51 protein-coding genes and 1 tRNA gene (1 of these 52 only partly in view) are annotated in these 56,808 nt (G+C 62.2%); 17 read left to right on the forward strand and 35 right to left on the reverse strand.

Annotated features, from left to right (window positions below):
* The 5 genes from KEM60_RS03600 to KEM60_RS03620 form a co-directional block, all read left to right on the forward strand.
* Positions 1-289, forward strand: the end of a protein-coding gene (locus tag KEM60_RS03600) for a gamma-glutamyltransferase (protein WP_370626277.1). 1,262 nt of this gene lie to the left of the window's left edge; only the last 289 of its 1,551 coding nucleotides appear in the window; its start codon lies beyond the left edge, outside the window; its stop codon occupies positions 287-289.
* 182 nt (positions 290-471) lie between these two features.
* On the forward strand, positions 472-1,701 hold the full coding sequence (locus tag KEM60_RS03605; RefSeq protein ID WP_219106136.1) for a hypothetical protein: 1,230 nt from the start codon (positions 472-474) through the stop codon (positions 1,699-1,701).
* A gap of 850 nt (positions 1,702-2,551) precedes the next feature.
* Entirely contained in the window at positions 2,552-3,505 is a 954-nt protein-coding gene (locus KEM60_RS03610; RefSeq protein ID WP_219106137.1) for a glycosyltransferase, read from the forward strand.
* A gap of 39 nt (positions 3,506-3,544) precedes the next feature.
* Entirely contained in the window at positions 3,545-4,480 is a 936-nt protein-coding gene (locus KEM60_RS03615; RefSeq protein WP_219106138.1) for a glycosyltransferase family A protein, read from the forward strand.
* Positions 4,473-6,377, forward strand: a complete 1,905-nt coding sequence (locus KEM60_RS03620; protein ID WP_219106139.1) for an ATP-grasp fold amidoligase family protein — start codon at positions 4,473-4,475, stop codon at positions 6,375-6,377. Before KEM60_RS03615 ends, KEM60_RS03620 begins: the two co-directional genes overlap by 8 nt.
* Positions 6,378-6,388: 11 nt before the next feature.
* On the opposite strand, the gene KEM60_RS03625 is transcribed toward KEM60_RS03620, so the two are convergent.
* The gene (locus KEM60_RS03625; RefSeq protein ID WP_370626279.1) at positions 6,389-8,500 is read right to left on the reverse strand and encodes a protein meaA; all 2,112 of its coding nucleotides are present in this window, start codon (positions 8,498-8,500) and stop codon (positions 6,389-6,391) included.
* Positions 8,501-8,560: 60 nt separating this feature from the next.
* Between KEM60_RS03625 and KEM60_RS03630 the strand changes: the two genes are divergently transcribed.
* Positions 8,561-9,199: a cob(I)yrinic acid a,c-diamide adenosyltransferase gene (locus KEM60_RS03630; RefSeq protein ID WP_219106141.1), complete on the forward strand. Its 639-nt coding sequence runs from the start codon at positions 8,561-8,563 to the stop codon at positions 9,197-9,199.
* Positions 9,200-9,272: 73 nt separating this feature from the next.
* On the opposite strand, the gene KEM60_RS03635 is transcribed toward KEM60_RS03630, so the two are convergent.
* Together KEM60_RS03635 and KEM60_RS03640 are read right to left on the reverse strand one after the other, a co-directional pair.
* Positions 9,273-9,716 carry a DUF2550 family protein gene (locus tag KEM60_RS03635; protein WP_219106142.1) on the reverse strand — a complete coding sequence of 148 codons (444 nt, stop codon included), beginning with the start codon at positions 9,714-9,716 and terminating at the stop codon, positions 9,273-9,275.
* Between the two features lie 4 nt (positions 9,717-9,720).
* On the reverse strand, positions 9,721-9,987 hold the full coding sequence (locus tag KEM60_RS03640; RefSeq protein WP_219106143.1) for a F0F1 ATP synthase subunit epsilon: 267 nt from the start codon (positions 9,985-9,987) through the stop codon (positions 9,721-9,723).
* A gap of 295 nt (positions 9,988-10,282) precedes the next feature.
* Here KEM60_RS03640 and KEM60_RS03645 point away from each other — a divergent pair, with 295 nt between their 5' ends.
* From KEM60_RS03645 to KEM60_RS03655, 3 genes are read left to right on the forward strand one after another with little or no spacing between them, the layout of a single operon-like run.
* Positions 10,283-10,816, forward strand: coding sequence for a hypothetical protein (locus tag KEM60_RS03645; RefSeq protein WP_219106144.1), 534 nt, complete (start codon positions 10,283-10,285; stop codon positions 10,814-10,816).
* Between the two features lie 28 nt (positions 10,817-10,844).
* Entirely contained in the window at positions 10,845-11,675 is an 831-nt protein-coding gene (locus KEM60_RS03650; protein ID WP_219106145.1) for a hypothetical protein, read from the forward strand.
* Positions 11,676-11,680: 5 nt separating this feature from the next.
* Entirely contained in the window at positions 11,681-13,006 is a 1,326-nt protein-coding gene (locus KEM60_RS03655) for an O-antigen ligase (protein ID WP_219106146.1), read from the forward strand.
* On the opposite strand, the gene KEM60_RS03660 is transcribed toward KEM60_RS03655, so the two are convergent.
* Both KEM60_RS03660 and KEM60_RS03665 read right to left on the reverse strand, forming a co-directional pair.
* Positions 12,969-14,141 (reverse strand): hypothetical protein, encoded by a 1,173-nt coding sequence (locus KEM60_RS03660; protein WP_219106147.1) that lies wholly within the window; start codon positions 14,139-14,141, stop codon positions 12,969-12,971. The two genes, KEM60_RS03655 and KEM60_RS03660, sit on opposite strands and share 38 nt — an antisense overlap.
* Positions 14,138-15,697, reverse strand: coding sequence for a lipopolysaccharide biosynthesis protein (locus KEM60_RS03665; RefSeq protein WP_219106148.1), 1,560 nt, complete (start codon positions 15,695-15,697; stop codon positions 14,138-14,140). Before KEM60_RS03665 ends, KEM60_RS03660 begins: the two co-directional genes overlap by 4 nt.
* 291 nt (positions 15,698-15,988) lie before the next feature.
* Here KEM60_RS03665 and KEM60_RS03670 point away from each other — a divergent pair, with 291 nt between their 5' ends.
* The 3 genes from KEM60_RS03670 to KEM60_RS03680 are packed head-to-tail and all read left to right on the forward strand — an operon-like array spanning position 15,989 to position 18,776.
* Positions 15,989-16,606, forward strand: a complete 618-nt coding sequence (locus tag KEM60_RS03670; protein WP_219106149.1) for a DapH/DapD/GlmU-related protein — start codon at positions 15,989-15,991, stop codon at positions 16,604-16,606.
* Complete coding sequence (locus KEM60_RS03675; RefSeq protein ID WP_219106150.1) at positions 16,603-17,532, forward strand: glycosyltransferase family 2 protein; 930 nt, start codon at positions 16,603-16,605, stop codon at positions 17,530-17,532. The genes KEM60_RS03670 and KEM60_RS03675 overlap by 4 nt, the downstream gene beginning before the upstream one ends.
* Positions 17,532-18,776, forward strand: a complete 1,245-nt coding sequence (locus tag KEM60_RS03680) for a glycosyltransferase family 4 protein (RefSeq protein WP_219106151.1) — start codon at positions 17,532-17,534, stop codon at positions 18,774-18,776. The genes KEM60_RS03675 and KEM60_RS03680 overlap by 1 nt, the downstream gene beginning before the upstream one ends.
* A gap of 29 nt (positions 18,777-18,805) precedes the next feature.
* Here KEM60_RS03680 and KEM60_RS03685 read toward each other — a convergent pair whose 3' ends face one another.
* On the reverse strand, positions 18,806-20,377 hold the full coding sequence (locus KEM60_RS03685) for a malectin domain-containing carbohydrate-binding protein (protein ID WP_219106152.1): 1,572 nt from the start codon (positions 20,375-20,377) through the stop codon (positions 18,806-18,808).
* On the opposite strand from KEM60_RS03685, the gene KEM60_RS03690 reads away from it, so the two are divergent.
* A complete protein-coding gene (locus tag KEM60_RS03690; protein WP_219106153.1) occupies positions 20,376-20,519 on the forward strand; it encodes a hypothetical protein in 144 nt (47 codons plus the stop codon). The genes KEM60_RS03685 and KEM60_RS03690 overlap by 2 nt on opposite strands.
* 197 nt (positions 20,520-20,716) lie before the next feature.
* On the opposite strand, the gene KEM60_RS03695 is transcribed toward KEM60_RS03690, so the two are convergent.
* Positions 20,717-21,838 (reverse strand): hypothetical protein, encoded by a 1,122-nt coding sequence (locus KEM60_RS03695; RefSeq protein WP_219106154.1) that lies wholly within the window; start codon positions 21,836-21,838, stop codon positions 20,717-20,719.
* A gap of 247 nt (positions 21,839-22,085) precedes the next feature.
* Between KEM60_RS03695 and KEM60_RS03700 the strand changes: the two genes are divergently transcribed.
* Both KEM60_RS03700 and KEM60_RS03705 read left to right on the forward strand, forming a co-directional pair.
* Positions 22,086-22,673, forward strand: a complete 588-nt coding sequence (locus tag KEM60_RS03700; protein WP_219106155.1) for a serine O-acetyltransferase — start codon at positions 22,086-22,088, stop codon at positions 22,671-22,673.
* A 355-nt stretch (positions 22,674-23,028) separates the two neighbouring features.
* Positions 23,029-24,444 carry a WecB/TagA/CpsF family glycosyltransferase gene (locus KEM60_RS03705; RefSeq protein WP_219106156.1) on the forward strand — a complete coding sequence of 472 codons (1,416 nt, stop codon included), beginning with the start codon at positions 23,029-23,031 and terminating at the stop codon, positions 24,442-24,444.
* A gap of 143 nt (positions 24,445-24,587) precedes the next feature.
* Here the strand turns inward: KEM60_RS03705 and atpD are convergent, their stop codons facing one another.
* The 14 genes from atpD to KEM60_RS03775 form a co-directional block, all read right to left on the reverse strand.
* Positions 24,588-26,048, reverse strand: a complete 1,461-nt coding sequence (gene atpD / locus KEM60_RS03710; RefSeq protein WP_219106157.1) for a F0F1 ATP synthase subunit beta — start codon at positions 26,046-26,048, stop codon at positions 24,588-24,590.
* 20 nt (positions 26,049-26,068) lie between these two features.
* Positions 26,069-26,977, reverse strand: a complete 909-nt coding sequence (locus KEM60_RS03715; protein ID WP_219106158.1) for a F0F1 ATP synthase subunit gamma — start codon at positions 26,975-26,977, stop codon at positions 26,069-26,071.
* A gap of 99 nt (positions 26,978-27,076) precedes the next feature.
* A complete protein-coding gene (gene atpA / locus KEM60_RS03720; RefSeq protein WP_219106159.1) occupies positions 27,077-28,720 on the reverse strand; it encodes a F0F1 ATP synthase subunit alpha in 1,644 nt (547 codons plus the stop codon).
* Positions 28,721-28,833: 113 nt separating this feature from the next.
* Positions 28,834-29,652: a F0F1 ATP synthase subunit delta gene (locus KEM60_RS03725; RefSeq protein ID WP_219106160.1), complete on the reverse strand. Its 819-nt coding sequence runs from the start codon at positions 29,650-29,652 to the stop codon at positions 28,834-28,836.
* Positions 29,652-30,275, reverse strand: a complete 624-nt coding sequence (locus KEM60_RS03730; protein WP_255574203.1) for a F0F1 ATP synthase subunit B — start codon at positions 30,273-30,275, stop codon at positions 29,652-29,654. The genes KEM60_RS03725 and KEM60_RS03730 overlap by 1 nt, the downstream gene beginning before the upstream one ends.
* A gap of 70 nt (positions 30,276-30,345) precedes the next feature.
* Positions 30,346-30,555, reverse strand: coding sequence for a F0F1 ATP synthase subunit C (locus tag KEM60_RS03735; RefSeq protein ID WP_370626280.1), 210 nt, complete (start codon positions 30,553-30,555; stop codon positions 30,346-30,348).
* A gap of 94 nt (positions 30,556-30,649) precedes the next feature.
* Positions 30,650-31,462, reverse strand: coding sequence for a F0F1 ATP synthase subunit A (gene atpB, locus KEM60_RS03740; protein WP_255574204.1), 813 nt, complete (start codon positions 31,460-31,462; stop codon positions 30,650-30,652).
* Between the two features lie 103 nt (positions 31,463-31,565).
* Positions 31,566-31,814 (reverse strand): AtpZ/AtpI family protein, encoded by a 249-nt coding sequence (locus tag KEM60_RS03745; protein WP_219106161.1) that lies wholly within the window; start codon positions 31,812-31,814, stop codon positions 31,566-31,568.
* On the reverse strand, positions 31,811-32,272 hold the full coding sequence (locus KEM60_RS03750; protein WP_219106162.1) for a hypothetical protein: 462 nt from the start codon (positions 32,270-32,272) through the stop codon (positions 31,811-31,813). Before KEM60_RS03750 ends, KEM60_RS03745 begins: the two co-directional genes overlap by 4 nt.
* 111 nt (positions 32,273-32,383) lie before the next feature.
* A complete protein-coding gene (locus tag KEM60_RS03755) occupies positions 32,384-33,517 on the reverse strand; it encodes an MraY family glycosyltransferase (RefSeq protein WP_219106163.1) in 1,134 nt (377 codons plus the stop codon).
* Between the two features lie 219 nt (positions 33,518-33,736).
* Entirely contained in the window at positions 33,737-34,426 is a 690-nt protein-coding gene (locus KEM60_RS03760) for an LUD domain-containing protein (protein ID WP_219106164.1), read from the reverse strand.
* Positions 34,423-36,012, reverse strand: a complete 1,590-nt coding sequence (locus KEM60_RS03765; protein WP_219106165.1) for a LutB/LldF family L-lactate oxidation iron-sulfur protein — start codon at positions 36,010-36,012, stop codon at positions 34,423-34,425. The genes KEM60_RS03760 and KEM60_RS03765 overlap by 4 nt, the downstream gene beginning before the upstream one ends.
* Positions 36,009-36,767 carry a (Fe-S)-binding protein gene (locus KEM60_RS03770; protein WP_219106166.1) on the reverse strand — a complete coding sequence of 253 codons (759 nt, stop codon included), beginning with the start codon at positions 36,765-36,767 and terminating at the stop codon, positions 36,009-36,011. The genes KEM60_RS03765 and KEM60_RS03770 overlap by 4 nt, the downstream gene beginning before the upstream one ends.
* Before the next feature lie 39 nt (positions 36,768-36,806).
* Complete coding sequence (locus KEM60_RS03775; protein ID WP_219106167.1) at positions 36,807-38,471, reverse strand: L-lactate permease; 1,665 nt, start codon at positions 38,469-38,471, stop codon at positions 36,807-36,809.
* Positions 38,472-38,885: 414 nt separating this feature from the next.
* On the opposite strand from KEM60_RS03775, the gene KEM60_RS03780 reads away from it, so the two are divergent.
* The gene (locus tag KEM60_RS03780; RefSeq protein WP_255574205.1) at positions 38,886-39,680 is read left to right on the forward strand and encodes a FadR/GntR family transcriptional regulator; all 795 of its coding nucleotides are present in this window, start codon (positions 38,886-38,888) and stop codon (positions 39,678-39,680) included.
* A gap of 80 nt (positions 39,681-39,760) precedes the next feature.
* Here KEM60_RS03780 and KEM60_RS03785 read toward each other — a convergent pair whose 3' ends face one another.
* From KEM60_RS03785 to argS, 13 genes are all read right to left on the reverse strand, one after another.
* The gene (locus tag KEM60_RS03785) at positions 39,761-40,435 is read right to left on the reverse strand and encodes an L-threonylcarbamoyladenylate synthase (protein WP_219106169.1); all 675 of its coding nucleotides are present in this window, start codon (positions 40,433-40,435) and stop codon (positions 39,761-39,763) included.
* Positions 40,436-40,444: 9 nt separating this feature from the next.
* Positions 40,445-41,149, reverse strand: coding sequence for a DUF2076 domain-containing protein (locus KEM60_RS03790; RefSeq protein WP_219106170.1), 705 nt, complete (start codon positions 41,147-41,149; stop codon positions 40,445-40,447).
* Positions 41,150-41,267: 118 nt separating this feature from the next.
* The gene (gene prmC / locus KEM60_RS03795) at positions 41,268-42,194 is read right to left on the reverse strand and encodes a peptide chain release factor N(5)-glutamine methyltransferase (protein WP_219106171.1); all 927 of its coding nucleotides are present in this window, start codon (positions 42,192-42,194) and stop codon (positions 41,268-41,270) included.
* Positions 42,191-43,273 (reverse strand): peptide chain release factor 1, encoded by a 1,083-nt coding sequence (gene prfA / locus KEM60_RS03800; RefSeq protein WP_219106566.1) that lies wholly within the window; start codon positions 43,271-43,273, stop codon positions 42,191-42,193. Before prfA ends, prmC begins: the two co-directional genes overlap by 4 nt.
* Positions 43,274-43,360: 87 nt before the next feature.
* Positions 43,361-43,576, reverse strand: coding sequence for a 50S ribosomal protein L31 (rpmE, locus tag KEM60_RS03805; RefSeq protein ID WP_219106172.1), 216 nt, complete (start codon positions 43,574-43,576; stop codon positions 43,361-43,363).
* 95 nt (positions 43,577-43,671) lie between these two features.
* Positions 43,672-45,813, reverse strand: a complete 2,142-nt coding sequence (locus KEM60_RS03810; protein ID WP_219106173.1) for a HAMP domain-containing sensor histidine kinase — start codon at positions 45,811-45,813, stop codon at positions 43,672-43,674.
* Positions 45,814-45,851: 38 nt separating this feature from the next.
* A complete protein-coding gene (locus KEM60_RS03815; RefSeq protein WP_219106174.1) occupies positions 45,852-46,226 on the reverse strand; it encodes a response regulator transcription factor in 375 nt (124 codons plus the stop codon).
* Positions 46,227-46,439: 213 nt separating this feature from the next.
* Positions 46,440-48,356 carry a transcription termination factor Rho gene (rho, locus tag KEM60_RS03820; protein WP_219106567.1) on the reverse strand — a complete coding sequence of 639 codons (1,917 nt, stop codon included), beginning with the start codon at positions 48,354-48,356 and terminating at the stop codon, positions 46,440-46,442.
* A gap of 396 nt (positions 48,357-48,752) precedes the next feature.
* Positions 48,753-49,790 carry a homoserine kinase gene (gene thrB, locus KEM60_RS03825; protein ID WP_219106175.1) on the reverse strand — a complete coding sequence of 346 codons (1,038 nt, stop codon included), beginning with the start codon at positions 49,788-49,790 and terminating at the stop codon, positions 48,753-48,755.
* Between the two features lies 1 nt (position 49,791).
* Positions 49,792-50,898 carry a threonine synthase gene (gene thrC / locus KEM60_RS03830; protein WP_219106176.1) on the reverse strand — a complete coding sequence of 369 codons (1,107 nt, stop codon included), beginning with the start codon at positions 50,896-50,898 and terminating at the stop codon, positions 49,792-49,794.
* 1 nt (position 50,899) lies between these two features.
* Complete coding sequence (locus KEM60_RS03835; protein ID WP_255574206.1) at positions 50,900-52,219, reverse strand: homoserine dehydrogenase; 1,320 nt, start codon at positions 52,217-52,219, stop codon at positions 50,900-50,902.
* Between the two features lie 182 nt (positions 52,220-52,401).
* On the reverse strand, positions 52,402-53,838 hold the full coding sequence (gene lysA, locus KEM60_RS03840; protein WP_219106568.1) for a diaminopimelate decarboxylase: 1,437 nt from the start codon (positions 53,836-53,838) through the stop codon (positions 52,402-52,404).
* Between the two features lie 14 nt (positions 53,839-53,852).
* Entirely contained in the window at positions 53,853-55,529 is a 1,677-nt protein-coding gene (gene argS, locus KEM60_RS03845; protein WP_219106178.1) for an arginine--tRNA ligase, read from the reverse strand.
* Positions 55,530-55,691: 162 nt separating this feature from the next.
* Between argS and KEM60_RS03850 the strand changes: the two genes are divergently transcribed.
* Positions 55,692-55,763: transfer RNA gene (locus tag KEM60_RS03850), tRNA-Arg, on the forward strand.
* Positions 55,764-55,956: 193 nt separating this feature from the next.
* On the opposite strand, the gene KEM60_RS03855 is transcribed toward KEM60_RS03850, so the two are convergent.
* The gene (locus KEM60_RS03855; protein ID WP_219106179.1) at positions 55,957-56,181 is read right to left on the reverse strand and encodes a hypothetical protein; all 225 of its coding nucleotides are present in this window, start codon (positions 56,179-56,181) and stop codon (positions 55,957-55,959) included.
* Between the last annotated feature and the right edge of the window lie 627 nt (positions 56,182-56,808).

The raw sequence follows: 56,808 nt of genomic DNA on the forward strand, positions 1-56,808 counted from the left end.
CCAGGTATTGAGTGGGGTGTGCCTCGACGAGTTGCCCGTGCAGGCAGCGGTGGACCGACCCCGCCTGCACGTGCATGTGGATGAGGCTGGCGCCCAGTTAGTGCGCTACGAACGCTGCCCTGAGCTCGCAGAGACAGTGCGGGGGTTGACCATCCCGACAGAGGACTTAGATCCGTTGACAATGTATTTCGGCGGGGTTGGCGCGGCTTTGTGCCGCCCGGACGGGACTGTCACCGCAGCGGGAGATCCTCGACGTGCCGCCGCGACCGGGGTGCGATCCCGCGGTTGACCCCGGCAGAAGGTCAACACGCTGTCCTGCGCGATGGGGCTGTTGTATCTCAGCAAGGTCACTGTTCATCCCGACGTCGTGGCTCTCGTAGGACGAGCTGGCTAGGGTGCCAACACCGGTGGAGGCCACGGCATCTGGTGACGTCGTCGGGGGGTCGGCCCCACCAAGACGAGGGAGTGCCCATGCCATATCGGATGTCGTGCCGTCGTGTGTCCGTCCTGGCCGTGTTGGTGTTGTGTCCTTTCCCAGTGGCAACCGCCCATTCCTTACCTACCGCGGCCTCACCCTGCCCAGCGGCGGCCCCCTCCTGCAGTGAGGTGATCCACGGCCGTGATCTGGCGTATCGGGTGGTGCCGCTGCCCGAGCCTGCTCTCCCGCCTAGCCATTCGTTCGGCAGCGATGTCTCCGAATCGGGGACGTTGCTCGTGAGTACCAAGCTGGTGACACCGGTCCCACCGGAAGGCGAGCCACCCCCACCAGACGGATCAACGGTGTATTTAGCCGATCCAGGACACGGCGTCACATCGCTGCCTATTGAGACCACTGATTGTTACGCCGGAGCGACGCTGTCATCGTGGAAGGGGTTGTCCTTCTCAGCGGACGGGTCAATTGTCGGAACGTCGGATTGCACCAACGGCGAGTCGGTCGCCGCGATCCGCGATCAAGTGGTGGCTTGGCCCACTCCGACATCAATGCCGCGGGTGCTCTTTTATACTTCCCCGAAGTTCATGTCCCACGAGAATGTCGTTGCCAACAGCCGGGGACAGGTGATGCATGTGGATCTGCAACAGTTCACCTATCCCTACGCCACTCAGGTGCGGGTCGATGAGACCACTTCCCGAGAGATTGGCGGCCCTGATGCCGCAGTGGATGTGTATGGGACCGACCTCGCCGATGACGGCACCGTCGTCGGCGTGTCCTGGGAGCGGGACCCGGCCATGCTGCGGTGGCCACATCAGAACGCCGTACAGAAACCGTTTGTGACGGACAGAGACGGCACGGCCTTACGAGAACTGAAATTGCCGACCGGGATGACTCCTCCGGCAGTGACGAAACCCCCGGCAACAGTGAAAGTGTCCCCTGATGGCCGATGGATTTTAGGGGCTTTCGGGTCGACGACGGTGGCCTGGGATGGGGCGCGACGTCCGCGGCTGCTCTCCACCACAGCTGGCATCGCCCCAGTAGAGCTGTTGAAGAACAATCGGGCCCTGGTGAACTCGGTATGGGGGCCAGCGATTTTGGCATCGCGGGTCGTTCACCCCATCACCGTCAAGGGACTCCCCGAGGGGGCCCGGCTGGAATCAGTCGCGCACATCAATTCAGCGAAATGCATCGCGGCGACTTTGCTGCTCGCTGACGGCCGACACCACGCCGCTTTACTGGAGCCCATCGACCGGCTACCTGAGCGCTGACCAGGACTGTCGTCACGGCACGGCGCCGATCCAATCAACCCGGCCCGCGCTGTGACGACAGCTCGACAGATACCTGACGGTGACACCACCTTTGTAGAGCTGTGATGACGCACCCATTAATGGAGCTCACACATTGTCTTCATCATGTCTTGGGCGACAACGCGCCCGAGGCATGATTCCCACTCCAGGTGGGGGCAACGATGAGCGAGTCTGGTGCCACCCGCGGACCCTGGCCTGGCCCTGGCGGCATGTATGTGTGCTGGCCCACATGTCTTTGATCAAGTGTCATATGGCTGGGCGATAGCTTTACTTTCTTGGGCACTGGGATGTCTATTTATGCCGAATCGACGAAAGCGCAGTAGCAGACCAGCCCAGCAGGTCCACGTTCAGTCCATATGCCCCGAACACCCAGCCAGCTGCTGCCACTGCTAAGTCAGCCGCACATTCTCCGTGCAGGTCGGTTTTGTTGCAGCAATTTCCGCTATTCCCAGACTCGCACTCCCCCGAGGTAAGCCGGTGGGGCGGTAGAAATTAGGAGCCCATCAACACACCCACATCACTAGCCAAACCAGCCTTCGCGCCGAGCCGATCAGTCAAGATCCACACCTATCCCTTAGCCACTTCTGCCACATAGGCCACAAATGACACTTGCATATCATCGCCTATCGGGTCATCGTGGCAGATCCTTAGATCACTTAGCCCCGTACTGACCAATTCGTCGTTAAACTCACTGTCCAAGACATCGCTGCAGTCCGCGCTAAATAGCCATGCTCAGCGCATTGTGTCATGTGCGGAAAACGACCGTTTCGCCACCGCCACCGCCACCGATCCAGGAAGGGACCCTGCTTCCATGGCGCATGACCCCTTAGTAACCATTGCCATTCCGGCCTATCAGGCAGAGCGCACTGTAGGAGGTGCCATCAGTTCCGCGCTCACCCAGATATATCCTCACAAAGAGATTATCGTCTGCGACGATGGCTCCACAGATAGCACATCAGCAATCGCCCACGCCTACGGCTCCCAGGTCACTGTGGTCAACCAAGATAATGCGGGCGTCGCAGCAGCGCGAAATGCAGCGATCAACGCTGGAAGAGGCGATCTGATCGTCCCCCTTGACGCTGATGACCTCTGGTTTCCCCGCTATGTAAGCCAGCTGGTCGATATGTGGAAGAAAAATGGTGGTGGTCGACGACTCATTGCTTCCACCGCTTTTTTTCTCACTGATGCTGGTATCAACACACGTCGTCGGATCATCACCAAAAAAATACCCCGTCATCAGTTACGTAAACGCGCCCTCGAAGGGCCATTCATGCCGATCTTTGCACTGTACCCACGGGCACTTCATGATGAGCTGGGCGGCTTCGACACTACATTGCGCACCGCGGAGGACTACGACTTCTGGCTCCGGGCCGTTTTTCATGAATGGCACGTTGACTTCCAGCTTGAACCCCATGCCTGCTACCGACGTGCGGGCCATTCTTTGTCAAGCAATATCACCCAGATGATGCACGACGAACAAGGCGTACTCAAGAGACTTCTTCACGATCCACTGATTCGTTTAACTGACGAGGAGCGAGCTTATATCAACGCACGATTAGCAACTGAGCAACCATTAAAACTCATTCAACGCGGGGAACAAGCCGTCAAGGAGGGGCGCCGGATAGACGCAGCGCAGGCATTCCAAGAAGCAGCACACATCTGGCCGAGTCACACTGGCTTACGACGGAAAGCCTGGCTACTTCAGATCCCCGGCAGCACCCAGGTGCTCTCCCGATTGCAAGACCGCCGACATAGGGAAACCTGATCAGCCATCACCACATCCCCTACCCGCTGAGGTGCCCCTATGAAACAGACTGATAGTGACACCAGTGTCCGCCTTCCAGCCCCACTCGTCAGTGTCATTATTCCTACCTATCAACGCGCAGACCGCATCTACCAAACCGTGATGAGCGCCCTCCAACAGACCTTCACCGATGTAGAGGTCATCGTGATTGACGACGCCAGCACTGATCACACTGTTGACGTCATCCAGGGCATCGACGATTCCCGGCTGCGACTCATTGTGCACCAGATTAATCGGGGCGGTAACGCGGCGCGACAAAGTGGTATCGACGCAGCCAAGGGGACGTGGGTCGCTTTTTTAGATAGTGATGATCTCTGGGAACCAGACAAATTATCGAAACAGTTGACACGCTTGAAAGAAGCCGGACCACAATACCATTTCTGTTATACCTGGTTTGATCTGCAACTAGATGATGGCAGCGTGCTTCCTGCGCAGAAAGTGGCCATCGAAGGTATGGGGCGGCCTGAACTTCTCGGAGTGCACCTCATCGGCACATTTTCAACCATGATGATCTCTCGAGAAACACTTCACCAGGCAGGTGGACTTGACCCGACCTTACCTTCGTGTCAGGACTGGGACCTGATCCTTCGCGTCAGCCCTATGACCGGAATTTGTGTCGTCCCAGAAGTTTTGACACATTATTGGCACGGAGATGGGGAACGAATCAGCACACGATCTTCGTCGGTCGTGGAGGGACATTACCGCATTTATCAGAAGCTACGGCGTCACTATCCAGAGCTACCGGCTGCACACGTCGAATCTTCCCAAAGATACATTATGGGAGTCCTGGCCCATCATGGAGCAACACGTCAATTGCTGGAAATCATCAAGGAAATTTATCCGCGCCTCCTCTCGAGGGGCAACCTCACATTCACCGCGCGGATGGTTGGCCGTTCGATACGTCGCCAGATCAGTCGGGTAGGCACCCATGCCTGACGTTGTGGTAGGAATTCCTACCTATCATCGACCAGAGGGACTCCGCAGGTTGCTGCGCTCGTTGCGACCTGAAATTCACGGGCGCGCCGCGGTCATCATCGCAGACAACGGATGCCGCACTGACACGACTGCTATCGCTGACAGCGAGCTGAGCAGCATTCCTCACCTGGTGATCCCAGTCCCCCAATCTGGGGTGTCTCAGGCCCGTAATGCCCTGATTGACACCGCCATTTCTCGCTTCCCCCAGTGGCAGTGGTTGATGATGCTGGATGACGATGGATGGGTGACTCCAGGGTGGTTGGATCATCTACTCAAGGCAGGACTCACCTATAATGCTGATCTCATAGGTGGAGTCGTAGACCAGCGTCTTTCTCAGCATCCTTCGCGCATCGTTCGAAATAGCCCAGCCGCCGAGATGAGCCCTTTCCCTACTGGACTGGTGCCACACCTGGCTGGCGCGCAGAATATCGGCATCCGTAGACGGATAGTTGATGATTTGCCAGCCCCTTGGTTTGACCCAAAGCTAGGTCAAATTGGCAGTGAAGACACCGACTTCTTCACCCGAGTCAGCCTGCATGGGGGAATCTTGGCGTGGTCTGCAGAAGCCGTCGTGGTAGAGCCAGTTCCCACGGCTCGATTATCGCCGAAGATGCTGCTCAAGCGGGCATACCACGCCAATACAGTCAACGCCCACGTAGCCTTAAAACACCACGATCCTCAGGCAGTCCGCCACCAGATACTGTCGCTATTTCCTCATCTAGGTCGAAACGTGATCGCATCAGTGATACGACGAGATCCGGATAGGTTAATCCGCACAGGCTTTGCGGCGACGGGCTTGGCCGGTCGCATTAATGGATATTTAGAAGCCCGCATAGGAGCCAGATTTGCCTGGGCACAACGTCATTCCTCACGACACCGGACCTGGATTCGCCATCAGGAAGCCGCACCCCTGCCCCAGAATGCGGCCTCTGCGCGACAGATTCCACCGATGATGATTCGGCACAGTGCACCACCCCGTTATCTAAATCGCCTCTATCAGCGAGCTCGATCCGTATCTCATCAACTTGCTGGCCCACGCCACGCAGAACGAGTTCTTCGCGAGAGATTTCGGGCTTATTATGATCGAGATCTTGATGTCGACCACGCAAAGCTTTTCACCGAGAAACTGTTTCGCCGGATGATTCTTATGGCGCGCCGCCGTGACACCGGATGGCTACCTTACATCGACACCTTAGCGTTACGAGATCATGTCACCGCCACAGTCGGCGCTGGCTACGCCTTACCCGTGCTCTGGCGAGGCACCCGTGCCGATGATATTCCCTTTGAAACGTTACCTCGGCCGTGTGTCCTAAAGTCCACTCAAGGCTGCGGTCAACATTTCGTCTTGGACGGATCAGAGGATCCGCAAGCAGTGGTATCCCTTGCGCACGGGTGGTCCGGTCAGAGCCCCCAAAGGGAAAACTTAGAATTTTATTACTACGACATCCCACGGATGCTCTACATTGAACCTTTCCTCAATGATGGATTCGACGACGGCCCCTTAGGTTATTATTTTTACACTTTTAACGGAAAAGTGACTGCGATTCAGATTGGCGGCCGCTTAGGAGATGTCGGCATTTTCTATGATGTGCACTGGGAAAAGCTTCCCTTCCTGGTGCGATCAGTATGCCGTGAATCGCACCCTCCTCGGCCTCATAAATTGGCGGAGATGATCAGCATCGCCGAAAGACTCGGCGCAGATCACGATTTTGTGAGAGTGGATCTATATTACGTCGACGATCACATCTACGTTGGCAAGATGACGTTTATTCCAGCCAACGGATGGTTGGACTTCAACCCGGCGGAATGGGATAAAAGGTTGGGGGAATTATGGCAAGAAACCCCAGGACGCCTATGACTGCACAACGGTTAGCTGGAAAGCCCCTGAGCGTGCCGAATCGCAGCAACAATCTGCCCCATTGATGTCGTGAGATCGTGATGTTTCGGGGTGAATACCGCCGCCACCCCGGCATTAATCAGTCGCCGAGCGTCTGCCTCCGGGATGATGCCCCCGACAAACAGCGGCACCTCACCAGCGTCAGCAGCAGCCAGCCCTTGCATGATCTGCGGGATCAGCTCCATGTGCGACCCGGACAGGATCGACACTCCCACTGCATGGACATCTTCGGCTACCGCAGCAGCCACGATCTGCGCCGGGGTGAGTCGGATCCCCTGATAGACCACTTCAAAGCCACAGTCCCGAGCCCGGACAGCTACCTGCTCTGCTCCATTGGAATGCCCGTCCAGCCCCGGTTTGCCCACCAGCAACCGCAACCGACAGCCCATATCTGCCTCGGTACGGCGTACCAGCTCACGGACCTGAGCCAACGCGGACCCGGTCGGAGCCTCACCGACCCCGACCGAGCCGGTCACCCCGGTCGGAGCACGAAACTCCCCAAAAATCTCCCGCAACGCCTGCGCCCACTCCCCCGTGGTCACGCCAGCCCGGGCACACCGGATCGACGCTTCCATCAGATTGACATGCTCATAGACCGCATCAGCACGTAACTGCTCCAGCGCAGCACGCACCTCGGCACGGCGTTGCGGATCCGCATCACGGGCTGCCCGCCACTGCTGCACCGCCTCGACCGCGTGCTTCTCCACCTGCGGATCAACAGTCTGAATCGCGGTGTCCAAGTCAGCAGTGAGCGGGTTGCGCTCGGTGGTGGTGAACCGATTCACCCCGACCACGACATCCTCTCCCGACTCGATGCGTTGCCGCCGAGCAGCATGGCTAGCGACCAACGCCTGCTTGAGGTAACCACTCTCCACCGCAGCCACCGCGCCCCCCATGTCCTCAATCCGCGCCAACTCCTGCCGTGCCCCCTCGACCAGTCGGGACACCGTCGCTTCCACCACCGGGCTGCCGGCAAATAGGTCGTCGTATTCCAACAGGTCAGATTCATAAGCGAGGACTTGCTGTGCCCGCAGACTCCACTGTTGGTCCCACGGTCGAGGCAGCCCCAACGCCTCGTTCCAGGCAGGAAGTTGCACCGCACGAGCCCGAGCTTGTTTGCTGAGGGTGACTGCCAGCATCTCCAGAACAATGCGGACCACATTGTTTTCTGGCTGTGCTTCGGTCAGACCCAGCGAGTTGACCTGGACGCCATACCGGAAGCGCCGCTGCCGAGGATCCTCGATGCCATATCGTTCCTGAGTTAAGGCATCCCACAACTGCACAAACGCCCGCATCTTGCACATTTCCTCAACAAAACGCACGCCTGCGTTGACGAAGAAACTGATGCGAGCCACGACATCGCCGAACTTCTCCGGCGGCACCTGCCCACCATCTCGGACCGCGTCGAGGACCTGCAATGCCGTTGCCATCGCAAAAGCAATCTCTTGGACCGGAGTAGCTCCTGCTTCCTGTAAGTGGTAGCTGCAAATATTGATCGGATTCCACTTCGGCATCCGCGCCACCGTATGGGCGATCATGTCGACAGTCAGTCGCAGGCTAGGGCCAGGAGGAAAGACATACGTTCCCCGAGACAAATACTCCTTGATGATGTCGTTTTGGGTGGTGCCGGCCAACGCTGTGATCTGAGCTGCCGGGTCGTGACCTGCTTCGACGGCCTGTTCCTCCGCCACCACCTCATATAACGCGAGCATCCACATCGCCGTAGCATTGATCGTCATAGACGTGTTCATCTGCGCCAGCGGAATATCTCGGAACAACGCCCGCATATCCCCCAGGTGCGCGATAGGCACCCCTACCTTCCCTACCTCCCCGCGAGACAGTTCATGGTCGGCGTCGTACCCCGTCTGGGTCGGCAGGTCAAAAGCCACTGACAATCCAGTCTGCCCTTTCGCCAAGTTACGGCGGAAAAGGTCATTGCTCGCGGTGGCACTGGAATGCCCGGCGTAGGTCCGCATCACCCATGGCTTGTCGCGCGTATCCATGTCGCGAACGTAACCGGAGGCTGCAACGAGATGAGGTGACGACGACGACCACGCTCGGAGCGGACACAGCAGGTCGCTCAACGGTCGCTAGGGCGCGGAGTCCTTCCACGACCAGTGTGCTGATCTGACAGGATCAGTGCCATGGTCAACATCACGCGGGTCTACACCAAGACGGGCGACGACGGAACGACAGCACTGGGCGACTTCAGCCGCACCCGGAAGACAGACGTTCGGCTCGCGGCGTACGCCGACTGCAATGAAGCCAATGCGGCCCTGGGGATCGTCTTAACTACTGACGGCCTGGACGACCAGGTGCGAGCCACCCTCACCCGCATTCAGAATGACCTCTTCGATGTTGGTGCTGACCTGTGCAATCCACTGGCTACCCAATACCGGTATGAGCCGTTGCGAGTGAGAGAGGAATGGATCGCTGAGCTCGAAGAAGACTGCGACCGATTCAACGAGATGACGCCCGCGCTGCGCAGCTTCATCCTCCCCGGCGGCAGCACCGCCTCGGCGTACCTCCATCTCGCGTGCACCATCGTGCGTCGCGCGGAACGCAGCACTTGGGCAGCCATCGAGGTCTACGGCACTGAACCCGCCACCCCAGACTCGGACCGGCCCGGTGGGATCAACCCAGCGACTGCGACCTACCTGAACCGGTTATCTGATCTGCTGTTTGTCCTCGCCAGAGTCGCCAACCTCGGGGTCGGTGATGACGTGTTGTGGCAGCCCGGTGGCGGCCGAGCAGAACGCCCCACCGGTCCTCGACCCAGCTGATCCAGCCCGCAGCAGCATGAAGCAAAACCACGGTCAGCTGCCCCAAAGACAGCAGGCCACCGGAGCCAGGAGGTCACCAGTCGACCGGAAGCCGCCGAGGCGGACCGGCTTCCACCCAGGACCGCAACGCCGTATAAGACTCTTGCCCCAAACCCAGCTCCGCCTCCGTGGGAGTGCTGCCATGCGCCCGGCCGGAAAGCGCGGTGCGCACTGCAGTGGGGTCCAAGCTCTGATCGGCCTCAAGTTGCCGGATCCCCCCAAGCTCCAGCCCTTCACGGTCCCAGGCGTAGGTCGCGCTCAGCCAGATGCCCAGTAATGGCATCCAGGACAACCTGGTGTCATCGAACCGAAGCAGACCTGCGCGCCACCGTGGCTTGTCATCGGTGCGGACCGAACACAACAACAGGTCGCCCCCTCGAGCAAGCAACCGTCGACGGACCGCGATAAAAATCAGCGTCAGGACCGCCACCGCTAGACAGGCGCCGACCACGACCTCGGCCGTGTTCAGCACCTCCATGGGGTCACGCCTTCGTCGAGGCAGTCACCGTCTCGGCGACGATCCGCACGATGTTGTCATCCACGGAGAGGAATCCGCTATCAATATGGACCTGATGGGGACCGTCGGCGCCATGGATGCGCACCTCGCCATCGGCTAGCACCGTCAGAAGTGGCGCGTGACCGGGCAGAACCCCCAGATCCCCTTCAATGCCGCGGGCGCTCACCGAGGAGGCTTCCCCCTCCCAGACCTTCCGGTCGGCGGCAACGAGTTCGACGTGCAGAAATGCCACGGTAAGCCTCCGAGGTAGCTGATCGGTAGGGGAAGTGTATCCGAGCCGTGTGGACGTCGGTCCGTCCGTGTCGGCCGGACCTCCCCCAGGGTCGTCCGGGAGCCGTGATCGGTCCTTGTTTTCCCGTCGGTCGCAATGGTCACGTCAAGAACCCCCTTTCCTCCGGTGCGCGCTGCTAGCGTGCGTCCTGCCGCGAGCGTCAGCGTCCCTCGGGGGTGGGCCTGACATGGGGATTCGATCACCGGGTACAGCGTGGGTGTGTGCGCTGAACCCTCAGCCGAAGGAGCCGAACTCGATGAGCACGTCCTCGGCCGATCTGGCCACCGCAATGATTCGGATGCGACACGATCTCAAAGCGGACTTTGCTCGCAATCCGCGGGTGGGGCAACGCCTCACCTTGATCATCTGGCGAGCGGGTAATGCCTTAGCCGACCGCCGGGATCCGATGTCGCTCCTGCTGCGGTGCGCGCAACGGGCAGCGGTCGCGGTGTGGTTCCACGGGATCCTCGGTGCGGAGATCCCCACGACAGTCCCCATCGGTCCCGGCCTGTGGCTGCCTCATTCAGCTCGAAATTGCATGATCCACCCGAGCGTCGTCATCGGCGCTGGCTGCACTCTCTACCACGACGTCACGATCGGCCTTGTCGGTGACCAGGGCAGCGCCGCCCAGATCGGTGACCAGGTCTATCTGGCGCCGGGCAGCAAGGTCGTCGGCCCTCTCCACCTCGCCGACGGCACCAAAGTCGGCGCCAACGCTGTCCTGCTGACCAACACCCTCCCGCACACCACGTACGTCGGTGTCCCCGCCCGCCCAGTAGGCGAGCGCTGATCCTCCACCCCGGACGATGAGGAGTCTTGTGTCCACCACCACTGCCGCCCAGCGGTCGACCGCTCTGCAGTCTCTTCGCCATCACGGGGTCTTGGCTGTCCTAGTGACCGTGTTGTCGACCGTTGTCGGCACCGGTGTCGCCGTGACACGCCCGGATGTGTATACCGGGGAAACTCGGCTGGCCATCGGGAAAGGCGAAATGAGTGCCTTGAACATTCCTGGTTATCCGTCGGCGGCCAAAGAGATGGCGTCCAATTACTCACGGTGGGTCACCGATCAGGGTGTGTCTGGGTTACGGCCGCCTGCCGGGGTGTCCTCCTTGGTGGCCTCGCCGATCCCGGACTCGTCCATCATTCGGATTGAGGCGAAGGCGGATTCTGCTGAGACTGCTGTCAAGGCCAGTCAACAGGCGGCAGATGCGTTAGTGGCTGAGGTCGCGAAAGGTCGGCGGGAGAATGACCCGAAGGAGATCTTGAAGGAGATCGTGGCTCATGCTCCTGAGTTGTCGAAGGTCAATGCTGGCGCGGCTGGCACCTTGGCTAAGTACAACCGTGATTTGGGAGAGGGTAAATCTGATCAGGTGATTGCCGCTGATCTGGAGGCTTATGCCAAGGTCGATACGGAACGGGCTCGGTTGCAAGTAGAGCAGGACGCCCGGTTGGAGCGATATCGACGATTGGTGTCGACGTCGTCCACCGAAGCAGACCTCCGGACTATCGGTCAAGGTGCCCGGCTGGTGGGTGACAATCGGGCCAGCAGGCTGCAGCGGGGCGCACTGATCGGAGTGGCCGGCGGCATGGTGATCTCGTTATGCCTGGCGGTATACCTGGATCGGCGTCGTCGACGCGAGCGCGGATGAATGCCGTGACTACTGCCCCGGTGGAGCAGGGGGTTGAGATGCCTCGCGGCCGGGATGAGCCGCCAGTTCCGGTGCATCTGTGGTGTTTTCTGGCGGCGGTCGTCGCTTTGCTGGTCAATAAGAACAGTCAATATTTGCATCTTCCCATCAGCCCAGACCGACTGCTGTTTCCGGTGGCAATTTTGCTGCTTTTTCTGGATGCAAATCGACCTCGACTTCGATGGAGCGGCGTCCATACATTGATGGTTGTACTGGTCTTATGGACTGTGGGTTCAATGGCGTGGCACGGCAATCTCATGGACAATGTGAGTCTCTTTGCGCTGTCCGATCGAATGACGATGCCGCTGGTGTTGTTTGTGGTCGCGCCGTTATTTTTTGACACTCCGGGCCGTCGGGATCTGCTGCTCAAAACGGTCACCCTCATCGGCGTCTATCTTGGGATTGAGGGGATAGTGGAGATGTTGGCTCCGGCGTGGGCCTTTCCGCCGTACGTGGCTGACCCATCGGTGGGGACGATGTACGGTCGGGCACGCGGCCCGTTCCTCGCTGCGGATGCGATGGGTTTGTCCTGCACGATCTGTGCTTTTGCTGCGGTGACGTTGTTGGTACGCCGACCGCATCTGTGGTGGCGGGTGGCTGCGATGGTGACGGTGGTCACGGGGACTGCTAGCACCGCGTTGTCGTTGACCCGGGCGACGTGGTTTGGTGCCGGCGCGGGGTTGCTGGTGGGCGCTCTGCTCGCTCCGAGGTTGCGCACTGCGATTCCGGTGGTGGCTGGGGCTCTTGCCGCTGGTGCGGTGGCGGTCTCGGTCGCGCTGCCGGAATTGACTGAGCGATTTGCGAGCAGATGGGGGGAGGTGGGGGCGGTCAACGACCGTCTGGGCTCCAACGATGCGGCGCTGTCGTTGCTGCAAGACCTGCCATGGACGGGGATCGGCTGGCAGCGGTTCTTCCCCTACGGCTCCGAGTGGTTCCGGTTGTCCGATGCCTATCCGATGAACAACGTGGTCGTCGAGATCCACAACGTGCTTCTAGCTCGCGCGGTGGAGTTGGGTGTCCCTGCGGCGGCGGTGCTGCTGTGCATTTGGGCGTGGGGGCCGGGACGGGTGGTGTTTTTGCGGCTACACGGCGACCTGGCGGCATGGCGGATCTTGGCGCTCGCCGTGTTCACCGCGTGGGTGGTCACGGGGATGGCGAACCCGATGGCGGTGCCTTTCCCCAACTTCCTGGCGTGGTTGATCGCTGGTGTCCCTACGGCGAGTTGGGCCGTGTCGCCCCGAGACGACCAGTCGATCACTGACGGGGAGGCCGACCCCAGTCTTCCTGGATGACTTGGATGCGATCCCACGGGAAGCCTTTGAGTTCAGAGGATTGCGCGGTGGAGCCGCGAAGGGTCGGCCACGGGTTCGTTCCGGTCCGTTTGGCCCATCGGTCTCCGGATTCGGCGATGACCGCCACCGCGCCTCCTTTGTCGGTGACGATGAATCCGTAGCGTTGGGCGGCTTTGGCGACCGCGTGACCGATCGGTGACAGTGACAGCGCATCGACGTCAAGGGCGGGGTCGAGTCGAAGTCGGGTGCCTTCCTTGATGGCGTCGGGGCGGGTGCTGTAGCCGTCATCCCGGTTGGCTGGGTAACTGTGCCCCAGAGCTGCCTCGATCACGGTCAGCCCCATCGCGTGCTCGATGCGCCCGCGCCGGACATCTTCAAGGGTCACCATCAGCCCGCTGACTGCTAAACCTGACGCACTCACCCCGTACGGCGCCTCGAACTGTCCCGACGCCGAGGACACCTTGGTGATCAGCCCGCCCCAACACGCCTGCCAGGTGGCGTCGTCGCGGCGAGAAGCCACCCAGAATTCCCACAGACGGTCTGTTGCAGGGTCGTAGACCGCCAAGTGATGGTCTGAACCTGCTGCGGCGACCGCGTCTGCGGGGATGGGGACATGGGCAAAAATCGCCGGTCCGCTGAAGAGCGCTGACGGGGTTTGTCCCTTGTTTTGGCAGTTGGTGAACGTGACATCGTGTGGCTGGGTGCCCTCGGTGGCGACTGCATAGCCGGCGGCGTACTTCCCGGTGTTGAAGGGGGCAATCCCACCCCAGTTCTCTTCGACAGATTTCACCAGGCGGGCCGTGATGTCGGCTGATCGGGGATGCGTCGGCGCGTGGGACACGTCTGCGGTGAAAACCGAGCGGGCTCCGAAGGTGGGATAGGGGCCAAAATCCTTCGGAAGCACACCGGTCGACCCGGAAACCGGCGCTGACGTCGCTTCCGGTGGGGTGACAGCCTGCTCTGGAGGATGGTGCCGATCCCACCAGACCACCGTCGACGCGCCAATCAGCGCGAGCGTGGCGATGCCAGCGAGGATCAGATGGCGCCTGCGGGTCGCTGCCGCCCTCCTGCGCTGCACTGCATCGGCGTCATCAGCGGCGCCCACTGCTGGCGACACCGTGGGTTCAGCCTTCATCCTCGGCCTCCTTTGACACGGATCACGGACAGGGCTTGTCGCAACCCCACCGTCACGGAGAGGTAGATCAGGAGCACCGGAGCCGCGGCCAGCCCGCAGAGGACAATCCCCAGCCCTCCTCGGGGCAGGTAGTGCTGTCCGATCAGCCAGCTCATGGCACCGACCGCAAGGAAACTGCCCACCGCGCTGACCACGCTGGCCACCCAAGGAATACTGCACAGCGGGGAGGGCACCTGGACCGGGAGTTTGCGGTTCACGCTCATGCGATAACAGAACGCGGCGAATTGCGCGACGACCGTTGCCCAGGCCACGCCCATCGCGCCGTAGTGAGGGGCCAACAGCAAGGATCCACTCAGCACGAGCACGGTCGTGATGAGACCCGCTCGCATTTCAAACTCCGGGCAGTGCATCAGCATCGCCCATTGGTTTTGCAGCTCCGGCAGCAGCTTGAAAAGGTGGGCGAGCAGCAAGGTGGCGGTGACCAGTCCAGCAGTGTGACCGGGAAGAGGAAGCCACACGTTCACCCCGAAGTACGCCGCCGGAGCGCCGACGGCCACCCACCCACAGATCAACACCACCCAGATCCGTTGCACCCGGGAAAACATCGGCACCGTCGCGTCGGCACCGTCACGTCCGATCGCTCTGCCAGTGACCGACTGAATCGGGGAAATCGCATTCAGCGGAATGACTCTCAGCTGTTGAGCGAAGGTGCTGCCCGGGCCGAAAACGGGGACATCGGCGGGGGCCACCCGAGCCACGATCAAGGTGACCGCTTCAAGGCCCACCAGGTTGAGCAGGCCAGAGACCTGCACCTTCCACGCGAAACTAAAAAATTCAGCCAGCTCCCGTCTGGAAACGAAGCCCAGACCGTCCGCGCTCAGCATCGGCATCGCGGCGGGGACCAGGGTGACGGTGGCAAACACCTGCTGCACAATGAAGACGTACGCGACACCGCGCAATCCCATCCCGTGCGTCAGGGTTGACCACATCCCCACGGCATAGATCACATAGCCAAGAAGCATCGTGCCGCAGGTGAGCGCATATTTCTGGTAGGCGTTGAGGACCGAAAAGAAGAGGCTCCTAGCCAGGGCAAGGCCGACGATCACTGTCAAGACTCGCAACAGAAAAACCGTATCCTCTGCCAGATCAGGGGGCGCATGGAAAAACGCCACTAGCTGGTCAGCAAAAATAAAAGCCAAACCCATCACAAACGTGGTGAAAACAGCCACGCAACACATCAGGGTCACGACGAGACGGGTCGTAGCGACTTTGTCTCCTTGCCCCGCAAACACCGCAAAGTATCGCGAGGCACTACGACTAATGCCCCCGTCGAACTGCGCCAGGAACTGAGTCAGGGTGCTAGTCACCAAAAACAAGCCGTAGGCCACCAAGCCCAGATGTGAGATGACAAACGGCGTTAACGCCAAGTTCACGATCAACGGCGCCAGCTGAGCCAAGAGCTGCCAACTCGCTCCTTGCAGCAGCACACGACCGAGATGAGTCGGCGGCTCAGGGGGGTGCTCAACCTTGCTCTTTTCAGGCATGGATCGGGTCATGACGCTCCTTGATGCCGTGGCGGCGACATGATTTCCCCACCGCCGCATCGTTGCATAAAAACTCACCCTGCCGGGAGTCACGAGCAACCACCCGAAATCAGACATTCGTCCATAACGATTGTCCGACAGTTTTGCGCAGCCCTGCCCCGATCTGCCACCCGGAAACAGCCCCACACCATTCATCTCTCACGATAATGGGAACGCCTCCTTGGGTGCGCTGAGTCAGGCACCGCCCCAAGGGACTCGACCACCGACATCCGAACAAACCCACCCATCGACGAAAGGGTCAGGATGCCCCGCCACCTCTTGTCCCGCTTGACCCGCAGCTCGTCGTACGTTGCTTATTACCTGGTCGCTTCGCATCTCCCCCGCACCTATGCACCCGGGGGTGCGATCTCTCGAACTATCCGTGCCGCACTGGTCCGCCGCATGGTGGACCAAGCCGGAAACGACATCACTGTCGAAAGTGGCGCCCATTTCGGGTCCGGGAAGGGCATCGTCATCGGTGACCGCTCCGGCCTTGGGGTCCGAGCGGAAATCCTCGGTCCGCTCGTCCTGGGCACCGACGTCATGATGGGCCCAGGCTGCACCTTTATCAGCACCAACCACCGTTTCGACGACCCAGACCGACCGATGAACTCCCAAGGAGGATTGGACGACATCCGTCCGGTCGTAGTGGAGGACGACGTCTGGCTAGGCGCCAATGTCACCGTCACCGCAGGGGTACGGATCGGCACCGGGTCGGTGATCGCTGCCGGAGCCGTCGTCACCCGGGATATCCCGCCATTCAGCATCGCCGCAGGAGTTCCAGCGCGAGTGCTGCGCAGTCGGCGCCCCGATCCTGCCGTGATGTCCCCACCGCTGAGTGACGCCGCCCCGGCAGCCGCTGGATCCCTGGAGATGTCGTGACCTCCACCCAGGAATACGCCGCTGCCGTCATCATCCCCGCCCATAACGAAGCTGGAGTGATCGACCGCTGTCTCGACGCCGTAGATCGCGCCCGCAATGGCTGTGACGTGCAGATCGTGGTGGTCGCTAACGGCTGCAGCGATGACACCGCCCACCGGGCACGCCGTCATCCCGGTGTCCAGGTCGTCGACATCGAGACCGGGTCCAAGTCGTTGGCTTTGACTGTCGGCGACCGGACAGCGAGCGCTTTTCCGCGGATTTATGTGGACGCGGATGTGGTGGTGGACGAGCAGGCGTTGACAGGCCTGATCACGGCGTTGAATGTCGAGGAGCCTCTAGCTGGCACGCCGCGCCCGTTCTTCGACGTGGCAGGATCGTCGGCGGCGGTGCGGGCCTATTACCGGGTTTTCACGCGGCTGCCCTACGTCCGCGAGGGTCTCATCGGTGGCGGGGTATATGGGATGTCCCGTGCCGGGCGGGCCAGGTTTGGGGATTTCCCTGACCATCTGGGGGACGATTTGTTTGTCCAACGGATGTTTGCGCCGCAGGAGCGGGTGGTGACGGCGGGGTCGTTCCGGGTATTGGTGCCGCGCACCGTGTCCAGTCTGGTCAAGGTCCGCACTCGGGTGGCTCGAGGTAATGCCCAGATCGCAGAGGATCCCACGCTGGCTAGCTATGCCACGAATGTGGAGGGGGTCACGTTCGCGGCGACAACTGGTGGCACGGTCCGGGCTTTGGCGACGCTGCTTCGTCACGAACCGGCCCGATGTGCTGATGCTGTGGTGTATGTCGCGGTGACGCTCATCGCTCGGCGTCGGGCTCGGCGTACGACCGCTGAGGCCACCATGTGGGAACGAGACGTCTCGACTCGGGTGCCAAACGGGGCTGTTGATGCCTCAGGTGCGGTATCGACCGAGGTGCGTTGATGCCGGCCATTCGACGCATCGCCTACCTGAACAGTCAGTACCCCGCGATTTCGCACACCTTCATCGAACGAGAAGTGACCGCGCTGCGGGACCAGGGGTGGCAGATTGACACCTTCAGTGTCAGACCGTGCCCGCCGCAGCAGGCGATTTCAGCGGCAATGCGCGCCGAACTGTCCAGTACGGCGGTGCTGTTAGCGGACAAAGCGGTGTTGGCTCGAGCCGTCGCTGAGATGGCTGCCCACCACCCGGATGTGCTGTCTTGGGCTGCAGGCCAGGCAGCACGGGTTGGGGATCGGACTGTGCGCGCCAAAATCTGGCAAGGGTTCTATCTGGCCGAAGCGGTGCTGCTGCATCAATGGATGCGCGAACGAGGGTTACGTCATGTCCACGCGCACATGGCGAATGTGTCTGCCGACGTCGTGCGTTTGGCCACCATGATGGGCGAGCGGATCGACGGTCCAGGGTCGTGGTCGTGGTCGCTAACTGTGCACGGGTATGCCGAGTTCCAGTACGTCGACCAGTGGGATATCCCTGCGAAGGTGCGCCAGGCGCGGGGGGTTGCCGCCATCAGCGATTTCACCCGCAGTCAACTGATGAGGCTGGTCGGTCCTGAGCAGTGGGACAAGATCGAGGTGGTGCGGATGGCCGTTGATCCAGACCGGTTTGCTCCGCCGCCTGCGGCCCGCAACCACGACGGGCCAGTGCGGCTGATCACTGTGGGACGACTCGTCCCGTTGAAAGGCTTCCCCATCCTCGTCGAGGCCGTGTCCCTCTTGCAGAGCCGCGGGATTGCGGTGCAGGTGCGGATCATCGGGGACGGCGAAGAACGCGCTGACCTGCAGCATCGGATCGATCAGGCGGGGTTGCAGGGGCTGGTGGAGTTGGTCGGGCCCGTCGGGCAAGACGATCTCCCGGCGCACTATCACTGGGCTGACGTTTTCGTCCTGCCGTCCTTCATCGAAGGCTTACCAGTGGTGTTGATGGAAGCGATGGCCACGGAGCTGCCAGCGGTGGCATCTGGGATCACCGGCATCCCCGAGCTAGTCGTCGACCAGGTCAACGGCCTTTTGGTCCGCCCTGGCCGAGCTGACCAGTTGGCCGATGCGATCGCCCAACTCGCTGCCGATCAGAGCCTTCGGACCCGGATGGGTCAGGCGGGACGCCGAAGCATCCTGGCTGAGTTCACCCCAAGGACCACCGGCCCGGCCATGACCGCCTTCCTAGACCGGGTGATTCCGGGGTGACACCGCAAGGGGTGTCACCCCGGTGGGGGTCACGGTTTGCCGTAGTCGACTGCCACGGCCTGGATCGATGCCCACGGGAAGTTTCGTAGCACCTCGTATGACGGCATTCCCAGCAGCGACGGCCACGGATCCACACCAGTGACGCTCTTCTCCCGAGCACCAGATTCGGTGATGACCGCGACAGCTCCGGATCGGTCACAGACGATGAAGCCATACTTCTGGGCTGCTTCTGCGATCATCCGACCCACCGGGGTCAACGACAGCGTAGACAGGTCCAACGCCGGGTCGAGTCGCAACCGTTGTCCCTCGCGCACCACCGGGGTGCCGTCAGTGACATTGCCATCACCGCGGTTCGCTGGCCACGAGATGTCCGGGTAGGCGCGGATGTTCATCGCACCCAAATACATGGCGTGGTCGATACGGCCACGACGTACCTCATCCAGGGAGATCATTCCCGCCGCTACAGCCAGACCGGATGCGCTGACGCCGTACCACTGTTTGTGAACGCCAATGCTCTGCGAGACGTTGTCGATCCGACCGACCCAGCAAGCCTCCCACCGGTTGGTGCTGGTGTTACGACGCATCCGCCAAAACTCCCACAACTGGTCAGTCGACGGGGAGTAGATCGACATTTCGCCATCAGTTCCGGTGGCTGGGACCGCGTCAGAAGGTACGGGAACCTGCATGAAGAACCCACCAGGTTGGAACAGGGCTGGATCCACCCACGTCTTGTTCTGGCAATTCCAGAAGTCCACGTCCACGCGCGGCTGATCAGCTGGGACCTGATAGAACGCTGAGTTGTACTGGTTCGTGTTGACCGCAGCCACGCCACCCCAGTTATTCACCACATCAGAACGCAAATTCGCCGCGATCTCAGTGGACTGCGGGTCCAGCGGAGCCTGCTCGATACGCGTGATGAACGGGCTGGTAGGACCCAGCGGAATTGGCGCATGACCCAATGCTGGTGGGGTCGTTGGATCAGCCGGGATCACCGATGACACTTCCACAGCGGCGATCAACGGATTGTCCAATACCTTGACAAAACCCACATTCAACGTGCCGTCGTTGACATCAGTCTCAAATGTCTGGTCGTAGGCGGTGGCCTTGCCTGCTGCGCCGAAAATATCCACCTGAGACAGGACCGTCTGCCCTTCCGCGGTGACATTGAAGACGCGTTTGCCCGGCGCCGACCAGTACCCCTCGGCCATCAATAACCGCACTCGATACCGCCCGGCAGGAACAGTCAGCGCATACCCCGTAGAGGTGTACGACGACACCTGATAAAGGTTGTCGTCAGTGGTGCCCGCAATCGGTTTGCCCACCAACGTTGACGAATTCGTCGTACCTCCGATGAGGCCACGACGGGCCTTCCACACGTGTCCGGCCTGATCAGTCTGATCCGTGAAAGCCGCCACAGTACGGGCGATCACCTGGGTCTGAGTGACCGATTGAGCTGACGCGGCTGCCGGGAGCGCAGTCTGGGCGACCACGGGCAACAATGCCAAGGGCACGCACCACCACGCATGGACAGATCGACGGGCCCAACCATCACTCCGATTCAGGGTGCGGGTCGGAAAAACAACAGATCGACGAGAAAACATGGCCACTCCTGGGCTCAAATCCGCGGCAGGGACGCCGAGAGACACGCCGTACGGAGGGGGATGCGTCGAAGCACGCGGAGACATGCCGCCGTGGGGTGGCGACACGGTGGGGATAGGGACAACCGACACCATCGTGGGGTGATGGCATCGCAACAACCTGTGGAGTCAGGCCAGTGGGGTCGGCATGACATCACAGACGCGGCTGCGCTGCGCAGCCAGGACTACCCGACAGCGCTCGCTACAGCAGCGCTCGTCGTACACAAGGGGAAACACACCGGAAGGGATCAACTGGGGAGAGGGCGTGAACGAAACGATCGCTGAGAGGGGCGCGCCGAAGAGTCAGCGTTTGCCGTAACTCTTCGGCAGGACCTGCAACCGGTCCCATGGGAAGTTCTTCATAGCTGAATAGTCCGGACCGCCGAGGAGGGCTGGCCACGGGTCGGTACCGGTGGTCGCTTTCAATGACTGACCGGCCTCACCGATCACCGCCACCGCACCACCTTTGTCGCAGACGATAAAACCGTACTTCTGGGCTGCCTTGGCGACCGCCTTCGCCAACGGTGACAACGGCAACCGATCGACGTTGACTCGCGGATCCAACCGCAACCGCTGCCCCTCCATCGGGGTTGCCGGGTCTTTGGTGTAGCCGTCAGAACGCACCGCAGGCCAACTCACCTCGGAGAAGTGCCGAGCATTGATAACCCCTAAATACATGGCGTGCTCGATCCGGCCCGCTTTGACCTCAGCCGCAGAGATCGTCCCGCCAGCGACAGAGAGCCCGGAGGCACTCACCCCAAACCCGATGGGGAACTGACCCATGGCCTTGCTGACATTGTCGATCCGGCCCCCCTGACAGGCCTGCCAAGCACCAGAAGCGCCCTTCTTCATCTGCCAGAACTCCCACAACTGATCAGTGGCTGGGGAGTAGATCGACATCGTGCCATCGCTCCCCACCGCAGCAGCCGCATCGCGTGGGATCGGAACATCCACGAAGACTTTCTGGCCGTCGTAGATCCCCTTCGGCGTCCAACTGAACTTCAAACAGTTCGACCAGGTGACCCGGACCCGCGGGGTACGGGCATCTGCCCGGTAGAAGGTCGTATTCCACGCATGGGCGTTGAAAGCGGCCACCCCACCCCAGTTGTTCTTCACATCAGCAGCCAGTCGACGGGTGATCGCCGCCGAGTTGGGATCCAGTGGGGCTTGGGAGATGTCGTCGTAGAAGAAGCTGTTCCGCGAGAAGGGCACCAAGGCATTGGACCCGGTCCCGGTCCCTTCCTGCGGCACATCCGCCGGCTCGTCCGGAGCGGTGACCGTCGAAGTGACTGTGCCGATACGTTCCTCGGCGACATTGGGCCGGTCGACATGGGCGGCGTACGCCGAGGGGACGGCTGTGGAGCCGACCAACATCGTCATGGCGCCCAAAACGAACAGCGGTGCGCGGTGGAAACGGACAGTCATGGGGTGCCTTCCCTGGCAAAGTCGGGTGGTTTCGGTCACCCACCCATCGGTCCGGCGAACCGCACCTAAAGCCCGCTCGTCGCGTCTCGGACAAAAGTCCAGAAAAACGGCACTAGACGCACTGGACGTCTCACTAACAGGTCACTCGTCCATATTCAGATGACCCTGCGTCAAGCCAGCCACAGCGGTAATCACGTCGATAGGCTCCGAGGCGAAGATCAGATCCCATAACGACTCGGAGGATACTGTGCTGACCAGGATCTTGGAGCCCGCCACCCGCGATTCGCTCGGCCGCAAAAAAACAGCCTCAGTGCGCGCTGGCTGGGCTGAAGCCAAGGCTTTGCTCAAAGTTGATTTCACGAAGAGTCCTGCCCTCACCCAACGAGTCACCCTGACCACCTGGCGCCTCGGCCAAGCTTTCTGTGGCCGTCCCGGGCTCGGCCCGTTCCTGGTACGACGAGCCGTCCAAGTGATGGATGCGGTGTGGGTGCGCACGGTCATGGGTGCCGAGCTCCCCCCGCAGGTCGTCTGCGGCCCCGGGGTCAGATTCCCACACGCCGGGCGAGGCGTCATCATCCACAACACCGCGGTGATCGGCTCCAATGCGGTGATTTACCACCGGGTGACGATCGGGATGTCGTGGACCTTACCCGCACCACGAATCGGCAACGACGTCTTCATCGGCACCGGAGCCAACATCCTCGGGACGATCAACGTCGCCGACGGCACCTGGATCGGCGCCAATGCCGTCGTGGTCAAGGACACCCTCCCCCATCACACCTATGTGGGAGTTCCGGCTATCGGACGCCCCAGGGAATCCCAAAGAACTCATTAACCACACCCCCACCTTTCCGTCACACCAATAGCCCCACAAGAGTGCCCAGCAAAAAAATTCGACCGGTTCCAGCACGCAATGCTGCGCCAGATGAAAAAATGGCGAATGCACCCTCTGCGGGTCGAGGAAACAAGGAATGGAGAAAAAGACACACGACCGACTTAATAACACCTGGCTCACCACACCAGTCACCCCTACGCAGAGGGGAATCGGTGATTGATTAACCTCTTGTCAACATATTTTTTCCAGCCCGTTCACCACACTATGACACTGGCATATCCCTTCCTGCCATGTCACCACAACCGGTTCTCCTCGCGGTCACCCTATCCACGTCACCGCTGAAAGCGAGCCTCCCTTGGACCGAGCGGTTGCAGGACTCACTCTGGCTCTTCTCTTCCCTGTGCTCTTGGTACGCGCCGTCATCGCCTACCTCAGCACTGGCCAAGTCTTCGAGAGCGAGGACCTCTTCGGCCGAAGCGGTGCCCCCTTCACAGTGCGCACCTTCGCCGACGGCGGTCTCTGCTCCCGTCTCCCCCATCTGGTCGCTGTCTGCTGCGGCCACCTCAGATTCGTCGGGCCACGTCCGCTGACGAGCGACGAAATCGGCAGACTCTCCTCCAGGGAACGATGGCGGCTGAAAGTCACCCCTGGGATGTTCTCGCTGCATCGGCTGCGGGCCGCTACCGGTATTGCCTACGACCCGGAGCACCACCTAGATCAGGAACACGTGCAAGAGCAGCACCTGTTGACCAAGAAAAATCTAGGCATCGTGTTGCGTTCGCTCCTGGTGCACGGTGTCAGCACCGATCCACAGCAAGAGCGTCCCGGCGAATTCAGTCTCCTCGGCGTTCACATCTCCAATTTCACGATGTCGCAGGCGTTGGACTGGATCCAAGAACAGGTCCGCACGGCCACGACAGCCCGTCTGATCTGCTTCGTCAACCCGGCCTGCCTCAACACAGCTGTCGAAGATCAGCAGTATCGAGACGTCTTGGACGGCAGCGATCTGATCCTTCCCGACGGGATCGGCATCAAGATCGCATCGCAGATCCACGGCTTCACGGTCCAAGAAAATGTCAACGGCACCGACCTGTTTCCTCGGCTCTGCCGTCGTGCAGTAGCTGAGGGCATCTCGCTCTACTTATTGGGCGCTCGACCCGGTGTCGCTGCGCAGGCAGCCGAGGAAATGCGCCGCAGGTTCCCCGAGCTCCTCATCGCTGGCACCCGGTCAGGCTATTTCGCACCGGAGGAAGAACCTCAGGTCATCGAGGAGATCAACGCGTCAGGCGCCGAGATCTTGCTCGTCGCCATGGGTGCGCCACGGCAAGAACTCTGGCTGGCGCGAGTCCTTCCATCGTTGCAGGTGCGAGTGGCCATGGGCGTGGGGGGATTGTTTGATTTCTACTCAGGACGGATACCCCGAGCACCCTTGTGGGTTCGTGAGATCGGCATGGAGTGGGTGTGGCGTCTCGGGCAGGAACCTCAGCGGATGTGGCGTCGCTACCTGGTAGGCAACCCGCTCTTCCTCTACCGTGTCTGGCAGGACAGGGCACCTACCACCGGCAAAGGCCATCCCAGCGAAACTGAACAGGTCAACGCTGATGCGCTGGTGCCGGATGTCACGGTCTCTCTTCCCCCGACTGACATGTCTCCGCACCATTGGGAGCTGCCAGATCGGCCGGTTGCTGATCCTTCCCGGCCGATACGACGTCGCGACGTTCGTCCCGGACAGGTGGCGCATCACGGCGCAGCCCGCCGAGTCGGCCGGTAGCAGCGCCGGGGAGCGGTGGCCTGGAGCCTGCGGATACGCTGCCGCGGCGCCCGTGCTGTGGACGAGGACAGGGTGCGAGGGTGCAGAGCAACGGAGGGTGGCCCCACCTTGGGGACCACCCTCCGTGAGCTCAAACCGTGAGGTCAGCTGTTCTTTTCGATCTCTCGGGCCTGGCGCTCCACATCATCAAGGCCACCACACATGAAGAAGGCCTGCTCAGGCACCGTGTCGTAGTCGCCGTCCGCGATCTTGGTAAACGCCTCGATGGTGTCAACCAAGGGCACCGTCGAGCCTTCGATGCCGGTGAACTGCTTGGCGACGTACGTGTTTTGCGACAGGAAGCGCTGGATACGCCGCGCCCGGTTGACGAGGATCTTGTCTTCTTCGGAGAGCTCGTCGATACCGAGGATCGCGATGATGTCCTGGAGTTCCTTGTTGCGCTGCAGGATCTGGCGAACCCGGACCGCAGTGTTGTAGTGATCCGCGGTGACATATCGCGGGTCAAGGATGCGGCTGGTGGAGGTCAGCGGATCCACCGCGGGGTAGATACCGAGCGAAGCGATTTCACGAGAAAGCTCGGTGGTCGCATCCAGGTGGGCGAATGTGGTCGCCGGAGCCGGGTCGGTGTAGTCGTCCGCGGGCACATAGATCGCCTGCATCGAGGTGATCGAGTGACCGCGCGTGGACGTGATTCGCTCCTGCAGCACACCCATTTCATCGGCCAGCGTTGGCTGATAGCCCACCGCAGACGGCATCCGGCCCAGCAGGGTGGACACCTCAGAACCGGCCTGGGTAAACCGGAAGATGTTGTCGATGAACAAGAGCACGTCCTGCTTCTGGACGTCGCGGAAGTATTCAGCCATCGTCAGAGCAGACAGGGCGATGCGCAGACGGGTGCCCGGCGGCTCATCCATCTGGCCGAACACCAACGCGGTCTGGCCGATCACTCCGGCTTCGCCCATTTCAACGATGAGGTCGTTGCCCTCACGGGTGCGCTCGCCGACACCGGCGAACACCGACACACCACCGTGGTCCCGAGCGACGCGGGCGATCATCTCCTGGATGAGGACGGTCTTACCAACGCCGGCACCACCAAACAGGCCGATCTTTCCACCCTGCACGTACGGCGTGAGCAGGTCGATGACCTTAATGCCCGTCTCGAACATCTGAGTCTTGGACTCCAGCTGGTCGAACGCCGGTGCTGACCGGTGGATCCCCCACCGCTCGGTGACTTCCAGAGGTCCGTCGCCCTCCAGGTTCAAGCATTCACCCGTGGCATTGAAAACTTTGCCGAGGGTGACATCTCCCACCGGCACCGAGATCGGACCGCCCGTGTCCTGGACGACGGCACCGCGGACCAAACCATCAGTGGGCTGCAAAGAGATCGCACGCACCATGTTGTCGCCGATGTGTTGGGCGACTTCGAGGTTCAGCTTCTTACGCTGCCCCGACAGCTCGACCTCCACGGTCAGCAGGTTGTACATATCCGGCATAGCGTCCGCGGGGAATTCCACGTCCACCACCGGGCCGATGATGCGGGAGAGGCGGCCCTGGCCGCCCTGGGCGGGCTGCGCCGACTGGGGCTCGGCAAAGGCAGTGCTCATGGCAGATGCTCCTCGTGTCATTACTTCGCGTCCGCGAGGGCGTTGGCGCCGCCCACGATCTCGCTGATCTCTTGGGTGATCTGGGCCTGACGGGCCTGGTTGGCCAGCCGGGTATAGGTCTTGATGAGTTCGTCTGCGTTGTCAGTCGCGGACTTCATGGCCCGCTGCCGCGAAGCGAGTTCGGAGGCCGCTGACTGCAGCAGACAGTTGTAGATCCGGTGGGTGACGTACTGCGGCAGGATCGCGTCAAGGACTTCTTCGGTACTCGGTTCGAACTCGTAGAGCGGCAGCATGGTGTGGCCGCTTTCCTCGCCCGATGGCGTACCGGATTCGTCAACGACTTCGATCGGCAGCAGCCGCAACGCCCGCGGCACCTGGGTCACCATGCTGCGGAACTGCGTATAGACAACGTGGACCTCATCCACTCTTGCCGTTTCTTCGGCAAGGAACTCTTGGATCAGTCGGTCACTGATGCTCTTGGCAGTGTCATAGCTGGGGTTGTCCGTCGACTCTTCCCAGCTAGCGGCATACTCACGATGCCGGAAGCGGTAGTACGAGATGGACTTCCGCCCCACCAGGAAGGGCACCACCTCTTTGCCCTCCTTGCGCAGCTTCTGGACCAGTCGCTCGCTCTCCTTCAACACCGAGGAGATATATCCACCGGCCAGCCCCTGGTTGCTGGCGATGATGAGCACGGCAGCCCGGCGGGGATGATCCACCACCGAGGTGAGAGGGTGCTCGGCATCGGAGTGGCTGGCCACGGCGCTGAGCGCTCTGGTGAGGGCCGTGGCGTACGGGGTGGTCTCCTCGACGCGGGTCCGCGCCTTGACGACCCGCGATGCCGCCATCAGCTCCATCGCCTTGGTGATCTTCTGCGTCGCCTTGACGGAGCGGATGCGCTGCCGGTACTCCCGGATCTGCGCTCCCATATCTTTCCGCCTCTCCTTGGTCTCTCTAGCTCAACGGGGCCGTGCCGACACGTTCTGGCACTGGTGTGGTCCGCCCACGCGGACCACACCAGTGACCTATCAACGCTGTCGGACGATCCGCTCCTGGTCGACATCGTGGTCCTCAAGGGCATCCACCGGGGCGTCCTGCGGGACACCCGTCACCAGAGGGCGACCGTCGCTGTCGGTGAACTGACCCTTGAAGGCCTCCATTGCTGACTCCATGCCAGCTTTAGTGTCGTCATCCAGTTTCTTGGTCTCCCGGATGGCTTCAAGGATCCCCGCGTTCTCTCGACGCATGAAGTCCAAGAATTCTGCCTCGAACCTCTTGACATCCTCGACCGCCACATCGTCGAGCTTGCCGGTGGTCCCGGCCCACACCGAGACGACCTGCTCCTCCACCGGGTACGGCGAGGACTGCGGCTGCTTCAGCAACTCGACCAGACGCGCACCACGAGCCAGCTGAGCCTTCGACGCCGCATCCAGATCGGAAGCGAACATTGCGAACGCTTCCATCGCCCGGAACTGGGCAAGGTCCAGCTTGAGTCGTCCCGCGACTTCCTTCATCGCCTTGATCTGTGCCGAACCACCCACACGGGACACCGAGACACCCACGTCGATAGCCGGACGCACGTTGGCGTTGAACAAGTCAGCCTGCAAATAGATTTGACCGTCCGTGATGGAGATGACGTTCGTCGGGATGTACGCCGAGACGTCACCCGCCTTGGTCTCAATGATCGGCAAGCCCGTCATTGAGCCCTTGCCCATCTCGTCCGACAGTTTGGCGCAACGCTCTAGCAGCCGGCTGTGCAGGTAGAAAACGTCACCGGGGTAGGCTTCACGGCCCGGCGGACGACGCAGCAGCAGCGAGACTGCACGATACGCCTCTGCCTGCTTGGACAGGTCGTCAAACACGATCAGTACGTGCTTACCGGCGTACATCCAGTGCTGCCCAATCGCTGAGCCGGTGTACGGGGCAAGGTATTTAAAGCCTGCGGCGTCGGACGCAGGCGCAGCGACGATCGTCGTGTACTCCATCGCGCCAGCTTCCTCAAGGGTGCCCTTGACCGACGCGATCGTGGAGCCCTTCTGTCCAATGGCGACATAGATGCACCGCACCTGCTTGTCGATGTCGCCGCTGGCCCAGTTGGCCTTCTGGTTGATGATCGTGTCCACCGCAACCGTGGTCTTACCGGTCTGGCGGTCACCAATGATGAGCTGACGCTGACCGCGTCCGATCGGGATCATCGAGTCGACGGCCTTGATCCCGGTCTGCAACGGTTCATGCACCGACTTGCGCTGCATCACGTTAGGCGCCTGAAGCTCCAACTCCCGGCGACCTTCGCTAGGGATCTCCCCCAAGCCATCGATCGGGTTACCCAGCGGGTCCACCACGCGGCCGAGGTATCCGTCGCCCACCGGGACGGAGAGCACCTCACCGGTGCGTTTGACGCTCTGGCCTTCCTCGATCCCGGAGAAGTCACCCAGGATGACCACGCCGATCTCGTGGACGTCGAGGTTCAGGGCCAGGCCGAGTGTCCCGTCCTCAAACTGAAGCAGTTCATTCGTCATCGCCGAGGGCAGACCCTCGACGTGGGCGATGCCGTCACCGGCGTCGGTGACCCGGCCGACCTCTTCGCGGGTGGCCGCGTCGGGCTCGTAGGACTGGACGAAACTGTCCAGTGCGTCCCGGATCTCCTCCGGGCGGATCGTGAGCTCCGCCATCGTGTCTCTCTTCTTCCTCAGTTCGTCCGGCCTACCTGGGCCGAGCTGTTCGGTTGGGTCTGCCGGCTCGCGGCGATGCTGCTATGCACGGCCCAGGGGCCGTGGTCCTGCTCTTACCGGGAGCTCATCGCCCGGCGGACGTTGTCCAGTCGCCGCAAGATGCTGCCGTCAATGACGTCGTCACCGACCCGGATGTGGATTCCGCCGAGCACCTGCGGATCAATCACGAGGTTCGCGTTGACACCTCGCCCGTACATCTGCGTCAAGGCCGACTCGATGCGGTGCTTTTGCACCGCGGTGAGTTGGATGGCCGAGGTGATCACTGCAGTGATCTGGTGCCGCCGCCGCGCCGCAATGGCCAACTGACGCCACACCGCTGCGGTGTACTTGCGGCCTCGCGGGTTCATGATCGGGCGAGTCGCCAGCCATAGCGCATCCGCGGAGATCTTGCCTTCGAACAGTCGTCGGATAAAGGCGACCTTGGCGTCAGGCAAGACATCACGCCGACCCAGAGTTTCTCTGATCTCCTGGTGATGACGCACCGCCTGATCAACCGAGAAGAGCTCATCCTCCAAACGGTTCAGCCACCCCTCGGCCTCCGCAGCAGCGAATACCAGGTCGATCCCCAGCCGCTCCAGAGCATCCACCAGATCCTGATCATGCGCCCATCGTCCACTGACCGCTTCATGGACGATCTGCAAGGCCGGACCAGACAAACGTGACTCAAACAACCGCGACGCAAGGTCACGTTTGGGCCAGGCGTCCCGAGACGGATCTGACAGCGCCCGACGTAACTTAGCCTCGGCGCCCACCATCTCGCTCACCGCGAACAATTCGCCCGCAAGATGACGCAAGTCGACCTGTCCGCCTCGCTCGATCTCGTGGCTCTTCGTCAGTGCGGCATGCCAGGCGCCACGGGACGACCCATCCATCAGATCCCCTCGCCAGACCCGGACGCGGAGGCACCAGCCCGATCCGACGTGACCCGACCTGATTCCAGATCCGCGATGAACCGCTCAACGATGCCGCGCTGACGGACCTCATCGTTCAACGATTCCCCGACAATCCGGCTGGCGAGATCGGTAGACAACCGGCCCACCTCACCAGTGAGCTGAGCCATCGCCTGCGCCCGCTCAGCTTCAATCTGCCGTTGAGCATTCTCGAGAAGACGCGCGGCTTCGACCTGAGCCTGATCCCGCATCTCCGCAATGATGGCGGCGCCCTGTTCGCGCGCCTCCTCACGGATCCGAGCTGCCTCGGCGCGCGAGTCAGCCAGATTCTTCTCGTATTCCGCCTTGGTCGTGTTGGCTTCGGCGAGAGCAGCCTCGGCGCGGCCCATGTCACCTTCGATGGCCTCGGCGCGTTGCCGATAAATTTCCTCGATGGTGGGCACGACCTTCACCCAGACAATGGCGGCAAAAACCAGGAACAGCAGCGTGCCGAAGACAAGCTCGCCGATATGCGGAACGATCGACAGGCCGTGACCGTCATTGCCGCCACCGCCGCCTTCCAGCGGCATCAGCGCCACGACATGCTGCGTCAGGCTGAGTTGCACGGGTATCTCCTAGGACCATGCTGTCCCCGACGCACGTCGTGTCGGGGCGGGACAGTGGGCGGGAAGCGGGTCAGGACTTCACGATGAAGAGCGCGACGAAGCCGAGGATGGCCAAAGCTTCGGCCACGGCGAAGCCGAGGATGGCCAGCGGCTGCAGGATGTTCTTGGCCTCAGGCTGACGGGCGACGCCGTTGATGAGGGCGGCGAAGATGAGACCGATGGCGATGGCCGGGCCGATGGTGGAGATACCGTAGCCAACGAGGTTCATGGTGCCGGTCATGATGATGCGTGTCCTTTTCTCAGGGTTACCAGAGGCGAGTAGCCTCCGGAGACTGGGGATGATTGTTCAGTTGTGGACAGAAGAAGTCTGGGAATCAGTGCTCATCCGCAAGAGAAGAGCCGATGTAGCTGGCAGCCAACAGCGCAAAGACATAAGCCTGCAGGAATTGCACCAGCATTTCGAAGAGCGTCATCAGGACAGCCATCATGTACGAGGCGACGCCAGCAAGTTTCAGCAGCCCCTCACCATGTAGCAGCAAGAACTCGCCGCCGAGCACAAAGAGGACCAACACCATGTGGCCAGCCATCATGTTGCCGAAGAGACGCAGTGTCAGAGTCAGCGGACGAACCAGGAAGTTAGAGACGAACTCCAACACGAAGATGACCGGCTTAATCCACCAGGGGAGCCCAGCGGGGAGAAGCGTCCCAAAGTAGCCAGCCACACCATGCTTACGCACACCCGCAAAGTGGTAGGTGACATAAACAATAGCCACCAAACCGATGGGGAAGCCGATCCGAGCCATCGGCGGGTTCTGGAAAAATGGGATAACACCCATGAAGTTGTTCAACGCGATGAAAGTGAACAAAGCGAAGATCAACGGCATGAACCGCCGGAAATCATGACTACCGATCATGTCCTTCGCAATGTCGTTACGCACGAAGTTATAGACCGTTTCAAACAGGTGCTGACGACGAGTGGGCACCACCGCTGCCCCTTTGAGGGACCACAGCATCCAGGCCACCAGAATCACAAAGGTGGCTGTCATCACCAGCATGGGCCGAGTCACGGTGAGTACGCCGCTCCCCCAGAGTGGCTGGTAGAACTCGCTGGGCTCTGGTGGGGTAAACGAGCCTCCATCCGTGATCAACAGGCCGGCCATGGGGGTGGTCATGGCGCTCGCGCTCACTGCTTCTCCTTGGAGGGGGTGCGTGGGCCGCGTCCGCGAAGGACCCGGCTAGTGGAGGACGGGAAGTGCTTACGGCAGCATCGCCGCTGGCGGGTCGTCACCGTCATGCTTCACCGTACCGGAGCCAGATGACGTAAATGCTCATCGCGATCCCGGTAAGCGAACCGATGGCGACAAGGAAGTTGGTGCCCAGCCAGGCGTCCAGCCCCCATCCGATACCTCCCAAGACCAGGGGCCCAGACATGAGGTAGGACAGGATCGTGGTGGCATCATCAGCAACCGGGCGGGTTACAGCTTCGAAATGACCATCTGAGGTGGGGATGGGCGCATGCCCCGTCGAATGAACGTTCACGAGCTCACCCCTTCGGCAGTGACAGCGGCGGGCATGCCACCGTCGTAAATCAGTTGTCTGGTCTGCGTGACTGCCCAGACCTGAGAGGCCTGCCAGGCGATGGTCGCCCCAAAAGCTCCCCACGCCAACCAAGAACCCCGCAACCAGGATGCTGACGCAACGAGCTCATACAGCCAGAACAGTGCGGAGATCTGCAGCCCGTAGACCAGGAATGCCCCGGCCATCATCGTCGGAGTCGCCACATGCTGCAGCAACATCTGCAGGCAGGATGCCCCCAACGCGAAAAAGGCCGTCGCCACCAGGACCCCGACTGCGCCGCTGAGCGCCGACTCCTCGTCACCCATCGCGACACCCACCGCACCGACCACGACGAGTAACACCGCTGATGCGACTGATCCCCAGATCATCATCGCGACAAAGACCGATCGCTCACCTCGGCGACGGCAAGCGCGCATCATGGGTATGGGAGTCCTCACTGACGGGAATACGGGTCGAAGTCATCCTGCCACAGGCAGGTTGGCCACCGGCATACTGGTTGCCTCTTCGCGGGGAAAGGTTTGTGAAAGCTATCACAAGCGTCTGCTCTCCAGCCACTTCGGCAACCGACCGGTCAGCCAGAGAGCGGCAAGGATAGCCACTCCTATCGTGAGCAGCGGAATCGGTCCTTGGACGTAGGCCAAGGAGACCGCACCGAAAGCGATGATCGCTGCCCATAAGTACAGCATCAAGACTGCCCCAGGGTGACTGTGACCAATTCGCAACATTTGGTGCTGTAAATGCTGGGCGTCGGGAGACCATGGGCTCTGTCCGCGCCGGGTACGGCGGATCACAGCGAGCGTCATGTCGAGCAACGGGATCATCATGACCGCCAACGGCAACACAATCGGAAGGTAGGTCGCTAGCTGGGCATTCCCTTCGACTTCCACAGCAGGATCGACGTTGCCGACAAAGGCGATGGTCGATGCTGCGAGCAGAAGCCCGAGGAGAAGCGCGCCGGCGTCTCCCATGAATAGTCGTGCGGGGTGGAAGTTGTGCGGGAGGAAACCGACGCAGCATCCCAACGTCGCGGCGGAGACAAATGTGGCGGTGGAGAAGACGTTGGGAGGGTTATAGGAGTGCGAGAGCCCATAGACGTAGATGAAGAACGCGAGGGCGGCGATCCCGACGATCCCAGCGGCGAGACCATCAAGCCCGTCGATGAAGTTGACGGCGTTGGTGGTGACCAGCACGATCACCACGGTGACGACCATGAGCACCGGCGCGGGCAGGACGGTGACTCCCAGAATGGGTAAGGAGAGGAGTTGCACGCCCGAGTAGGCCATGGCCCCGGCAGCGATGATTTGGCCGGCGAGTTTGGTCAACCAGTCCATCTCGCGTAGGTCATCGATCGCCCCGACCAGGGTGACGATGACCGCGCCCACCACGATGCCGCGGATCTCGGTCCCGCCACCGGAGGGTCCACAGAATCCGGCTTCGCTACGGATCAGGCAATGCAGGTGGGGAAGCCGTCCACCGACTGCTACTGCTGTCAAAAATCCAATCAGGATCGCGACCCCACCGAGCCGCGGGATAGGCGTGCTGTGCACGTCCCGGTCCCGCACCGGGGTGATCGCACCGATCCTGATGGCCAGCCTTCGGACCATCGGCGTCGCGGCATAGGTTGCCGCGAGCGCGACGGCAAAGACGAGGATGTACTCCCGCACGCTCCTCCGCCCTTCACCATGGGTTATTCACTGCAACGCGTCCCCACTCTAGGTGCCTTTGTCTAGTGCTGTTGACAGGGCCTGGTCGGGACGCACAGCAGCGGGATGTGTCGCCCGCCACAGGTGACACATCCCGCCGCTGATCGGGGTCATTCCTTCCCGGCCCGCATGCTCCGTCGCGAGCTGGGATCGCCAGGGAAGGAGACCCCTTCCTGCAGGTCAGCCCTCCTGCAGGATGACCCAAAGGGTGCGCGGACCGTGCACACCCTCAACTCGGGACAACTCGATGTCGCTGGTCGCGCTCGGTCCACTGATCCAGGTGGCCGGGCGTCCCTCACGCAACGCTGCTCCCAGTCGTCCCACGGCTTCGGGGATGTCGGAGACGACCTGTTCGGAGCGGACAACGCAGATGTGCATGTCAGGCACCAGAGACAAGGCCCTGCGGCCTTGGTCGGGTCCGTGGTCCAGCATGATCGTGCCGGTTTCTGCCACGCCCACAGCCGCAGCGGTCACCACGGCACCGATTCGGTCTAGTTCGGTTTGGGTGAGCAGTGGCTCGTCACGCAGGACGGCTGCTCCGGTGCCCCGCACTGCGGCGCACCAGCGGGCGTCGAGACCTCCAGGCAGGACCACCGAGCGGATACCGGATTCCACGAGAGCTTCCGCGATGCATCCGGGGACCCCAGCGGCGTCCGTGCGGACGACTCGGGCCTTGTAGTCCTCGACCCGCTCAACGAAACGCTCTAGGACATCCGGCATGGCGGTGGGCTGGTGGTAGGTCCAGTCCACCGGGACGTCAAGAGCGGGGTCGCTCTCGTGAACGTCACGCAGTGCGGTCCGAATCCGTCCGAGGATGATGTCTTTGGCTTCGCCTGCCGGTCGGGGTGCCGCCGTGGGAGAGCTGCTCATCGTCCTTCCCTCTCTGCCTGTGTCGACGTGGAGTCCTGTTCAGACTGTCCACGTTCACGTTTCCACCATGACCGGAATGATTCCTGCGGAGGCAGGGGTACGTCGCGCGCGTTGGTCCAGGCCGACAGCGGGTACGGCATCGGCCCGATGTGTGAGAAGCCCTTGCCGAAGAACTTCCCGCCCATCACCTGGCCGCTGAGAGCGACGCTGGAGGTCGCTGCGGACCAGCGTTTGGAGTCAGACATCATCCAGGCTGCGGCCTTCATGATGGCTGGTTCGGCGTGAGGGTGGGTGACCCGGTGCATCAGGCCCGCCTCGTTGGCTTCGGCCTTCTTCGCCTCGACGACCTTGTTGCGCATGTGGACGAGCAGGTCCGGGATGGGGATCCGGACTGGGCAGACGTCGAAGCAGGCTCCGCAAAGGGTGGAAGCGAAGGGCAGCGACTTGTCCACCGCGCTGGCGGTCCCACGCAGTTGAGGCGTCAGGATCGCACCGATGGGTCCGGGGTAGACCGAGCCGTAAGCGTGGCCACCGACTTTTTCATACACCGGGCAGGTGTTGATGCAGGCGGAGCAGCGGATGCAGCGGAGAGCGGCGCGGCCATCGACGTCGCTGAGCACCCGGGTGCGGCCATTGTCGATGAGGACGACGTGCATCTCCTGAGGTCCGTCGCCGTCGGTCGGGCCGGTCCACATGGAGGTGTAGGGGTTCATCCGTTCGCCGGTGGAGCTGCGCGGCAACAGCTGCAGGAAGACCTCGAGGTCGTCGAGCGTGGGCAGGACTTTCTCGATGCCAACGACGCTGATCAGCGTCTCAGGGAGGGTGAGGCACATCCGGCCATTACCCTCAGATTCCACCACACCCAAGGTGCCGGTCTCGGCCACCGCGAAGTTGGCGCCGGAGATGGCCACCTTGGCGCGCAGGAACTTCTCGCGCAGGTGGAGTCGGGCAGCGCCGGCGAGCTGCGGGGGCTCGGCGGGGAGGTCAGCAGGAGCAGCTTTACCGTAGCGGCCCATCTCCTCCAGGAAGATCTCACGGACCTCGGCGCGGTTCCGGTGGATGGCGGGTACCAGGATGTGGCTGGGACGGTCATGTCCGAGCTGGACGATCAGCTCAGCCAGGTCTGTCTCCCAGGCAGCAATTCCGGCTTCTTCCAGGGCCTCGTTCATGTCGATTTCCTGGGTGGCCATCGACTTGACCTTGACGACTTCAGCGTCGGCGTCCGGGACTTCGTGGCGAGCCAGCGCTCCCTTGACCAGGCCGATGATGATCTCGTTGGCCTCGGCTGCGTCTCGGGCCCAGTGGACCGTCGTACCAGCCTGAGTCAGGGACTCCTCCAGTTGGAGGAGGTAGGAGTCAAGGTGGCGGAGGGTACGGTTCTTGATCGCTTCTCCGGCCAGCCGCAGCTCTTCCCAGTTCTCCAATTCGGAGACGACGCGGCTGCGCTTGGTCCGGATGGTGGTCATGGCATGGTGCAGGTTGCCACGCTGGACGGGGTTGCCCAGTTCGCGACGGGCCGCGACCGGGAACCGGGGCGAGTCAATCAGGTCGCCGGGGGGCGGGGCAGGGGTACGGCGAGTGCTCATGACGCCATCTCCTCCGTGTGAGCGAGGATCTCCATGAGGTGGATTGGGGTGATGCCAGCGTTCTGACGTCCAAGGACGCCGGAGATGTTTAGCAGGCACAGGTTGTCGCCGGTCACCAGGTACTCAGCCCCGGTGGACGCCACGTGCCGGGCCTTGTCGGAAGCCATCGCGACCGAGATATCCGGGTTCTTCATCGAGAACGTGCCACCGAAACCGCAGCACCGGTCGGCGTCTGGCAGATCGAGGAGGGTGAGCCCACGCACCGCGTTGAGCAGGCGATAGGGCTTGTCTCCCACCTTGGCAACTCGGGTGGAGTGGCAGGTCGGGTGATAGGTGACCTTGTGCGGGAAGTAGGCGCCCACATCCTCGACACCGAGGACGTCAACGATGAACTCGCTCACATCAAAGGTCCGCTGGGTGATCTCGGCGACCTCGCGCTGCAGGCCGGTGTCACCGGAGTGTTCGGCGAGCATCGGGTGCTGGTCGCGCACCGATCCGATGCAAGACCCTGACGGGGCGACGATGTAGTCGTAACCACCGAAGCTTTCGACGAAGTTGCGTACCACCGGCACCGTCTCGTCGAAGTAGCCAGTGTTGGTGAAGGGCTGACCGCAGCAGGTCTGCTTCTCGGGGAAGACGACCTCGCAGCCCAACCGCTCCAGAACGGTCAATGTCGCTTTCGGCGTCCCGGGGAACATAGCGTCCCCGGAACATGTAGCGAATAGTGCGACCCTTTTACCTTGCCCAGGTTTCATACCAGAGACTCCTTGCTCGAAACCACTGAGAGGACTGATCTACGGGAGGACCCAGGCCAGGACCGGGGTCGACATCAGTCCAGAGATCACGCAGAGCAGCGCCAACAGGACGAAGCTCCAAGCGATGACCTTGCGCAGGATCGCGGACTCGGCACCGGCCAGCCCCATGGCGGTCGAGGCGATGGCCAGACTCTGCGGAGAGATCATCTTGCCAACGACACCACCGGCGGCGTTCGAACCGACCAGGAGTGCCTTGTGTCCGATTTGGTCGCCCACTCCGGCTTGAAGCCCGGAGAAGAGGATGTTGGCGCTGGTGTCGGACCCGGTGACATAAACCCCGATCCAGCCCAGGATCGGCGCCAGGAAGGGATAGATCGCACCGGCACCGGCGATCCACATGCCCAGCGCGAGGGTCTGACCGGAGTCACCCATGACATAGGCCAGGGCGACAACTGAACCGATCGTCAGCATCGTGAACTTCATCTTCTTGACGTTGTTCCACAGCTCGACGAACAGGTCCTTCATGGAGACCTTGTAAATAACAGCCACCAGGATTGCCACGATCGCCAGCAACAAGCCAGGAGTGGAGGCCCAGGCGAAGGTGTAGTTCTGGTGGGACGCGGCCTTGCCAGCGGAGTCCATCAGCTGACCAGACAGTCCAGGCCACGGAATTTTGATGTCCGTGCTCTTGGCCGCGGCAGCGACTGGAGCCAGGTTGGCGATGCCGAACACCGCGATGACCAGGATGTAGGGAACGACCGCCATGAAGATGCGGTTGCCGGTCAGGGCTTCTTTAGCTTCGACCGGGGCCGGAACGTATTCACCCTCAAGGGAAGGAACAACAGGACGTCCGACGCGCGGGACGGCTTCGGAGGAACCCTTGGGGTGCCATACCCGAGTGAAAGCAATAGCCACACCCACGGAGACGACAGCGGCAAAAATCTCGGTGAGGTTGTACAGCGCGGAAGAAGACACGATCCACTTGGTGACACCGAAGGTGAAACCGATCACCAAGCCGAAGGGCCAACACTCCACCAAGCCCTTCTTCCCGTCCATCAGGGCGAGCAGCAGGAACGGAATGACCAGGCAGAGCGCGGCAGTGATGCGACCGGTGATGGGGGCGATCTCCAGGACATCCATGTTGGCGGTTTTGGCGGCCATGAGGACCGGCAGCCCCACGGCACCGAAAGCAACGGGGACCGTGTTGGCCAACAGTGCGGTGATGGCGGCTCGCATCTTGGAGAAACCGACTGCGATCAACATGACCGTCACGATCGCTACCGGAGCGCCGAATCCGGCGAGAGCCTCCAAGAGACCACCGAAGCAGAAGGAGATCAGGATTCCCAGGACACGGGGGTCATCACTGATGAGGAAGAAGGTCTGCCGCAGATCGTCGAATCGTCCGGAGATCACCGTGACCTGATACATCCAGATCGCGGTGAGCAAGATCCACACGATCGGGAAGATTCCGTAGACGAATCCCTGCGCGCTGGTGGCGGCGACCATGGCGACTGGCATCTTGTACGCCGCGACAGCGGCGATACAGGCCAAAGACCAGGAGAAAAGACCTGCATAGTGAGCACGCCACCGCAGGCCACCAAGGGTGACGAGCATCGCGATGATCGGGATCATGGCCACGAGCGCGGAGAGCACTTGGCTACCCATTGGGTTGCTATTCGGCTGGAAGCCGGCGAGGACAGTCATGAGAACTCCGTTGTTCCAACACTCCCACGGGCAGGCACAGCTTTCCCGCACCGCTTGGTCTGACCATCAGAGAGTAGAACCTTTTTGCGATATGTGCCATTCCTTCGCCAGGGTCTGGACAGCTCACGGGGAGGTCGGCTGCACCACTCTGGTCCCGCCATGGTCATCAACGCTCCCTCGGAAAAAGTCAGGGCAGTCGCCCGGTCTCTGCCCGACTCTCAGTCCACCGTGCGGGCAACTCGGTGTCGACTCCCGGCCCACTGTGTGAGCGCCCTTGGCGCACAGCTGCCCTGGTCCTTGCCGGGGATGACCATCAGAGATCAGGATCCTCAGTGGGTCCAGGGTCCCCCCGTGCCACCGAGATTGCTTCCGACCAGGCATGATGGGGGCAGTATCGGTCAGGAGGACATAGACGTGAACGACGAGCCGGCTTTTCCGGCGTCATTCGACTCCACCCCTGGGGACACCGCACCTCCCTCATGGCGCCCGGTGCCTCGACACCGGGCGTACCAACAGGTTGTCGCCCAGATCGAGGAGCAGATCCTGCACGGCAAGCTCGCGGTGGGTGATCGTCTCCCTCCCGAACGCGACCTGGCCGCCATGCTCGGGGTCTCGCGAGCAGCAGTCCGGGAGGCCATCCGCACTCTAGAAGCTCAGGGAGTGCTCCATGCTGCCGTGGGCGTCGGCCCAGACGGCGGGACCACCATCTGCGCCATGCCTAGCCAGGCCCTGTCGCGGATGCTTCGTCTGCATGTGGCGTTGTCTAATTTTCCAGCCCAGGATGTCATCGAAGCCCGAGTGATGCTGGAGCGGTGGAGTGCCCGGTTGGCCGCTCGAGCTGCTCCAAGTGAGGAAGTCGCCCGGCTACGTCGACTGGTTGACCAGATGGATGATCCGGGATTGGATCGACCTACTTTTAACGACTACGACACTGAGTTCCATGTCACTGTCGCTCAAGCTGGCGGCAACGTCCTGCTCGCTGACATGACGACCGCGATCCGGGAGTCGATGCGCCTGCCCATTTTGGAGTCCTTCCGGGCGATGCCCGACTGGGAGACCTTTGTCGGTGATCTCCGTGCTGGCCATCGGCGAATTCAGGAGGCCATTGCCCGCGGTGAAGAGGAGGTCGCGGCGGATGCGGTCGAAGAACACATTCGGTTTGCCTTCTCTGCCCTTCGATGGGGCGAACCCCAGCCAGAGGAGAGGTAGCGCGCTGCCGTCGCCCCGGGGACATCGGGCATGGCGACCTGGATGTCGCTGATGGGAACGGGAAAGGCGATGCTGACGCGTCATTCCGTCCCTGGATTTCCTGCGACTCCTTCGGTCGGGGTGCCCGGACCAGCGGCGATACGACGTACGTCGGCTTCACTGACACCGCCGTGCCGCAGCAGGACCGGTTCTGCGCCAGTGCAGTCGACGATGGTCGAGGCTTGGCCTTGTGCTGACGGCCCAGCATCGAGATAGACGTCGACAGCCGCCCCCAACATGGTCGCAGCATCCAAAACGGTCGTCGCAGCAGGCTGTCCATGCAGGTTGGCGCTAGTGACAGCCATGGGGCCGGTCTGGCGGAGCAAGTCCAACGCAATCGGCTCGTCGGGCATCCGGACTCCCACGGTGCCATTGGTCTCCCCCAGGTCCCACATCAATGACCGCTGCGCCTTCAGGATCAGGGTGAGCGGGCCGGGCCAGCATGCATCCATGAGGTGGCGGGCGTACTCAGGGATGTCGGTAGCCAACCCATCAACGGTGCGGGCATCTGCGACGAGCACCGGGGGCGGAACCTCCCGCCCCCGGTGCTTCGCTGCCTGCAAAGCGGCCACCGCTTCCGGATTGAAGGCATCAACACCAACGCCATACACCGTGTCAGTCGGAAGGACTACGATGCCGCCTTCTTGCACTGCCTGGACCGCCCGGGCCACCCCTTCGGCACGGTTCTGGGCACTGGTGACATCGATGACCGGCATGGCCCGATCCTAGAAGATGTCGTCTAAGCCGAAGTCATCCAGTCCGACGTCCCCGAAGCTGTCCGGCAACATCGCCTCGGCCTGCCCGCTGTCAATGAATTCACCGAGTTCACCGATGCCCTGCATCAAACCATGTCCCACGGCCACGCCCACGGCAGCACCAGCCACGGAAGCCAGCAGGACCTTACCCATCCCCATGCCGGCACCTCCGCCGCCTGGGGCGGAGCCCAACATCTGCTGCATCGTGCCAGGTTGGCGCATCTCGGCGCGCGTCGCGGCCCGGGCCAGTGCTTCCGGGCTGTCATTCGCTGGTGCTTCAGCCGGGTTGCCCTGCGTCAGCCTGGCCAGAACCTCCTTGCGTTGTTCCGGAGTGAGCTTCGCGAACGCTTCAGCGTGCACTTTCTCAATCTGGTCTGGCGGCGCAGTGCGCAGCAGGTATTGGTATCGCTCCACGGCTTGCTTGTCCTGGTCCGCTTGAGAGAGCGGGGCGCCGTGAGGTGGCATTCCCGCCGCGGGGGCTCCCGCTGGCGCTGGCTGTCCTGACGGGGGCATGCCGTACTGCGGGGGTGCTGGTGGGGCCATGCCGTAGGCACCGGGCGCCTGCGCAGCGGTCCCCTGGTGACCTGGGGAGGGCGCACCAAACTGACCGGAAGGCGGCATCTGGCCTGGCGCCGAGTCCTGCTGACGGCCGAAGAGTCGATCGAGGAATCCCATCACAAACCTTTCGTCGCACGTGGTGCGGCTCAGTGGTGCACCTGTGCACCGCTTGTGGGGGGCAACGGCATTCGCTGCGGGTTGGTTCCCCGTCGGCTCGACATCTGATCAGCGGCACTCACCTCGCGGTGAAACGCTCCTCGGAGCGGATGGCTCGGGTCACTCGAGGCCGACCCGTCACGTCGGGCTCATCCTGCACGGAGGACCACCAGCCCTGGCTGTCAATCATCGTCGGCAGGCTCTCCCCCTGGCTGTCAGCATGCTCCATCACCAACAATCCACCAGGACGCAGCAGCGCCGCCGCTCGCGATGCCATCCGAGCTGGCACCGCCAGCCCGTCTGCACTCTGCCCATATAGCGCCATGTCAGGGTCATGCTCACGGACCTCAGGATCGCGCGGAATCGCCCCATTCGGGATGTACGGCGGGTTGCACGTGACGAGGTCAACCGCGCCGTTGAGCGCGACGAGGTCAGCGAGCAGCGGATCAGCGGCATCCCCGTGGACCAGGTGCATCGCAGCGCCGAGCCGTGCCACATTTTGTCGGGCATACGCCATGGCGTGTTCTGACAGTTCCACCGCGGTCATGTGAACTCCATGGGACCGATAGGCCACTACCTCGTCGACAATCGCCAGAGCTACCGCGGCGGATCCGGTGCACAGATCGACCGCCACCGCAGGACGTCCTGGCGCAGTGGTGTCCTGCCCGAGATAGTCCAAGGCGAGCTGAACGAGGGTTTCAGTTTCTGGTCGCGGAACAAACACACCGGGACCAACAGACAATTCGATATGGCGGAACGGCGCGACCCCGGTCAGATGCTGCAAGGGCACCCGATCGGCTCGACGCTGCACCAGCTCGGCGTACCCGTCCGGCATAGGCGCCCCCAGCACCGCACGGCGGCGTACCTCCCCCCACGAGACACCCCACAGGTGCGCCGCGAGCGCGACTGCGTCGGCCTGCGGACTAGGGACGCCAGCCTGGCTGAGTTGGGCGGTGGCGATGCGTAAGGCCCCAGCGAGATCGGCTCGCGGGTAGCTCTGGGTCATGCGCCCTCCGTCAGATGCGCCAGCCGCGCCGCCTCGTCCGCATCGACTGCCGATTGCACCACGGCATCCAAATCACCATCCAGGACCGTGTCCAGGTTGTAAGCCTTGAAACCGGTGCGGTGGTCAGCGATGCGGTTTTCTGGAAAGTTGTATGTGCGGATGCGTTCGCTTCGGTCCACGGTTCGGACTTGGCTACGACGGGCATCGGCAGCGGCGGCCTCAGCTGCGTCCACCTGAAGCTGGTGCAACCGTGCCCGCAGGACCCGCATCGCGGACTCCTTGTTTTGCAGCTGTGATTTCTCGTTTTGACAGCTGACGACGAGCCCAGTCGGCACGTGGGTGATCCGGACAGCAGAGTCGGTGGTGTTGACACTCTGGCCGCCGGGGCCGGACGAACGGTAAACGTCGATGCGCAGGTCCGCTGGCGCGATCTCCACCTCTTCAGGATCATCAATATCCGGCATGACCAGCACCCCGGCCGCTGAGGTATGAATGCGACCTTGGCTTTCGGTGACCGGCACTCGTTGGACTCGGTGGACACCGCCCTCGTATTTCAATCGTGCCCACGGAGCGTCGCCCGGTGCAGGCACCCCTTTCGCCGCGATGGACAGGCGAGCGTCTTTGTACCCCCCCAGGTCGGATTCGGTGACATCCAAGAGGTGGGTCGCCCAGCCGCGCCGTTCGGCGTATCGCAGATACATTCGCAGCAGGTCGGCCGCGAACAGCGCGGACTCCTCACCGCCCTCTCCGGCTTTGACCTCGAGGATCACATCGCGGTCGTCATCGGGGTCGCGGGGGATCAACAGTCTGCGTAACCGTTCCCGGGCTTCGGCCAGTCGAGCAGCCAAGACTGGTACCTCAGCGGCGAATGACTCGTCTTCTACGGCGAGTTCCTGAGCGGTAGCGAGATCGTCTGTGGTGGCTCGCACCTCTTCGTAGACCCGAACTGTGGGCGCCAACGCGGCGTACCGCTTGTTGAGTTTGCGCACCAACCCCTGGTCTGCGAAGACCGCCGGATCAGCCAGCTGCTCCTCGACCTGGACATATTCCGCGACCAGTGCTGCTGCGGACTCCAGCATGACGACCCTCCGACGATGTTCGACGACCTCACATGCACCGACGCCGACCACTCCCGCGATCGGGATGGTCGGCGTCGTCACGGCACCTTACTTGGCGGCCTTCTTGCCGTAGCGGGCCTCGAAACGGGCCACGCGGCCACCGGTGTCGAGGATCTTCTGCTTGCCGGTGTAGAAGGGGTGGCACTGGCTGCATACGTCGGCGTTGATCACGCCACTCTTGGAGGTGCTACGCGTGCTGAAGGTGCTGCCGCAGGTGCACGTCACCGTGGTCACCCCGTACTCGGGGTGGATGTCTTTTTGCATGATCTCTCCTGGGTGTGAAAAACCGACCGGGTCGTGACACTGGATGAACCCACGTGAACCGGTGGCCGACGTACCAGTCTAGCGGGTACAGATCGTTAGGACGGAGCCGGGAAGACCAGCGGCAACTCCACAGTCACTGTCGTCCCCACGTCCTGCACTGAATGGATGGTGACCGCGCCGCCATGAGCTTCCACGATGCCTTTGGCCACGACCAATCCCAAACCCGCCCCCGGGACCTGCGCTCGCGTGGCATTGCTCGCGCGGAAGAACCGGGTGAACAGCCGGGACTGCTCATGATCAGGAATGCCAATTCCCTCATCCACACAGACCACCCGGACTCGTTCCGACTCAGGGGAAGGCACTGTGCGCACCCGCACTCGTCGCCCTCGCCCGGTGAACTTCACCGCATTGGACACGATATTGGACACTGCGCGGGTCAGTTGTCCTCGATCTGCCATGACTTGAGCCCCGGCGTCAGCGGACACCTCAAAACACACCCCGCGCATCTCTGCGACCGCCGCCACATCGTCACCGACCTTCATCACCAGCGCATCAAGGTCCACTGCTTCAATCTGGGTGTCAGAATCACGCATCCGGTTGATGAGCAGTAAGTCTTCGATGAGTCCGCGCAATCGGGTGACATTACGGTCGATGATGCCCAACATTTGCCGCTGTTCCTCAGCCAGCGACCCCACATCCTCGTCTGCGATCAGTTCCAGATATCCAGCGATCGACGTCAACGGAGTTCGCAGCTCATGAGACACAGTCGAGAGGAACTCGTCTTTCTGCCGATCCAACTCCTCCAACCGCGTCATCTGTTCGGACCGGGCATGTGCCACTTCTTCAGCTTCCGCACCTCGAGCGAGCTCAGCGGTGATGAACTGCACAAAGCCGGTTTCCACCTCAGACCAGGTACGACGCCCCGTGCGGAAGCGCGCTGTCATCACCCCGCGGGGCACCTCCCCCACCCCGAACGGGGCGACTAAGACAGCCCCACCGACTGCGGGATCCTGTCCCTGCCGTATCAAGGCCTGAAACAATGCTGACGGCTGATCCAGAGCCGTCACATCGGGAATCGCCAAACACCGCTCGCCTTTCCACAGCTGACGCACCTCACGGCGGACCAACTGAGCGGCTTCTTCAGAGACGGAATACCGCTGGCTGCCCTGGCCGGCCTTCCAGCCAAAACCACCCCGCTCTCCCCCGGCTACTCCGTGAATCATCAGCAGGCAGCAGTCGTCACTACCCAGCGCTGTGCCCACCGCATCGAGGGAGAGCTCGACGGCGGATTCCAGATCAGGGGCATCCTGAATACGTCGTCCCGTTTCTCTTGCCACCTGCGCCAATTTCAAGGCATACGTCTGGCCATCGAGGAGCGTGTGGTGGGATGACGTCAGCGCATTGAGCCCCACCGCGAGCTCTCGGACCTCACGAGCCCCCCGGTCTTCATCCGCCCAGACGTCACGGCTGCCGCTGCTCTGCCGCAGACAGGTGTCCCGCAGGCGAGCCAACGGGACAGTCAGATCGCGCATCGACCACCACCCCAGCAAAGCCGCGGCCAATAGCGCCGCCACAGTGGAGATGAGGACCTGACGTTGAGTCGCGCGAATGGTGTCACGCAAAGCATCCGCCAACGAGTCGCGCTGTTCCAGTAGCGCTCTGGACAGCGCTGCATTCGCCTCATCAACATCGGCAAATAAGGCGTCTCCCCGCATCAACAGCAGCGGGGTGATGTCGTAGGTGAGCTTGGCTGACGCAGCGTACGCCCACCAGGCCATCACTGCCTGTCGTTGCCTATCGCGCAGCCTGGTGAGCTCAGCAGTGCTCACCGAGCCGACCCCGTCCGCTGCCGCAAGCAGGGAATCCAGCCGGTCCAGATGATCCTGGTACGACGTCAAAGCAGTTTCGTACCGTTCCAAGAACACTGCGGGGCTTCCCGCTGGTTCAAGTTTCTCGCGTTCGGTGAGTTTGGCGATCAAGTATCCGCGCAGTGCGGACTGGCCGGACACCATGGTGTTCTTCAACTCGCGGTTGGAGTCCAATGCTGGCGCGACGACATGGGTGTCCTGCTCAGCTCGACCAAGCGAGTCCCGCAGCCCCACCAGCGCCACCATTCCACCGACCATCACCAAGATCGAGGTGAGCACCGTCAGCATCGTCAATCGGGAACGTACTGACTTTCCATCCATCCGTGCCCACCATCGGGCAGGCCAGGTCATCCACCGCGGGCTAGGCATCGTCTCTGTGGGGTTCCTCAAAGACGAGGTCTGTCCACTCATCGGGTGAGGACCGCCACCACTCGTTGGACCAGCTCACGGGGACTGAAGGGTTTGACCAGATAGTCGCTGGCCCCGTTGGCGTAGCCCTCCTCCCTGTCGACGTCCCGGCTGCGTGCCGTCAGCAGGATCACCGGGATGTCTTTGGTGCGGTCGTCTTCACGGACCCGACGTAGGACGTCGATCCCGGTCAGGCCGGGCATCATGACGTCAAGAACCGCCACATCAGGGGGTTGCCGTTGCAGCTCCGCCCAGGCGGTCTCGCCGTCCGGAACTGCCCGCACCTGATACCCGGACTGGGTGAGTTTAAACGTGACCAGATCCCGGATGTCAGTGTCGTCGTCAGCGACCAAGATCGACACAGCTCCGGTCATGACAGACCCACTCCCCCGTGGACGAGGCGTCGTCGACGTTCTCGTCGGCGCCGCAGTGGCATCGGGCGCAGGATGGGTGCCCGTCGACGTCACCCGAGGACGCCATCACTCCACTAGTCGACCGGGGTCAGCGGCATCTGAGCCGCCCATCCGGCCAGGCCCGTGGCCGACCCACCACATCAGGTAGATCAGCCACGGGTCGGCCAGTCAGCGTCAGTCCTCGTCGTCCAGTTTGATGCTGCTGTTGCGCTGCACCATCATCAAGAACTCAGCGTTGTGCTTGGTCTTCTTCATCTGGGCGACCAACAGCTCCAGAGCAGCCTGGGGCTCCAATGCCGAGAGGATCCGGCGCAGCTTCCACATGAGCTTGAGTTCCTCAGTGCTCATGAGGATCTCCTCGCGTCGCGTCCCCGAGGGGTTGACGTCGACGGCAGGGAAGATACGACGGTCGGCGAGTTGACGGCTCAGCCGCAACTCCATGTTGCCGGTGCCCTTGAACTCTTCGAAGATGACCTCGTCCATCTTTGACCCGGTCTCCACCAATGCGGTGGCCAGGATCGTCAACGAACCGCCGTTCTCGATGTTGCGGGCAGCACCGAAGAATCGTTTCGGCGGGTATAGCGCACTGGAGTCCACACCGCCAGAGAGGATGCGGCCGCTGGCAGGTGCGGCCAGGTTGTAGGCCCGGCCCAGGCGGGTGATCGAGTCGAGGAGCACGACCACGTCATGCCCCAACTCGACGAGACGCTTGGCCCGTTCGATGGCGAGCTCGGCGACGGTGGTGTGGTCGTCTGCAGGGCGGTCGAAGGTGGAGGCGATGACCTCACCCTTGACTGTCCGCTGCATGTCGGTCACTTCTTCGGGGCGTTCGTCGACCAGGACAACCATGAGATGCGCCTCAGGGTTGTTTTTGGTGATCGCATTGGCGATGGCCTGCAGGATCAGCGTCTTGCCCGCCTTGGGCGGGGAAACGATCAGACCGCGCTGCCCCTTACCGATCGGGCTGACCAGGTCGATGATCCGGGTGGTGTAGATGTTGGGCTCAGTCTCCAGACGCAACCGCTCCTGCGGGTACAGCGGCGTGAGCTTGTTGAACTCGACCCTCCCGCGGGAGGCGTCTGGGGTGCCACCGTTGACGGTGTCCAACCGCACCAGAGCGTTGAACTTCTGACGTGCGGGGAGCTGCTCGCCCTCCCGCAATGCCTTGACCGCACCGGTGACGGCGTCACCCTTCCGCAGCCCATGCCGTTTGACGATGCCCAGCGGCACATACACGTCATTGGGTCCGGGGAGGTAGCCGCTGGTACGAACAAATGCATAGTTGTCGAGCACATCGAGGATGCCCGCGATCGGCACCAGCACGTCGTCCTCCGTGAACGACTCCATCTGGTCGCTGTACTCCTCACCCAGGCCACGGCCGCCACGACGCTTGCGGTCCCGACTGCGCTGACGGTTACGGCGGCGACCGCCACGTCCGTCCTCATCATCATCACGGGGGCGACGCGTGTCGCCCTGGCGCCCTGGCACCCCGCTCTGTCCGCTATCGCTCCCGACACGGCGATCACGGTCCCGGTCACGATCACGGCCACTCTCGCCGTATCCCTCGGAACGCTCAGTGCGAGATCCCTCGCCTTGGCGGTAGTCACGCTGCCGGTCCCGACGAGAACGACGACGTGCCTGACCGTCCTCGGTGTCCTCCGAGCGAGAAGTCCGGTCTCCCCGCTCGACCGCGACAGCCGACGTCGGCGCCGCTTCATGGTTGGCCACCGCAGGTGCGGAGATTTCCTCGATGACAGGCTCCTCACGACGTTCAGGTGCTGCGGCCGGAGCCGTCACCCGACGGGAACGACGCGTACGCGTCGATGACACACCAGTGGCGGATGATTCCCCCACTGTCTCACTCTGCGGTGCAACGGAATCCGCTGCGCGAGACAGCGATTCCTCGGGTTGCGGGGCCTGCGGCCGCTCAGCCGCCACGGTCGGCTCCACCGCCGCAGGAGTGCGAGACGCACCCTGGCTGGAACCAGCCTGCCGTTCCTTGATCGCCTGGATCAGATCACCCTTGCGCATCCCGGAGGTCGCAGGGAGACCCATGCTCTGCGCGAGACTCTGGAGCTCGGCCAGCCGCATCGTGGTGAGGCCACGGCGCTTCGGCGCGTCCCCAGATTGGATGGTCGGCTCGAAGGTGTCAGTCACGAAGGTCCTTCCCTCGTCGTACGGGCCCGGACAGGACCGGACCAGGGATTCTCGGCGAGAGGATCAACTGAGCCGTCAGCGCCGAGGGGGGTGTGCCGCCCGATCCCACGCAGGCGTGGAACCGGCCGCGAGCGTGAGACATCCGGGAAAAGGATGGCGGCGGTGCAAACGGGGGTGACGGTCGGCAGTGGGATTTCAGATCGACCACTGGCAACGGCTGCTCCTGCGTGCCGTCACGCCCCGGAGACTCAACTCGGAACGGCCTTCACGCACCCCATGAAGCACCTTGAATGTAGCACGTCCACGCCGCAGATCCGACCTCGTCACCGGCTACGGCGCCCCCAATACTCCAGCGCTAGACGACGACAGCTCAGCGGAACGACCCGACACCGCTGTCACTCGCACCCCTTGTGTCGGCACATCGGGGGCGAGTACCGACCATCGCACCGGTCCTGGCTGAGCCACCCTGCGCGCGTGCGCGATCACTGCGTCAACGTTCTCACGCACCGTCAACACCAGCACCGACGGCCCCGCCCCGGAGATCACTGCGGCGTATCCATCGGCCCGCAGCGCATCAACCATCGCCATCGAAGCCGGGTAGGCCACTCGCCGCTGCTCCTGGTGCAACCAATCCCTTGTCGCTGACCAGAGCCACTCCGGCCGCCTCGAGATGGCCTCCACCAGCAAGGCAGCCCGCCCCGCCGTCGCTGCCGCGTCAGCCAGGTCCACCTGATCCGGCAGAGCTGCCCGCGCCGCAGCCGTAGACAACTCGATCTGCGGCACACACACCACCGGCACCACCCTGGGGTGCACGGGCAGCGATAGCGTCCGCACCCCGGGCAGGACGCCGCCCGCAAGCCCCGCTTCCTCCGACCATGACAAGGTCATCCCGCCGTACACGCTCGCCGAACTGTTATCCGGATGGCCTTCGAGATGCGCAGCGAGCTCGTTAATGCGGTCACGATCTACCGGGATAGATCCGTCAGCGGCCGGGAGCGTCCCTTCGGACAGTGCCGCCACTGCGAACGCAGCAGCGACCCCCGCCACCGCAGCGGTCGCCGAACTACCCATGCCCCGGCTGTGCGGCACCCTATTCAGACAACGCAGCAGCAAGCCCGATGGCACCGTGTGGCCCGTCTCTTGCCAGCCACGCACCAAGCACCTATAGACCAGATGGCGAGCATCTCGCGGAACCTGGTCCGCTCCCTCACCAGTGACCTCAATCACCAGGTCGTCCCCGGTCAGGCTGACCTCGTATTCGTCCCACACCCCCAGGGCCAAACCGAAGGCATCGAATCCCGGCCCCAAGTTCGCGCTACTCGCCGGGACAGCGACGCGCACCGCCGTACCTGCCGCGAGAACACTCATTTCAGGAGTCCAAGCCCAGTGCGCGCGCCGCACCGACGAGGTCCACCCCCACCCGCACGGGAGCAACCTCTATCCCGTCTGTGCCCTGCAACGCCCAACCAGGGTCCTTCAAGCCGTGACCGGTCACCGTGCAGACCACTGTCGCTCCGGCTGGGACCCGGCCCGCAGCGGACATCTTCAACAAACCCGCCACGCTTGCCGCAGACGCCGGCTCCACGAAAACGCCCTCTGTCGCGGACAACACCCGATGAGCCGCCAAGATCTCGTCATCCGTGACCGCGTCGATCAACCCCCCAGATTCGTCGCGAGCATCGACCGCCTGCTGCCAACTTGCTGGATGACCGATCCGAATAGCCGTGGCGATGGTCTCCGGCTCGTCGATCGGGTGTCCGGCCACGATGGGCGCGGCACCGGCCGCTTGAAAACCCCACATCTGTGGGCGCTGCGTCGCCGGACCACCGGTCGCAGCTGAACCTGAAGCACCCGGGGTCCCCTCGACGTACTCCCGGTAGCCGCGCCAATACGCGGTGATATTGCCGGCGTTGCCCACCGGCAAGCAGTGGATATCTGGAGCGTCGCCTAAGGCGTCGACCACCTCAAAACTTGCGGTCTTCTGCCCTTCAATCCGCGCCGGGTTGACCGAATTCACCAGCTCCACCGGGTATGCGTCGGCGAGCTTGCGAGCCATCGTCAGGCAGTCGTCGAAGTTACCGTCGACCTGGATCAAGGTCGCGCCGTGGGCAATGGCCTGGGACAACTTGCCCATCGCAATCTTTCCCGCCGGGACCAACACTCCGCAGGCCATCCCCGCACGGGTCGCATACGCCGCCGCCGAAGCGCTGGTGTTGCCGGTGGACGCGCAGATCACGGCTTGCGCTCCCGCAGCTGCAGCCATCGACATCGCCGTGGTCATCCCACGATCTTTGAATGAACCGGTCGGGTTGAGTCCCTCATACTTCACCAGGACGCGAGCCCCGACCTGTTCGGAGAGTCGAGGTGCCGCAATCAACGGCGTCCCTCCCTCATGCAGCGTCACCACCGGCGCGCCGGCCAGCATCGGCAACCGCTCGGCGTACTCCGCGATCACACCACGCCACTGGTGAGCCATGTCACTCCCCTTCCACCCGCATGACGCTGAGCACGCCACGCACACTGTCGGATTCGATCAGGTCATCCACCGTCGCGGACAGGTCGGCATCTCGAGCTTGATGGGTCACCAGGACCAACTGCGCGCTGCACGGTCCGCCATCCCCGGCGCATTCCTGGCGCACCTGTTGGATCGACACCCCGTGTCCAGCAAAGACCGAGGCGATCTGCGCCAGCACTCCCGGGCGGTCCTCCACGTCCAGGCTGACGTAATACCGGGTCCGGGATTCCCCCATCGGCAACACCGGTAGATCTGCATACGCCGACTCACGGGCCCCTAAACCGCCACCCACGCGGTGGCGGGCCACTGCCACCAGGTCACCCAGGACCGCCGAAGCTGTCGGGTCGCCACCAGCACCTGGACCATAAAACATTAATTGACCAGCTGCTTTGGCCTGCACAAAGACCGCATTGAAAGCGTCCCCCACCCCAGCCAGTGGATGTCGACGCGGCACCATCGCCGGATGCACCCGCACGCTGACCCCTTCAACACCGGCTGCATCCACTGCGCGTTCACAAATCGCCAGGAGTTTCACCACGCATCCCATCGCCTCAGCAGCGGCGACATCAGCGGCGGTGACCTCGGTGATCCCTTCTCGGTGGACGTCTTTGCTGCTGACTCGGGTATGGAAAGCCAGCGAAGCCAAAATCGCGGCTTTCGCGGCAGCGTCAAACCCTTCCACATCGGCAGTGGGGTCTGCTTCCGCATAACCCAATGCCTGCGCCTGCTGGACGGCTTCGGCGAACCCAGCACCAGTGGTGGTCATCTTGTCCAGCACATAGTTGGTGGTGCCGTTGACGATTCCTAGCACCTGGGAGACATCGTCACCAGCCAGGGAGTCACGCAACGGACGGAGCAGGGGAATAGCCCCGGCGACTGCTGCCTCGTAATACAGGTCGACACCATGTCGTTGCGCAGCGGCATACAAGGTCGGGCCGTCTTCAGCGAGTAACGCTTTATTAGCGGTGACCACCGCGGCACCATGTTCCATGGCCCGCAGAATCAAACTGCGGGCTGGTTCGATGCCCCCTACGACTTCAATGACGATGTCCGCACGGGTCACCAGGTCCATCGCGTCGGTGGTGAAAAGCTCGGCTGGCAGCCCGGTCTCGCTGCGGTCTCGTCCCAGACGCCGTACGGCGACACCCACGATCGCTAAAGGCCGCCCGACACGGGCAGCGAGATCTTCGGCACTGGCGGTCAAGAGGCGGGCCACCGACGTACCGACCACGCCACACCCCAGAAGGGCGACGCGCAGTGGAGCGGCAGGATTGTCACTCAACGGATCTCTCCTTCGTCCACGGTCTGGCCAGATCATGACGCGAAGATGACTCCGCCCATGCCCCCTGATCACCTACTGTGCCGCCCGACCAGGACCTGGGAGCAGCCCGTCCCGCATCCCGGGACAGGCTGCCTCCTGGGTCGCGCCACTCATGGTGCACCGGTGACCACCGGGGCTCACCGTCAGGCGTCGACGTCCAACGCCAGGATGTCGTCGACCGTTTCCCGACGCACAATGACCCTGGCCTGCGCCTCGCCTGCCGCATCAGAACGCACCGCCACCACTGGTGGCCGTGGCACGTGGTTGTACTGACTAGACAGCGCCCGGCAGTAGGCGCCCGTGCCGGGTACGGCGAGCAGGTCACCAGGGCGGACATCAGCTGGCAGGTATTCGTCCATGACGACGATATCCCCGCTCTCGCAGTGTTTCCCTACGACGCGGGAGATCATCGGCGCAGCGTCACTGCGTCGGTTGGCGAGAGTGACCGAGTAGTCCGCGCCGTAGAGGGCGGTCCGGGCGTTGTCGCTCATTCCCCCGTCGACGGAGACGTAGGCTCGCTGAGAACCGCCGTCGAGGTGCACCTGCTTGACGGTCCCAACTTCATACAGGGTGAAGGCTGCCGGACCGGCGATAGCTCGTCCTGGTTCGATGGACACGGCAGGGACGTCGATACCTTCACGCTGACATTCGGCGACGACGATCCGCGCCAATCGTTCGCCCAGCTCAGCTGGGGTCAATGGGGTGTTTTCGCTGGTGTAGGCGATACCAAAACCGCCGCCCAGGTCAATTTCGGGCATCTGGTGCCCCAGCTGCCGGGCCACGAGCGCGTGGAGGGCGACGACGCGTCGAGCGGCGACTTCGAAGCCGGCGGTGTCGAAGATTTGCGACCCGATGTGGCTATGCAGCCCGCGCAAATCGAGTTCCGGACGTGCCAGCACTGCAGCGATCGCTGCTTCTGCCTGGCCACCAGCGATGGAGAACCCAAACTTTTGGTCCTCGTGTGCGGTCGCGATGAATTCGTGGGTATGCGCTTCCACACCGACGGTGACTCGCAACATCACTGGCGCGACAGCTCCGAGTCGAGCGGCCACGTCGGCGACGCGACTGATCTCGTCGAAACTGTCCATCACGATGCGGCCGACACCATATTCCAGAGCAGCGTGGATTTCCGCTTCGGACTTGTTGTTGCCGTGCATCTCGATCCGCGCCGCCGGGAAACCGACTCGCTGGGCGACGGCGAGTTCCCCACCGGAGCAGACGTCCAGTCCGAGCCCTTCTTCGTCAACCCATCGGGCGACTTGGGTGCAGAGGAACGCTTTCCCCGCGTAATAGACGGACAAGCCGCCGTACGCCGCGAAAGGCGCTCCGAAATCCCGCACAAAAGCGCGGGCCCGTCCGCGGAAATCATCCTCGTCCAGGATGTACGCCGGGGTACCGAACTCCTGAGCGATCTGAGTGACCGGGATCCCACCGATCGTCAGCACCCCGTCACTGTCCTTAGCGACCCCAGCGGGCCACAGCGCTGGCAACAAGGTGTTGACGTCAGCGGGATGTGGCAGCCATTGCGGGGCCGCGCCATATCCATCGGAGTGCAGCGCGCCCGCTTCGTGGGGTCTCAGGGTGCGGCCCGTCATCAGAGCTGCTCGGGCGCAGACACGCCGAGCAGGTCAAGCCCGTTGGCCAGCACCTGACGGGTGGCGTCGTTGAGCCACAGCCGGGTGCGGTGCAGGTCGGTGACCTCTTCAGCGACACCATCGGTCAGTGCGGGACGGACTCGGCACTCGTCGTACCACTTGTGATATTTCGCCGCGAGGTCCTCCAGGTATCTGGCCACCCGGTGCGGTTCCCGCAGTGCAGCTGCCTGAGCCAGCACCCGCGGGTAGTCACCGAGGATCGCCAACAGCGCTGATTCGGTCTCGTGGGTGAGCAGCTGCGGAGCGAAACCATCCTCACGGTGGACCCCGTCCCCAGCCGCCAAGCGAGCCACATTGCACGTCCGGGCGTGGGCATACTGCACATAAAACACGGGGTTGTCGTTACTGCGCTGCACCAGCAGGTCTAGGTCGATGTCGATGTTGGAGTCCATCGAATACCTGGCGATCGAATAACGGGCTGCGTCAACACCCACCGCCTCGACGAGATCCTCCATCACCACGCCTGTCCCGGCACGTTTGCTCATGCGCACCGGCTGCCCGTCTTTCACGAGGTTCACCATCTGCCCGATCAAGATAACCAGGTTCTGCCACGGAGTGTCGCCATACGCAGCGCACATCGCCATCATCCGAGCGACGTACCCATGATGATCGGCACCGAGGATCAAGATCTCGATGTCGTGACCGCGTTCTTTTTTGTCCAAGTAATATGCGATGTCACCAGCGAAGTAGGCGGCATTGCCGTCGGACTTGACGACCACTCGATCTTTATCATCACCGAACTGGCTAGTTTTCAGCCATAGCGCGCCGTCCCGCTCTTCCATATGGCCGCGCTCGCTCAACTTCGCGATGGCGCGCTCAACTGCGCCGCTCTCGTGCAGCTCGTTCTCGTGGAAGTAGACGTCGAAATCGACTCCGAAGTTATGCAAGCTCTGCTTGATCTGGCCGAACATCATCGACACACCGCGGGAACGGAAAATTTCCTGTGCCTCATCATCGGGCCGCTGCAGAACGTCAGGTTCCTGGGCGACAACAGCTGCCGCGATGTCGCTGATGTACCCGCCTGCGTAGCCGTCTTCAGGCGCTTCTTCACCCTTGGCTGCCGCCATCAGGCTCTGAGCGAACCGATCAATCTGAGCGCCGTGGTCATTAAAGTAATACTCCCGCGTCACGCTGGCCCCCGCGGCTTCCAGGACTCGCGCCAAAGCGTCACCCACGGCCGCCCAACGCGTGCCGCCGAGGTGGATCGGCCCGGTGGGATTAGCCGAGACGAACTCCAGATTGACCTTGTGCCCGGCGAGGGCGTCGCCACGACCGAACGCATGTCCCGCAGTGACGATGGCACGAGCGAGCTCACCGGCACTGGCGGCATCCAAGGTGATGTTGAGGAAGCCTGGACCGGCGACATCAACCTTGGCCACGCCCGTGGCGTTGGACAGTCGAGCAGCCAGAGCCAGAGCGAAATCGCGCGGGTTTTGCCCGGCCTTCTTAGCCAGCTGGAGGGCAACATTGGTGGACCAGTCCCCGTGGTCCCTGTTCTTCGGTCGCTCCACTCGGACGGCGTCGGGCACAGCCTCGACCGCGAGGGTGATCTCGCCGGCGACGACCGCGTCGCGCAGACAGGAAGCGATGACAGAAGCAAGCTCTTCGGGGGTCACCCCCCGCATTGTACGGACCTGCCAGGCAAACCGCGGCACAGACCCATACCGTGAGAACAGCGTCACTGTCAGCCGTCACCCAGGCGGTTCACGCTCATCGTGTCAGTGCTGGTAGTGTCTACTTCTGCACCAACCACACATCGTGTGGACCTGGTTGCGCCTGCCCCCGTAGCTCAGGGGATAGAGCACCGCCCTCCGGAGGCGGGAGCGTAGGTTCGAATCCTACCGGGGGCGCAATCAAGACCCGACATCATCGTCGGGTCTTTTTCCATGTCGTCGCGCTCCGTATTACGCCGGCAGCATTCACCTCACTTGATGGCTGAAGCATCAACTTTGTCCTACCTCGAGGAACAACCTCACCGGATTCTGAGCACCGGTGACAGCTGACAGGTGTGCGGTGTTCTTTCCCACCATGCCCGAAACCTCACTAGTACACCGTCCAACAAAACCCCATCTCCCGTTCTCCCCCGGCTGAGTAGACGGAAACCAAGAGCCGATGGTATTTGCCGGAGTAGTGGGCCATGGTTACTGCTGTGCCTTGAACTGGGCGGTTGCCGGGGAGGACGACGGTGCCCTTGATCGAGATGACTCGTCGATCATCAGCTGCTTGTTCTAGGGGGATGCCAGTGAAGGGCAGGGCTTCGTCGATCACGGGGAGTGTCCTGTGGTCCGCTCGAGGAGCTCGCCGAGTACGTCGGGGTCAAGTCCTGCTGCACAACTGGTACCGCATCGGTCGCTTTCCTGACAGACTTGAGTCTGTCAATCCAATGATCTCAAAGCGGCCGATGTTTTTATATATGTACATGGTGATAGGTGTGTGTCGATTTTGCCCAGGACGCAGGGCGCGGGCCGCTAACACCTCATGAATAACACCCTTACTTCCAATGAATTTGACACAATCCGAAGAAGGGAGGCGATTCTGGACTTCAGTTGGTCCACGAATCACTCACAATGAAAGTTATGATCAACTTCGCCCTAGGGTCAATTTTTGGTTTTCTTCTGTCTTTTGCGGTGATCCTTGGATCCGCTTTTATGGTCATGATCGTACGGAAAGAAGTTACGATTCCTGGCCTTGTCCATGCGTGAGATGGCGCCATGACAGACTGGGATGTGGCTGTTAATTTCGTCCCCAATGGAACCGGCATGATCGCGATTAGCCTCTTAGGGCGTTATTCACGAGGCGTTTCCAGGTCATTCTTGGCTACCAGCCAAGTCGATAGAGCTCGAGTCGGGTAATGACGGCAATGATATCGGGGAGTTCGGTGAGTCTGCCTCGATA

The sequence above is a fragment of the Austwickia sp. TVS 96-490-7B genome (assembly GCF_019331795.1).
Classification (GTDB): Bacteria; Actinomycetota; Actinomycetes; order Actinomycetales; family Dermatophilaceae; genus Austwickia.

Excerpts from the sequence above, each read along its gene's own strand:
- KEM60_RS03775 (WP_219106167.1), bottom strand. The coding sequence starts at position 38,471 with ATGACTGTCCTCGCCGGCTTCCAGCCGAATAGCAACCCAATGGGTAGC.
- KEM60_RS03810 (WP_219106173.1), bottom strand. The coding sequence starts at position 45,813 with ATGCCTAGCCCGCGGTGGATGACCTGGCCTGCCCGATGGTGGGCACGG.
- KEM60_RS03680 (WP_219106151.1), top strand. The coding sequence starts at position 17,532 with ATGCCGGCCATTCGACGCATCGCCTACCTGAACAGTCAGTACCCCGCG.
- atpA (WP_219106159.1), bottom strand. The coding sequence starts at position 28,720 with ATGGCGGAGCTCACGATCCGCCCGGAGGAGATCCGGGACGCACTGGAC.
- KEM60_RS03635 (WP_219106142.1), bottom strand. The coding sequence starts at position 9,716 with ATGGAGGTGCTGAACACGGCCGAGGTCGTGGTCGGCGCCTGTCTAGCG.
- KEM60_RS03670 (WP_219106149.1), top strand. The coding sequence starts at position 15,989 with ATGCCCCGCCACCTCTTGTCCCGCTTGACCCGCAGCTCGTCGTACGTT.
- thrB (WP_219106175.1), bottom strand. The coding sequence starts at position 49,790 with ATGAGTGTTCTCGCGGCAGGTACGGCGGTGCGCGTCGCTGTCCCGGCG.
- KEM60_RS03610 (WP_219106137.1), top strand. The coding sequence starts at position 2,552 with ATGGCGCATGACCCCTTAGTAACCATTGCCATTCCGGCCTATCAGGCA.
- KEM60_RS03690 (WP_219106153.1), top strand. The coding sequence starts at position 20,376 with ATGGCCACTCCTGGGCTCAAATCCGCGGCAGGGACGCCGAGAGACACG.
- KEM60_RS03785 (WP_219106169.1), bottom strand. The coding sequence starts at position 40,435 with ATGCCGGTCATCGATGTCACCAGTGCCCAGAACCGTGCCGAAGGGGTG.
- KEM60_RS03765 (WP_219106165.1), bottom strand. The coding sequence starts at position 36,012 with ATGAGCACTCGCCGTACCCCTGCCCCGCCCCCCGGCGACCTGATTGAC.
- atpD (WP_219106157.1), bottom strand. The coding sequence starts at position 26,048 with ATGAGCACTGCCTTTGCCGAGCCCCAGTCGGCGCAGCCCGCCCAGGGC.
- KEM60_RS03760 (WP_219106164.1), bottom strand. The coding sequence starts at position 34,426 with ATGAGCAGCTCTCCCACGGCGGCACCCCGACCGGCAGGCGAAGCCAAA.
- prmC (WP_219106171.1), bottom strand. The coding sequence starts at position 42,194 with ATGACCCAGAGCTACCCGCGAGCCGATCTCGCTGGGGCCTTACGCATC.
- KEM60_RS03645 (WP_219106144.1), top strand. The coding sequence starts at position 10,283 with ATGAGCACGTCCTCGGCCGATCTGGCCACCGCAATGATTCGGATGCGA.
- KEM60_RS03660 (WP_219106147.1), bottom strand. The coding sequence starts at position 14,141 with ATGAAGGCTGAACCCACGGTGTCGCCAGCAGTGGGCGCCGCTGATGAC.
- KEM60_RS03630 (WP_219106141.1), top strand. The coding sequence starts at position 8,561 with ATGGTCAACATCACGCGGGTCTACACCAAGACGGGCGACGACGGAACG.
- prfA (WP_219106566.1), bottom strand. The coding sequence starts at position 43,273 with ATGCTGGAGTCCGCAGCAGCACTGGTCGCGGAATATGTCCAGGTCGAG.
- KEM60_RS03715 (WP_219106158.1), bottom strand. The coding sequence starts at position 26,977 with ATGGGAGCGCAGATCCGGGAGTACCGGCAGCGCATCCGCTCCGTCAAG.
- KEM60_RS03605 (WP_219106136.1), top strand. The coding sequence starts at position 472 with ATGCCATATCGGATGTCGTGCCGTCGTGTGTCCGTCCTGGCCGTGTTG.
- KEM60_RS03790 (WP_219106170.1), bottom strand. The coding sequence starts at position 41,149 with ATGGGATTCCTCGATCGACTCTTCGGCCGTCAGCAGGACTCGGCGCCA.
- KEM60_RS03815 (WP_219106174.1), bottom strand. The coding sequence starts at position 46,226 with ATGACCGGAGCTGTGTCGATCTTGGTCGCTGACGACGACACTGACATC.
- KEM60_RS03665 (WP_219106148.1), bottom strand. The coding sequence starts at position 15,697 with ATGACCCGATCCATGCCTGAAAAGAGCAAGGTTGAGCACCCCCCTGAG.
- KEM60_RS03725 (WP_219106160.1), bottom strand. The coding sequence starts at position 29,652 with ATGGATGGGTCGTCCCGTGGCGCCTGGCATGCCGCACTGACGAAGAGC.
- KEM60_RS03685 (WP_219106152.1), bottom strand. The coding sequence starts at position 20,377 with ATGTTTTCTCGTCGATCTGTTGTTTTTCCGACCCGCACCCTGAATCGG.
- thrC (WP_219106176.1), bottom strand. The coding sequence starts at position 50,898 with ATGGCTCACCAGTGGCGTGGTGTGATCGCGGAGTACGCCGAGCGGTTG.
- KEM60_RS03750 (WP_219106162.1), bottom strand. The coding sequence starts at position 32,272 with ATGATGCGCGCTTGCCGTCGCCGAGGTGAGCGATCGGTCTTTGTCGCG.
- KEM60_RS03735 (WP_370626280.1), bottom strand. The coding sequence starts at position 30,555 with ATGACCGGCACCATGAACCTCGTTGGCTACGGTATCTCCACCATCGGC.
- KEM60_RS03770 (WP_219106166.1), bottom strand. The coding sequence starts at position 36,767 with ATGAAACCTGGGCAAGGTAAAAGGGTCGCACTATTCGCTACATGTTCC.
- rpmE (WP_219106172.1), bottom strand. The coding sequence starts at position 43,576 with ATGCAAAAAGACATCCACCCCGAGTACGGGGTGACCACGGTGACGTGC.
- KEM60_RS03620 (WP_219106139.1), top strand. The coding sequence starts at position 4,473 with ATGCCTGACGTTGTGGTAGGAATTCCTACCTATCATCGACCAGAGGGA.
- KEM60_RS03615 (WP_219106138.1), top strand. The coding sequence starts at position 3,545 with ATGAAACAGACTGATAGTGACACCAGTGTCCGCCTTCCAGCCCCACTC.
- KEM60_RS03695 (WP_219106154.1), bottom strand. The coding sequence starts at position 21,838 with ATGACTGTCCGTTTCCACCGCGCACCGCTGTTCGTTTTGGGCGCCATG.
- rho (WP_219106567.1), bottom strand. The coding sequence starts at position 48,356 with ATGCGGCTGGCCGAGCTCCAGAGTCTCGCGCAGAGCATGGGTCTCCCT.